General features: G+C 58.2%; 55 protein-coding genes, 4 tRNA genes, 1 other RNA gene and 1 pseudogene (1 of these 61 running past the window's edge). 15 read left to right on the top strand and 46 right to left on the bottom strand.

The genetic code is table 11. The features are described 5' to 3' along the window. Positions 1-7: the end of a DUF4921 family protein gene (locus tag G437_RS0106800; RefSeq protein ID WP_024331816.1), read on the top strand. Its footprint begins 1310 nt before the window's first position; the window shows 7 of its 1317 coding nt (coding positions 1311-1317); its start codon lies beyond the left edge, outside the window; it ends in the stop codon at positions 5-7. Further along, positions 7-1581 (top strand): PQQ-binding-like beta-propeller repeat protein, encoded by a 1575-nt coding sequence (locus tag G437_RS0106795; RefSeq protein ID WP_024331815.1) that lies wholly within the window; start codon positions 7-9, stop codon positions 1579-1581. The genes G437_RS0106800 and G437_RS0106795 overlap by 1 nt, the downstream gene beginning before the upstream one ends. 1 nt (position 1582) lies before the next feature. Here G437_RS0106795 and G437_RS0106790 read toward each other — a convergent pair whose 3' ends face one another. From G437_RS0106790 to G437_RS0106755, 8 genes are all read right to left on the bottom strand, one after another. Further along, positions 1583-1855: a DUF4235 domain-containing protein gene (locus tag G437_RS0106790; protein WP_024331814.1), complete on the bottom strand. Its 273-nt coding sequence runs from the start codon at positions 1853-1855 to the stop codon at positions 1583-1585. Between the two features lie 24 nt (positions 1856-1879). Next, the gene (locus G437_RS0106785) at positions 1880-2227 is read right to left on the bottom strand and encodes a cation:proton antiporter (protein ID WP_024331813.1); all 348 of its coding nucleotides are present in this window, start codon (positions 2225-2227) and stop codon (positions 1880-1882) included. After that, complete coding sequence (locus G437_RS11210; protein ID WP_197409608.1) at positions 2224-2634, bottom strand: MrpF/PhaF family protein; 411 nt, start codon at positions 2632-2634, stop codon at positions 2224-2226. The genes G437_RS0106785 and G437_RS11210 overlap by 4 nt, the downstream gene beginning before the upstream one ends. Then, on the bottom strand, positions 2631-3149 hold the full coding sequence (locus G437_RS0106775) for a Na+/H+ antiporter subunit E (RefSeq protein ID WP_024331811.1): 519 nt from the start codon (positions 3147-3149) through the stop codon (positions 2631-2633). Before G437_RS0106775 ends, G437_RS11210 begins: the two co-directional genes overlap by 4 nt. Then, positions 3146-4807 carry a Na+/H+ antiporter subunit D gene (locus G437_RS0106770; protein ID WP_024331810.1) on the bottom strand — a complete coding sequence of 554 codons (1662 nt, stop codon included), beginning with the start codon at positions 4805-4807 and terminating at the stop codon, positions 3146-3148. Before G437_RS0106770 ends, G437_RS0106775 begins: the two co-directional genes overlap by 4 nt. Further along, a complete protein-coding gene (locus G437_RS0106765; RefSeq protein WP_024331809.1) occupies positions 4804-5265 on the bottom strand; it encodes a Na(+)/H(+) antiporter subunit C in 462 nt (153 codons plus the stop codon). The genes G437_RS0106770 and G437_RS0106765 overlap by 4 nt, the downstream gene beginning before the upstream one ends. Further along, positions 5262-8204 (bottom strand): Na+/H+ antiporter subunit A, encoded by a 2943-nt coding sequence (locus tag G437_RS0106760; RefSeq protein ID WP_081638928.1) that lies wholly within the window; start codon positions 8202-8204, stop codon positions 5262-5264. The genes G437_RS0106765 and G437_RS0106760 overlap by 4 nt, the downstream gene beginning before the upstream one ends. Before the next feature lie 80 nt (positions 8205-8284). After that, positions 8285-9874 carry an MDR family MFS transporter gene (locus tag G437_RS0106755; protein ID WP_024331807.1) on the bottom strand — a complete coding sequence of 530 codons (1590 nt, stop codon included), beginning with the start codon at positions 9872-9874 and terminating at the stop codon, positions 8285-8287. Between the two features lie 135 nt (positions 9875-10009). Here G437_RS0106755 and G437_RS0106750 point away from each other — a divergent pair, with 135 nt between their 5' ends. Then, positions 10010-12343 carry a (Fe-S)-binding protein gene (locus G437_RS0106750; RefSeq protein WP_024331806.1) on the top strand — a complete coding sequence of 778 codons (2334 nt, stop codon included), beginning with the start codon at positions 10010-10012 and terminating at the stop codon, positions 12341-12343. Between the two features lie 24 nt (positions 12344-12367). Here G437_RS0106750 and G437_RS0106745 read toward each other — a convergent pair whose 3' ends face one another. From G437_RS0106745 to hrpB, 3 genes are read right to left on the bottom strand one after another with little or no spacing between them, the layout of a single operon-like run. Then, positions 12368-13546, bottom strand: a complete 1179-nt coding sequence (locus G437_RS0106745) for a hypothetical protein (RefSeq protein WP_024331805.1) — start codon at positions 13544-13546, stop codon at positions 12368-12370. After that, positions 13543-14121 (bottom strand): dCTP deaminase, encoded by a 579-nt coding sequence (dcd, locus tag G437_RS0106740; protein WP_024331804.1) that lies wholly within the window; start codon positions 14119-14121, stop codon positions 13543-13545. Before dcd ends, G437_RS0106745 begins: the two co-directional genes overlap by 4 nt. 54 nt (positions 14122-14175) lie before the next feature. Further along, a complete protein-coding gene (gene hrpB / locus G437_RS0106735) occupies positions 14176-16677 on the bottom strand; it encodes an ATP-dependent helicase HrpB (protein ID WP_024331803.1) in 2502 nt (833 codons plus the stop codon). Between the two features lie 56 nt (positions 16678-16733). On the opposite strand from hrpB, the pseudogene G437_RS11615 reads away from it, so the two are divergent. Continuing rightward, positions 16734-17138 (top strand): annotated as a pseudogene (locus tag G437_RS11615) (YwiC-like family protein); the annotation flags it as partial. Between the two features lie 285 nt (positions 17139-17423). Here the strand turns inward: G437_RS11615 and G437_RS11580 are convergent. The 5 genes from G437_RS11580 to G437_RS0106710 all read right to left on the bottom strand — a co-directional run bounded on the left by G437_RS11580 (position 17424) and on the right by G437_RS0106710 (position 21568). After that, the gene (locus G437_RS11580; RefSeq protein WP_081638927.1) at positions 17424-18170 is read right to left on the bottom strand and encodes a DNA-3-methyladenine glycosylase I; all 747 of its coding nucleotides are present in this window, start codon (positions 18168-18170) and stop codon (positions 17424-17426) included. Between the two features lie 116 nt (positions 18171-18286). Beyond that, the gene (locus G437_RS0106725; protein WP_024331801.1) at positions 18287-19075 is read right to left on the bottom strand and encodes a hypothetical protein; all 789 of its coding nucleotides are present in this window, start codon (positions 19073-19075) and stop codon (positions 18287-18289) included. 42 nt (positions 19076-19117) lie between these two features. Further along, a complete protein-coding gene (locus tag G437_RS0106720) occupies positions 19118-19693 on the bottom strand; it encodes a hypothetical protein (protein ID WP_070454319.1) in 576 nt (191 codons plus the stop codon). Positions 19694-19763: 70 nt separating this feature from the next. After that, the gene (locus tag G437_RS0106715; RefSeq protein WP_024331799.1) at positions 19764-20156 is read right to left on the bottom strand and encodes an RNA-binding S4 domain-containing protein; all 393 of its coding nucleotides are present in this window, start codon (positions 20154-20156) and stop codon (positions 19764-19766) included. Further along, on the bottom strand, positions 20153-21568 hold the full coding sequence (locus G437_RS0106710) for an amino acid permease (RefSeq protein ID WP_024331798.1): 1416 nt from the start codon (positions 21566-21568) through the stop codon (positions 20153-20155). The genes G437_RS0106715 and G437_RS0106710 overlap by 4 nt, the downstream gene beginning before the upstream one ends. Positions 21569-21821: 253 nt before the next feature. Here G437_RS0106710 and G437_RS0106705 point away from each other — a divergent pair, with 253 nt between their 5' ends. From G437_RS0106705 to G437_RS0106695, 3 genes are all read left to right on the top strand, one after another. Next, complete coding sequence (locus G437_RS0106705; RefSeq protein WP_024331797.1) at positions 21822-22646, top strand: chromosomal replication initiator protein DnaA; 825 nt, start codon at positions 21822-21824, stop codon at positions 22644-22646. A 61-nt stretch (positions 22647-22707) separates the two neighbouring features. Beyond that, positions 22708-24045, top strand: a complete 1338-nt coding sequence (locus G437_RS0106700) for a Na+/H+ antiporter family protein (RefSeq protein WP_024331796.1) — start codon at positions 22708-22710, stop codon at positions 24043-24045. Between the two features lie 47 nt (positions 24046-24092). Further along, positions 24093-24884 carry an alpha/beta hydrolase gene (locus G437_RS0106695; RefSeq protein ID WP_024331795.1) on the top strand — a complete coding sequence of 264 codons (792 nt, stop codon included), beginning with the start codon at positions 24093-24095 and terminating at the stop codon, positions 24882-24884. A gap of 201 nt (positions 24885-25085) precedes the next feature. Here the strand turns inward: G437_RS0106695 and G437_RS0106690 are convergent. Continuing rightward, a tRNA-Arg gene (locus G437_RS0106690) sits at positions 25086-25158 on the bottom strand. Between the two features lie 189 nt (positions 25159-25347). Here G437_RS0106690 and G437_RS0106685 point away from each other — a divergent pair. After that, positions 25348-26256 (top strand): fructosamine kinase family protein, encoded by a 909-nt coding sequence (locus G437_RS0106685; RefSeq protein WP_024331794.1) that lies wholly within the window; start codon positions 25348-25350, stop codon positions 26254-26256. Between the two features lie 15 nt (positions 26257-26271). Here the strand turns inward: G437_RS0106685 and G437_RS0106680 are convergent, their stop codons facing one another. The 5 genes from G437_RS0106680 to G437_RS0106660 form a co-directional block, all read right to left on the bottom strand. Next, positions 26272-27033 (bottom strand): NADPH-dependent oxidoreductase, encoded by a 762-nt coding sequence (locus G437_RS0106680; RefSeq protein WP_024331793.1) that lies wholly within the window; start codon positions 27031-27033, stop codon positions 26272-26274. A 73-nt stretch (positions 27034-27106) separates the two neighbouring features. Then, complete coding sequence (locus G437_RS0106675) at positions 27107-28066, bottom strand: glycine betaine ABC transporter substrate-binding protein (protein ID WP_024331792.1); 960 nt, start codon at positions 28064-28066, stop codon at positions 27107-27109. Further along, entirely contained in the window at positions 28066-28797 is a 732-nt protein-coding gene (locus tag G437_RS0106670) for an ABC transporter permease (RefSeq protein WP_024331791.1), read from the bottom strand. Before G437_RS0106670 ends, G437_RS0106675 begins: the two co-directional genes overlap by 1 nt. Continuing rightward, on the bottom strand, positions 28797-29939 hold the full coding sequence (locus G437_RS0106665; protein ID WP_024331790.1) for an ABC transporter ATP-binding protein: 1143 nt from the start codon (positions 29937-29939) through the stop codon (positions 28797-28799). Before G437_RS0106665 ends, G437_RS0106670 begins: the two co-directional genes overlap by 1 nt. Next, positions 29932-30573 carry an ABC transporter permease gene (locus G437_RS0106660; protein WP_024331789.1) on the bottom strand — a complete coding sequence of 214 codons (642 nt, stop codon included), beginning with the start codon at positions 30571-30573 and terminating at the stop codon, positions 29932-29934. Before G437_RS0106660 ends, G437_RS0106665 begins: the two co-directional genes overlap by 8 nt. 253 nt (positions 30574-30826) lie before the next feature. Here G437_RS0106660 and G437_RS0106655 point away from each other — a divergent pair. After that, a tRNA-Ser gene (locus G437_RS0106655) sits at positions 30827-30913 on the top strand. A gap of 345 nt (positions 30914-31258) precedes the next feature. Here G437_RS0106655 and G437_RS0106650 read toward each other — a convergent pair. The 4 genes from G437_RS0106650 to G437_RS0106635 form a co-directional block, all read right to left on the bottom strand. Continuing rightward, positions 31259-31741, bottom strand: a complete 483-nt coding sequence (locus G437_RS0106650) for a hypothetical protein (RefSeq protein WP_024331788.1) — start codon at positions 31739-31741, stop codon at positions 31259-31261. A gap of 130 nt (positions 31742-31871) precedes the next feature. Beyond that, positions 31872-32213: a hypothetical protein gene (locus tag G437_RS11335; protein WP_141739473.1), complete on the bottom strand. Its 342-nt coding sequence runs from the start codon at positions 32211-32213 to the stop codon at positions 31872-31874. Beyond that, positions 32210-33457, bottom strand: coding sequence for a VG15 protein (locus tag G437_RS10945; protein WP_024331786.1), 1248 nt, complete (start codon positions 33455-33457; stop codon positions 32210-32212). Before G437_RS10945 ends, G437_RS11335 begins: the two co-directional genes overlap by 4 nt. A 13-nt stretch (positions 33458-33470) precedes the next feature. Then, complete coding sequence (locus G437_RS0106635; RefSeq protein WP_024331785.1) at positions 33471-34268, bottom strand: phage portal protein; 798 nt, start codon at positions 34266-34268, stop codon at positions 33471-33473. Positions 34269-34478: 210 nt separating this feature from the next. Here G437_RS0106635 and G437_RS0106630 point away from each other — a divergent pair, with 210 nt between their 5' ends. The 3 genes from G437_RS0106630 (at position 34479) to G437_RS0106620 (ending at position 35418) form a co-directional block, all read left to right on the top strand. Continuing rightward, on the top strand, positions 34479-34682 hold the full coding sequence (locus G437_RS0106630) for a hypothetical protein (RefSeq protein WP_024331784.1): 204 nt from the start codon (positions 34479-34481) through the stop codon (positions 34680-34682). A 122-nt stretch (positions 34683-34804) separates the two neighbouring features. Beyond that, positions 34805-35068 (top strand): hypothetical protein, encoded by a 264-nt coding sequence (locus tag G437_RS0106625; RefSeq protein WP_024331783.1) that lies wholly within the window; start codon positions 34805-34807, stop codon positions 35066-35068. A gap of 143 nt (positions 35069-35211) precedes the next feature. Next, complete coding sequence (locus tag G437_RS0106620; protein WP_024331782.1) at positions 35212-35418, top strand: hypothetical protein; 207 nt, start codon at positions 35212-35214, stop codon at positions 35416-35418. 1008 nt (positions 35419-36426) lie between these two features. Here the strand turns inward: G437_RS0106620 and G437_RS0106605 are convergent. Continuing rightward, positions 36427-36513, bottom strand: a tRNA-Ser gene (locus G437_RS0106605). A 127-nt stretch (positions 36514-36640) separates the two neighbouring features. Here G437_RS0106605 and G437_RS0106600 point away from each other — a divergent pair. Beyond that, positions 36641-37213 carry a TIGR01440 family protein gene (locus G437_RS0106600; protein ID WP_024331779.1) on the top strand — a complete coding sequence of 191 codons (573 nt, stop codon included), beginning with the start codon at positions 36641-36643 and terminating at the stop codon, positions 37211-37213. A 1-nt stretch (position 37214) separates the two neighbouring features. Here the strand turns inward: G437_RS0106600 and G437_RS0106595 are convergent, their stop codons facing one another. The 19 genes from G437_RS0106595 to ffs all read right to left on the bottom strand — a co-directional run bounded on the left by G437_RS0106595 (position 37215) and on the right by ffs (position 57158). Then, the gene (locus tag G437_RS0106595) at positions 37215-38555 is read right to left on the bottom strand and encodes an AGE family epimerase/isomerase (protein ID WP_024331778.1); all 1341 of its coding nucleotides are present in this window, start codon (positions 38553-38555) and stop codon (positions 37215-37217) included. Positions 38556-38622: 67 nt separating this feature from the next. Then, entirely contained in the window at positions 38623-39657 is a 1035-nt protein-coding gene (locus tag G437_RS0106590; RefSeq protein ID WP_024331777.1) for an HAD family hydrolase, read from the bottom strand. After that, entirely contained in the window at positions 39650-40936 is a 1287-nt protein-coding gene (gene serS / locus G437_RS0106585) for a serine--tRNA ligase (RefSeq protein WP_024331776.1), read from the bottom strand. Before serS ends, G437_RS0106590 begins: the two co-directional genes overlap by 8 nt. A gap of 67 nt (positions 40937-41003) precedes the next feature. Further along, the gene (gdhA, locus tag G437_RS0106580) at positions 41004-42341 is read right to left on the bottom strand and encodes an NADP-specific glutamate dehydrogenase (RefSeq protein WP_024331775.1); all 1338 of its coding nucleotides are present in this window, start codon (positions 42339-42341) and stop codon (positions 41004-41006) included. Between the two features lie 109 nt (positions 42342-42450). Next, positions 42451-42828 carry a hypothetical protein gene (locus G437_RS0106575; protein WP_024331774.1) on the bottom strand — a complete coding sequence of 126 codons (378 nt, stop codon included), beginning with the start codon at positions 42826-42828 and terminating at the stop codon, positions 42451-42453. A 50-nt stretch (positions 42829-42878) separates the two neighbouring features. Beyond that, positions 42879-45260, bottom strand: a complete 2382-nt coding sequence (purL, locus tag G437_RS0106570; protein ID WP_024331773.1) for a phosphoribosylformylglycinamidine synthase subunit PurL — start codon at positions 45258-45260, stop codon at positions 42879-42881. Positions 45261-45584: 324 nt separating this feature from the next. Continuing rightward, positions 45585-46280 (bottom strand): phosphoribosylformylglycinamidine synthase subunit PurQ, encoded by a 696-nt coding sequence (gene purQ / locus G437_RS0106565; RefSeq protein WP_024331772.1) that lies wholly within the window; start codon positions 46278-46280, stop codon positions 45585-45587. Beyond that, positions 46280-46531: a phosphoribosylformylglycinamidine synthase subunit PurS gene (locus G437_RS0106560; RefSeq protein ID WP_024331771.1), complete on the bottom strand. Its 252-nt coding sequence runs from the start codon at positions 46529-46531 to the stop codon at positions 46280-46282. Before G437_RS0106560 ends, purQ begins: the two co-directional genes overlap by 1 nt. Positions 46532-46607: 76 nt before the next feature. Beyond that, positions 46608-47492 carry a phosphoribosylaminoimidazolesuccinocarboxamide synthase gene (locus G437_RS0106555; RefSeq protein ID WP_024331770.1) on the bottom strand — a complete coding sequence of 295 codons (885 nt, stop codon included), beginning with the start codon at positions 47490-47492 and terminating at the stop codon, positions 46608-46610. A 31-nt stretch (positions 47493-47523) separates the two neighbouring features. Further along, positions 47524-48030: a hypothetical protein gene (locus tag G437_RS0106550; RefSeq protein ID WP_024331769.1), complete on the bottom strand. Its 507-nt coding sequence runs from the start codon at positions 48028-48030 to the stop codon at positions 47524-47526. Positions 48031-48111: 81 nt separating this feature from the next. Next, a complete protein-coding gene (locus G437_RS0106545) occupies positions 48112-48294 on the bottom strand; it encodes a carbon storage regulator (RefSeq protein WP_024331768.1) in 183 nt (60 codons plus the stop codon). Positions 48295-48362: 68 nt separating this feature from the next. Then, positions 48363-49214, bottom strand: a complete 852-nt coding sequence (locus G437_RS0106540; RefSeq protein ID WP_024331767.1) for a hypothetical protein — start codon at positions 49212-49214, stop codon at positions 48363-48365. Next, complete coding sequence (gene purD / locus G437_RS0106535) at positions 49211-50461, bottom strand: phosphoribosylamine--glycine ligase (protein WP_024331766.1); 1251 nt, start codon at positions 50459-50461, stop codon at positions 49211-49213. The genes G437_RS0106540 and purD overlap by 4 nt, the downstream gene beginning before the upstream one ends. A 23-nt stretch (positions 50462-50484) precedes the next feature. Then, positions 50485-51525, bottom strand: a complete 1041-nt coding sequence (locus G437_RS0106530; protein WP_024331765.1) for an aspartate-semialdehyde dehydrogenase — start codon at positions 51523-51525, stop codon at positions 50485-50487. Further along, positions 51522-52838 (bottom strand): aspartate kinase, encoded by a 1317-nt coding sequence (locus tag G437_RS0106525; RefSeq protein ID WP_024331764.1) that lies wholly within the window; start codon positions 52836-52838, stop codon positions 51522-51524. The genes G437_RS0106530 and G437_RS0106525 overlap by 4 nt, the downstream gene beginning before the upstream one ends. A gap of 114 nt (positions 52839-52952) precedes the next feature. Continuing rightward, the gene (locus G437_RS0106520) at positions 52953-53693 is read right to left on the bottom strand and encodes an HAD-IIA family hydrolase (RefSeq protein ID WP_231782302.1); all 741 of its coding nucleotides are present in this window, start codon (positions 53691-53693) and stop codon (positions 52953-52955) included. 107 nt (positions 53694-53800) lie between these two features. Beyond that, positions 53801-54394, bottom strand: coding sequence for a recombination mediator RecR (recR, locus tag G437_RS0106515; protein WP_024331762.1), 594 nt, complete (start codon positions 54392-54394; stop codon positions 53801-53803). Between the two features lie 2 nt (positions 54395-54396). Beyond that, entirely contained in the window at positions 54397-56955 is a 2559-nt protein-coding gene (locus G437_RS0106510; protein ID WP_024331761.1) for a DNA polymerase III subunit gamma and tau, read from the bottom strand. A 107-nt stretch (positions 56956-57062) separates the two neighbouring features. Beyond that, an RNA gene (gene ffs, locus G437_RS11195) (signal recognition particle sRNA small type) lies at positions 57063-57158 on the bottom strand. 177 nt (positions 57159-57335) lie between these two features. Between ffs and G437_RS0106505 the strand changes: the two genes are divergently transcribed. Both G437_RS0106505 and G437_RS11685 read left to right on the top strand, forming a co-directional pair. After that, positions 57336-57420: transfer RNA gene (locus G437_RS0106505), tRNA-Ser, on the top strand. 148 nt (positions 57421-57568) lie between these two features. Further along, on the top strand, positions 57569-57671 hold a 103-nt coding region (locus G437_RS11685; protein ID WP_483050718.1), incomplete at its 3' end, for a hypothetical protein.

Raw genomic sequence — 57671 nt, 5'->3', positions numbered from 1 at the left:
AGGCTAATGTCCCACGCCGCACCTCCCCCGCGCGGGCGAAGGGCCTCCCGCATTGGTATCACCTTACTTGCGGTGGCGATAGCCGTAGCCGTTTGTGCCCTCGGTATTTCGGCCTACCAAAAAGCCCACCCCAAAACGGCAGACGTGCACCTGGCCCACGTGTATTCTGCCAAGGAACTCGGGGGATCGTTCTTTCCCCTCTTCGGCAAGTCCAGCCCAGCAGGGCCCGCCAAAATTGGCGACGCCACCGTGGGGCTAACGGCGATTGACGGGCAGACCACCCTAGTGCGGCTCGACCAAAAATCGCCCTGGCGTCTACAGGTGAATGCTCCCATTACCTCGTGCACGTCCACCCTGGTCAACAAGACCGACTTCGCCTGCCTCTCTGCAGGAGGCGCCGGCAGCCGAGTGTTAACTGTAAACGCAACCAATGGGCAGGCAAGTTGGATCTTTGAAACTCCTGCAAAGGCCAATGCGATTGTCGCCTTCCACGGAGGCTTGCTGCTCGGCCTACCCAAAGGCCAATACGCACAAATATCGGCCGCAGGTGAACTACTCACTGCCGCCTGGCCAGCCAATCCCCCGGAGGCCAGCCGTTGCCCCACCACCGCAACCACCCGCCTTACCCCAGATATGGCAGTGCCACTTGCCAACGGCAAGGCGGTTGTTTCCACCAACGGCACGGTGGATGTAGTAGAGCCAGGCAAAGTAGACCTGCGCGTTTCCGGTTACCCACTTTTTTCGGGAAACGACATTTATATTTCCCCACTGCCCGATTGCAACCAGGGGGCGGCCTTGGTGGGCAACAGAATAGTCAAATTCCCCTCCGGACTCACCCTGCCGCGCACGCAAGATCGGCAGTTGCCCCAGCTAGCGCTCAAAGGAAAAGTGCCATATGAATTCCCCGAGGGTAAGATTGGCGCCCCGCTCTTTCATGCAGACAGAGCCACCTACTCGGGTTCGCCAATCTTCATCTCAGCAGACAAATCTGGCCTGCAGATGGGCGTCGATGCGGGGGTAGTGAAAGTAGGCAAAGACGGCCACTTGAAATGGAAATACCAGCTGGACCTAGCCACCGCCGCCGCAACCCCTCTAGGCACACTTGCGGTATCCAAAGCCGGGCAAGTGTACCTTCTCGAGGACGGGCACCCAATTTGGGATTCGCCAGTCTCGGTTGGAAGCGCACCCCGAATAAGCCGGCAGGGCGGACAAATATTGGTGTCGGGGGCCTCCGGACAAATTGCCATCGCCAGGGGTAAGGGACCCACCAAGCGGCTACCCGCAGCACCTGCGCCAAAGCCAGTATCCGGCCGAGCTCCACTCGAGGCGGGCAGATGCGTGCTGATTCAACGCGTGTCCAACGAGAGCGCGGACGTGACCATGATGAAAGCCGCCTGCTCACTAGACGGAACGCTCGAAATATCGAGCGTAGTTACCTCGGAGCAGGCCGATAGAAACGCCGACGTTAATACGCTGAGCGAATTCTGTAAGGGCGATCCTAGGGCACGCACCATGATCTCGGTGCAGTCCCCCACCTACGATCCCAAAGTCTCGGCGGTGTGCCTAGCCGGCGAGCTATAAGCTACTTCTTGGCGTTAGCAAGGGCATTCTTGTTTTTACCGCCATACCACTTCGAGGTGCCACGCACTGCCAGGCGCTGAATTAGCGCCACCGTTAAGCCCGACAAGGCGCCAAACAGAGCAACCTCGAGCATGTTTGCCACGGCCTCGTCCTCGCTGCCACGCGGCGGCTTGTGGCCTGTGAAGCCTTTCCAAACTAAATCAATTAGACGATCTGCAACAAAGCCTGCGCCCGCTACCGAAGCAGCACTAGCAACTTTCCAACCAATGTCCATGTTTCCTCCTAGGGCTACAGTTTTTCACGCTTTAGTACTTCCTGCCGCCTTATTCCTGGTGTTTTCCGCCTCCTGCAGACCTGCCTTGGCCCGCATCTCTTTAACTCTGGCGTGCCCCAAAACCTGCGCTGCCACCGGAGTGGCCACTGCCTGCAAACCCACCGCCAGCACCACCAGCACAGTCCAGCGGGCGGTGTGCATGTACAGGGCTAGGCCCGTCATTAACACACCAAAGGCGAACAACTGCGGTTTAGTAGCGGCGTGCATCCGCGAAAGCGTGTCGGACCAGCGGGCAATGCCGAGGGCGGAAATACAAATCCAGATTGACCCCGCCAACATTGTAAGTGCACCGGCCCATTCGAGGACGATCATTCTGCCTCCTCTTCGACTTGCGCCTTCTGCTCCGGAGTCATGTGCGAAGTTTCTTCGCTCTTGTCCAGTTGCGCCTTCATCTCTTCAGCCTGCAACTTGCGCCGGCGCGCGCGCTCCTCGGCTAAGGTAATAACCCGCCTATTTTCTTCCCCGCCGTGGCGCGCAACACGCCCGATAGTGGCCGAAGAGATAAACCCCACCAGCGCGATAATGACCAGCAAATACATCAGGTCGTCACGCGAAAAGAGGGCGGCGGAAACCGCAATAACCCCCACGAGCACGGCCGTAAGCAAGTCCGTAGCAATAGCCCGATCTGCCAGGGAAGGCCCCTTTTCTAGACGGTATAGCGTGAGCAGTACCGCCACTGCCAAGAAACAACCGGCCGCAACTAATAAGTAGTGCATCATTCCCCCTGCGGCCTCGGAAGGGCGCGGCGAATACGCGCCGTTTGAGCCTCGATCATTTGACGCACTCCCTTCTCGCCTCCCGAAGCTTGCATATCGATGACGTGAAGGTACATCGCCCCCGGGGCGTCGCCCTCGGCCCGCGTAACCGAAATAACCAACGTGCCCGGCACAAGAGACGTCATGGCAGAACTAATCATCAGTTCTACGTCAGAGACTTGCCCTAGTTCAATGTTTACAAACCCACTCCGGTACCTGGCGCCCGTAACAATCAATCTAGAAACGTGCAGCGCCGAAACGAACATATCCCACAAAAAGCGCCCCCCCAAAGCAATTAGTGCACCCAAGCGCACCCTGCCTACTGCGCCCACTCGCATCATAGGGCCAACCCACTGAACCAACAGAGCAACTAACAAGCCCCCAATTACAACCAGAGGCTCCAACGAGCGGAACAGGGCCACCCAAACGAGAAGCAGCCAAACCGTCATCTTCCAAGAAGTATTTCGCAACAGCTTCATTCGGCCTCCCCCACGCGAACCCGCTCGCCATCTTGGGGCTCATTCAAGCGCCACAATTCTGGCGCCTTAGACGGCTGCTCGTTGAGCGGGGGGACCACAGAAAAGTCCGACCGTCTGACCACCTTCGACGAAGCGCCACTTCCGCGCCCGTCGTGGCCAAGCACCGCAGAAATATAGGGGGTGCGGTCAACTAGATCGGAAGCAGCCCTTAGCGCATAACCGTAGATTACGTTCATCCCCCCGGCCATTCCCACTTGCACGAGCAACAACCCCGCAGTGGCAGCAACCATAGCCCGCGGCAGTTTCGGAATTACAGGAGCTTCGGCGCTCGTGGAAGCTTCGCCCTCGGCAGGCTGCCAAAAAGCCATAGACCAAGCTTTTACTACCACGTACAAAGTTAGTAGCGAGGCTATGAGCCCTGCCGCCAGCAGCGCCCACCCGCGTCCGGTTCCGTCCAATACGCTAGCGCGCGCCAGCCCCACCTTGCCCAAAAAGCCAGTAAGCGGCGGGATACCCACCAAGTTAAAGGCCACGATCAAAAACATGCCCGCCAACAGGGGTGATTTGCCCGCCAAACCGCCCAGTTTGGCCAGGGAGGTGGTACCCCCCAGGTACTGCATCAAACCCACTATCAAGAACAGCGTAGTTTGCACCAAAATGTGGTGGGCGGCGTAGACAATGGCGGCCCCCAGGCCTTCCTTAGACGAGATCGAAATACCCCAAACCATAAACCCGATGTGCGAAACGAGCGTGAACGAAACCATACGCTTGATGTCGTCCTGCGCGATCGCTCCCAGGATCCCCACTATCATGGTAAAAATCCCCAAAACGGCCAGTACAGTGTCCCACCCGCCGCCGGGAAAGAGCAAGAATTGGGTACGAATTATCGCGTACACCCCTACCTTCGTAAGCAGCCCCGCGAACACTGCTGTGACCGGAGCTGGGGCAGTCGGATAAGAGTCTGGAAGCCAAGCCGACAGCGGAAATATCGCGGCTTTTATACCAAAAGCTACCAAAAATGTTGCCTGCAACATGAGCCTAGTAGGTTCCGCCAACTCGCTGAGCCGGACCGCCAACTGTGCCATGTTGACCGTTCCCACAGCCGCATAGGTGAAAGCCAATCCCAACAAAAAAACAGCCGAAGAAAACAGTGAGACCACCACGTAAACAGTGCCCGAACGCACCCTAGAACGGGTGCCTCCTAGCGTGATCAGCACGAATGAGGCGGCAAGCAAAATTTCGAAGCCGATGTACAGGTTGAACAGGTCCCCAGCCAAGAAAGCATCTGACACGCCCGCAGAAAGAACCAGATAAGACGGGTAGTAGACGGGCATAGGTGAGCTGGACTCGTCGCGCGAAACCGACTGCGAGGACGAATACACCAGCACCCCCACGGTGACCACCAGCGACACAATCAGCATCATCAGCGTCAGCCGATCTGCAACTAGTGAAACCCCAACTGGGGCCGCCCAAGAACCGACATCTAACACCATAGGGGCAGTGTCGGCCTCGAACGCCATGGCAATGGCAGCACCGAGCGAGGTAGCCAGTGCCAACACGGTAACTACCAGCTGGGCTCTGCGGAAGCGGCCGAGCACCAGCGAAAGCCCAGCCGCAAGCAACGGCAAAATAACGGGAACCGGAAGTAGCCAGGTCACTTCTCCTCCTGCCCTTCGTCGCGGTCCTCTTGGTCTTCGTCGGAGCCGGCCTCTTCGTTTTCGGCAGGAGCATCCTCTACACGCTCGCTCCCGCGGCCAGTGGCGGCGCGCTTAGCCAGACGACGATCCTCGACGTCGTCGACCACTTCGTCTCCGCCCGTAAGAATCCATTCGCGAAAAGCCAGAGCGAGCATGAACGCCGTAGTTGCCATTGTGATCACGATGGAGGTCAAAATCATGGCCTGCGGAAGCGGATCGGCTATGGAGGAAAGCGCTTCGGTGCCAAGCAGCGGGGGTGATCCAGCCGCCCCACCCGCTGCGAGCAGTGCAATATTAGAGCCGTTGCCAATGAGGGCTAGCCCCACCACAATGCGCGTAAAAGTGCGATCAGTTACCAAATACACCCCGGCGCCCACTAAGATGCCGGCTGCCAACACGAGAATCAAAGTTGGGGTCATTTCTGCGGCCCCTTAGAGGTAGAAATAAGTTGTGTTCCCCGTTCTTCTTCGCGGTCGAGGGCGGCTCCCAGAGCCCCCAAGATGTCTACGGCCACGCCCACTACCACCAGGTACACCCCAATGTCTAGGCCCATTGCCGTAGTGAAATGCAGCGTTCCGAGTGGCCCGAAGGGAATGTCAACTGGCATGGTCTGGAAGGGAGCTCCCCCGGCGAACACTGGGATGATTCCGGAGGCGGCAGCCACTGACAAGCCCGCTCCTAAGATCGCGCCCGGGCTGAAGGGGGCGGCAAGCGTCAGTTCGTAGTGGCCTCCTGCCAGGTAGCGGATAGAAAGGGCGGAAGCTGCTAGCATGCCCCCCGCAAAACCACCTCCGGGCGAATTGTGCCCTACCAGCAGCAACCATATGGAGGCAACCAGTAGCGTGGGGTACAAAACGCGCGCGGCCACCTCGAGCATGAGTGAACGCTTTTCGCCCTCGAGCGCAGAGGCACCCGCCAGCCACCGCGAGCTAAAACTGGTTTTGCTGGCTGCCTTTGCCACCTGTGAACGCAGCGAAGGGGCGGACACTGACAAACGCCCGGCCAAATTAGACCTGAAAATCAATGCGGTAACGCCAGTAACGGCAATGAGCAGCACGGACAGCTCGCCCACCGTATCCCACGCGCGCACGTCAACCAGGATCACATTCACGATGTTGTGCCCGTAGCCGAATTGCAATACCTCTTCGGGAAGGAGCACCGAGACGGGATCTTCTAGGCGCGAAGTGGCTGCCAAGAACACTCCCCCAGAGGTGACTGCCCCCACCAGAGTCGCAATAACTATGCGGACCCACCGCGACGAGCGCAGCGGACGATCCGAGAAGTGGGTGGGCAAAAAGCGCAGCACCAGCACAAAAACTATGATGGTGAACGCTTCCACCACCAATTGGGTGAGGGCCAGGTCGGGCGCCCCTTGTACGGCCCACAGCGTGGCCATGCCCACCCCCATTGCTCCTAGGCCCAAGATTGCCTTCATGCGCCTGCGTGCTCGCACCACCACCACGGTGGCGCCCAGCACTATCACCACGGCTAGCACTTGCAGGAAGTTGTCGTAAATGCGCAGTTGCGGCCAAGTTGCACCGGGCAGAGCGTTCACCAGCCCTGCTCCGACAGCCAGCGCAAATACGGCAGAAATAATGGAAATATCGACCGGCAGCGAACCCGACTGGGTGAGGGAAGTAAGGCGGCCCGCCCCAGCCTCGAGCCCGCGGATCAGGAGCCGATACACCGATGGTGCCCGCGCCGGTTCGGGCAGTGCTAGGCGCTTAGCCACCCGGATTATCTTGCCGCGCCAGCGGAAACACAGGTAGCCGCAGCCCAGTATGAGGGCGGTCAGTAGCGCCGGAACTATACCTGACCAGAGGGCCAGGTGGCCGGCCTCGTTGGAAGTGGCCAGAAGGCCTTGCTGTTGGGTTTGGGCGTGGGGGGCGAATAGGTCGGTGACCGAGCCCGGAAAGAATCCTCCAGAAACCGTAATGGCTGCTAAGAATCCAGGCACCGCTATAAGGGCGACGGCCGGGTAAGTACCCACCGGAGCTTCTTTGCCACTGAGCAGGGCGGCAAGTTTGTGCCCGGGCAGGACCTTACCTGCGAAGGCACCAAACCACCAGCGCAGGGAGTAGGCCGCCGTCAATACGGATCCGCCCGTTATTACGCACAGCAGGGCAATCCCCCCACCACCTTGGTGCAGCAAAGTGTGTAGCCCGGCCTCTTTGCCCAGGTACCCCAGCGTCAGGGGGAAGCCCGCCATAGACGCTGCAGCGGCCGCCCCGATGGCTGCCAAGAAGGGGTGTGTGCGCCCAACCCCGGACAGTTCGCGTATGTCGCGCGAGCCGGCAATTTTTTCGACCGTACCCGTAGTTAGGAATAGACAGGATTTGAAGGTGGCGTGGGCTCCTACGAGGGCGAGGGCGGCCAGCATAGTGGCGCGGTTGCCGTAGCCTGCCAGCGAGGTGATAAGTCCCAGTTGGGACACCGTGCCGTAGGCGAGCACGCGTTTGAGGTCTGTCTGCCGGATTGCCAACCAGCCGCCTACGACTAGCGTGGCGCCACCGAACAGGCAGAGAATTAGCGACCACCCCGCAATGCCAGCAAATCCGGGAGTCAGGCGAAGCGCCAGGTAGACACCTGCTTTTACCAGGGTAGCCGCATGTAAGAACGCCGATACGGGGGTGGGAGCTGCCATTGCAGCCGGGAGCCAGAAGTGGAAAGGAATCAATGCAGATTTTGTGAGGATCCCGAAGATTACCAGTATTGCCCCGACCGCGAGTGCGGCGGGATGGCCTTTCAGCAGTTCCCCATTTTGGGCCAAGGTCACCAGCTGATCCACCTGAAATGATCCGCCCGGGCACGCCCCCAGGATCATGAATCCACCGAACATTGTGAGCGACCCAAAGGTGGTGACCACGAAAGCTTGGCGAGCGGCCGCGCGGGCTGCACGGGAACGATAGTGGTGGCCGATAAGCAGGAACGAGAACACCGAGGTCAGTTCCCACGCAGTGTAGATGATCAGGGTGTGATTTGCCCACACCAGGGCCAGCATTGAGCCGCCGAACCAAGTAAATATTGCTGCGAAACGGGCGCGCCCTGCAGCGTTGGGCGGAAAGTAGAAAGCACAGTAGACGACGATTGCTGCCCCTACCCCAGCGACCACGAGGGTCATAACCCACGCCAGCGGATCGAGGCGGAACGACAGCTCGAGCCCCAGATCGCTAACCCAGCTAAGACACGTAGTTAGCGGGGCAGCGAAGGCTCTCCTGGTATTGGCCAGAGCCCACCCCAACGTGGCGACGAAGGGAATAAAGGCGAGGGCGTAGCCGCGCCCAGAGTAGCGCCCTACGGCCAGCCCTGCTATCGCTCCAAAAATTACAAAGAGCGACAGCAATACCAGCACAAGCACCCCTACCCATTGATGAAAGAATCATTAATAATATTAACAAATTTATAACATTCGTGCTTGGCTGCCCGTTAGGCGAATGCTTATTCGCCCTGGTTGCGACGCCGCTGCTGATCTTCTCTGAGTACTTCGGCAACTTGTTCGGATACGGGCTCTTCGATGGTGTCGCGCAGCTCGGAAGAGCGCATCAGGGCAACCAGGATGAGGCAAATGAAAGTGGAGGCAGTACCCACCATGAAGATCGCCCCCATAGCTTCTGCAAAAGAATCTTGTATCAGGTGCGCCACCTGCGGGTTTTCCCCCGCCGCCGCCATCGAATGGCCAGAGGCAACCTCGGGTGGAAGCTTGACCCCGGCCTCGGAAAAACGCCGGCGCAACTGGATTGCCAAGTTGGCGTTGAACACAAGTGAGGCAACTTGCACCCCGATTGCCCCGCCCAGGTTCCTGAAGAAAGTGACCATCGCGGTGGAGGCCCCCATGTCGCGTAGTGGCACGGTGTTTTGCACGGCTAACACCAGGTTTTGCATAGAGGAGCCCTGGCCTGCCCCGAGCAGGAACATGCCCACCCACAAGACCACAAGCGGGGTGGCCTTATCGGTAAAGGACAAGATTGCCAAGCCGGCCACCATCATTACGAAACCACTGACCACGAAGCGTTTCCACCTGCCCAGCGCACTGACGCGCCTGCCCGTGAGCGTAGAGAACACGAAGGAGGCAATCATCATGGGCAACATGCACATCCCCGAAGCGGTGGGGCTCATATGCCGCCCAATCTGGAAGTACTGCCCGAAGTAGACCATGGGGGCGTTCAGCACGAGCCCCAGCCCGATTGAAGCCAACACCGCCAACGCCACGGTTCGTTTTGCAAGCAAACGCACGGGTACGATCGGCTGCGGAGCTGCCAACTCCACAAACACGAATGCCACCACCGCGGCAACGCCCAGCCCCACCATGACGAGCATGGGTGTAGCTGTCCAAGACATGATTTGGTCGCCACCCATCGAAATGTATATGAGTAGCAGCGAGACGCCTGCCGTGCCTAGCGTTGATCCCAAATAATCCACCTTGGGGTCTTTGATGACTGAAGCTGGCACGTGCAGCTTCTTAGCAAGTACCGCCATTGCCAAGAGGGCGAAGGGCACAGAAATCCACAGGCACCAGCGCCAGCCCGCCAAATCAACTACGAACCCACCCACGATCGGCCCAGACACGTTCGCGACTGTGATGACCGCGCCGAAGTAGCCGTTGTAGCGACCCCGTTCGCGGGGGGAAGTAATAACAGCCATTACCGTTTGCACCATTGCCATAAGAGAGCCGAGCCCGGCCCCCTGCACAACGCGCATTGCAATCAACATGTTGGCGTTCACAGAAATGCCGGCCAGCAGGGACCCCGCGGCGAAAATGGCAATAAAGAAAATGAGCAGTTTCTTTTTGTCGTACAAATCGCCTAGGCGCCCAGCTATCGGAGTGGCAGCAGTTGTGGAAAGCAGCATAGAGGTGACAACCCAGGCGTACTGGGTTTCGGAGCCGTGCAGAGACGAAAGCATCACCGGCAGGGCTGTCCCCACAATTGTCAGTGACATAACGGCCACAAACATGACCAGCAGGAGGCCGACCAGGACCTCCATTGTTTCGTTTTTGGGCGCACGCCCCCGCTGCAAAATTCTTCCCATTTATTCCCTCCTCGCAAAGGCTACTCCCGGCTCGGATCATCGGCGCGTTCAAAATGGGTGGAAATTGCGAGGCTTTCGTCACCGCTGCATTTTTTTAGCTCTGAAAGGGAGGGGGCCTTTAGTAGGCTGGAAGGCGTGAAATTGTCGGTATTACAAACGGTGTGTTTGACCCTGGTTGTTATTGCCAGCGCCTGCGGGATCTTCAGCTTCGTTCGCGGACTGCTGCAGATGGTGTCCATCGTGGCGGACGGAAAGCCTGCGCCCTCGCGAACCAAACCGGTGGGGCGGCGCCTGTTTATGGCTATCTGGAAGCCTCTGACCCACTCTGCTTTTAAAGGTAGGCCGTGGATCAAAGTGGCCCACTGGCTCGTAATGGTGTCTTTCCCGCTGCTGTTTTTGACTTTGGTAACCGGCTACGGCCAGGTGGTAAATCCGTATTTCACCCTGCCTCTGTTGGGCTCGTTCGCACCTTGGGAGTGGGTGGTCGAGGCCATCGCCTGGCTGTCGCTGGCAGGAATCCTTTGGCTTATCGGGGTACGTACCCGCGCGGGTAAGGGACGCGAGGGCGAGGCAGCAGGCAAGGGGCGGGACGGTCACACCGAGCCGTCGCGCTTTTTAGGTTCTGCAAATTCGCACGCCCGTTTTGTAGAGGCCGTAATCCTTTCCGTAGTGCTTTGTGTTTTAGCCCTGCGCGTTTTGGAATACGCGCTGCTTTCCAAAACCCCTGGCACCGCCGTATCTGCCTGGCATTTCCCCTTCACCTTCCTCCTAGGCAAGGTTGCAGCTACAGCTTCGGTAGGGGCGTTAGAGAACGCCATCGTCGTAGTTTCCACCGCAAAGATAGTCATCTCGATGTTGTGGATGGTGGTAGTTGGGCTGGCTATCTCGATGGGAGTGGCCTGGCATCGCTTCTTAGCGTTCGTAAACATCTATGCCCGCCGCAAGCTGGACGGCTCCAAAGCCCTGGGGGCGGCCTCCCCCATGTACGTAGAGGGCGAGCCTGTCACCGCCCAGACGATCCAGAATTTAGCTCAGCTCGAGGACGCCCAACTGGGCGTGGGCACGCTCGCAGACATGACCTGGAAAGACCGCCTCGACATTTTCTCGTGCACTGAATGCGGGCGCTGCCAGGAAATTTGCCCCGCCTGGGCTACAGGAAAGCCGCTGTCGCCAAAGCTCTTCATTACCGCCCTGCGCGACCATGCGGTAGCCTCTTCTTCCTTCGTGCAGGCGGCTGCCAAAATGGGTGCGAGCGACACCGACTCGCTAATCGAAGGCACCAAGAATTTCTATCGTGGCTCGCTCATGCCCCACAACGGCGACGTTCTGGGGGCACTCCGCGATTCCGGCATCACCGGCCCTGACGGGGTTGCAATAGAACCAGCCCCCCTAGTGGGCAACGTAATTGCCCCCGAAACCCTGTGGGCGTGTACCACCTGCGGAGCCTGCGTCGACCAGTGTCCGGCTGACCTCGAGATATTGGACCACATTTTAGATTTGCGCAGGCATCAAGTGACAATGCAAAGCGCCTTCCCGTCCGACTTAAACCGCCCCATGCGAGGGCTGGAACGCCAGCAAAACCCCTACAGCCTCTCTGCTAAGAAGCGGTTGGACTGGGCCCGGGAGCTCGATTTTGAGGTGCCAGTTGTAGGGATCGACGTTCCCGACGCCAAATCCGTAGACTACCTGTTCTGGGTGGGGTGCGCAGGCGCCTACGACGACCGCGCCAAAAAAACTACCCAGGCCGTAGCTCAAATGCTGCACCACGCCGGCGTGTCTTTTGCCGTATTGGGCAACGGCGAAACCTGCACTGGTGACCCTGCCAGGCGCGCAGGCAACGAATTGCTCTACCAGACTCTAGCAGCTGCGGCAGTAGACAAACTGAACGAAGCCTCCCCCAAACGCATCGTAGTTACGTGCGCCCACTGCTTCAACACCATCGCCAACGAGTACCCGCAGTTGGGCGCATCCTTCGAAGTAATTCACCACACCGAGCTGCTAACCAAGCTAGTCGAAGAAGGCAAGCTGAAACCCCTACTCGAACAGGGCCCCCACAAGGTGACCCTGCACGACGCCTGCTACCTGGGCCGCCACAACGGCATCTACAACGCCCCCCGCGAGCTCCTAGGCGCCCTCCCAGGCTTCGAAGTAACCGAAATGCCCCGCAACAAAGATCGGGCAATGTGTTGCGGAGCCGGCGGAGCACATGCCTTCATGCAAGATAAGATCGGGGTGCGCATGGCCGATGCTCGCCTCAGCGAAGCTGCTTCAACCGGCGCCGACACGGTGGCTACCGCCTGCCCCTTCTGCTCCACTATGCTCGCCTCCGGCAGGGTCAACTCCGGCGAGGCCCCCCAGGTTACAGACGTCGCCATTTTGCTACGCGACGCCGTACTGGAAAAACCCAAAGAAGTAAAACCCCAAGAACAGCCCCAAGAAGAAGACGACTGGGACGACTTCTTCGACTAGAACAGGGCCCTCCTGGGCCAAAACTTAGAAAACTAAGAACCCGTCCTCGTCAACGGCACGCCCGCCCGCAACGGAGCAGAGCGCCCGAGCTACCGCTTCGATCGTGTCAGCTACGCGCAGGCGCTCAACCCGGGTACTGCGCGGCACCTTAGCAGCACCCGCCTTCCAAGGATCCTGAGGGAGCCAACGCAACAAATAGCTGACTGCCTCGCCCTCGGCCCAAGGCTCGTAGCGCACTGCCGTGGGAAGGTAGTGAGCCGGTTCAACCACCAGCTCGATGCCCGAAGAATGCCCTGCCTTTCCCACCAGGTGATACCCGGGAGCGGTCTGCGCCATAGCTGCCTGCTCGTCGTACTCGTCGGCCCGGCGATGCAGCTCCTGGCGCTCAGCCCGAGTCATCTTAGCCGTAGCCGCAGCCCTGATCCCCTGCACGTCGCCACTCAACTTGTCTGAAGCAGCCTTACTTGGTCCCAAGACGGGCGCATCCAACGTGGGCACAATGGAACCTACTACGTCTACGACCTCGGCCGGTGTCAAAAGTGTGGGCGCATACACGACCATGCCCACAGAAGAATCCGGATCCGGAGTAACCACTTTGGCCGTGTCCGGAACGCGCAACTGCCCAGCCAGGCGCCGAGCTATCTTCCTACAAGCATTCACCGCCTGCAAAAAGGCACCGGCGGGAGCCTGCTCAAACGCATCGATCAGCGGATCCAAACCGCGCAAGTTTGCCGGCACCTTACCCGCCCCCTCGCGTTCGCAGCACAAAATGAAAGCCCTGGTAATATCCGCGTGAAACCCCATCTCGGAAGCCACCAGTTTTTCGACCTGCCACGGCCCAGAAAGGTAGGCGGCAGAAGAGATTTGTAACTTCCCAGGGCCAACCCACCCGGCCTGCTCCCACAGGGAAACTGCGAGCGCCTCAACCTCGCTAGCTTCGACCTCGTCCTCGAGGCCAATCACTACATTTGCGGCTGCCTGAGCCAGCGGAAGTTCGCCTTGCACCTTGTACCACTCCTGCCCAGGGTCAAACGAAACCCCCTGGGAGGAGGAAAGCCCCTTGGCCCCCACCCGGTAGGCGGGAATACCCAGGGCAGTAGACGTTACTGTATTTGGAATGGCCGCAATGTCGTCGCTAAAAGTTTGTTCTGCGGCCCACGCCATTTTTTCTTCTGTAGGGATGCGGCGAACCGGCTTGTTCATTCTAAGTTGCTCCGCGTAAACCGCAGGTACGAACGCGAGGCCGTGGGGCCTCGTTGGCCCTGGTAGTGCGAACCGAGGGCGCCGGAACCGTACGGGTTTTCAGCCGGCGAAGTCAGGTCGAAGAAGCAGAGCTGACCAACCTTCATGCCGGGGTACAGCAGTATTGGCATGGTGGCCGTGTTCGAAAGTTCAAGCGTGACGTGCCCGGAAAAGCCCGGATCGATAAAACCGGCGGTGGAATGGGTTAACAGGCCCAGCCTGCCCAGGGAAGACTTGCCTTCTAAACGGGCCGCGATGGTAGCGTCCAACGTAACTTTTTCCCAGGTGGCCCCCAAGACGAATTCCCCAGGGTGCAGTACAAATGGTTCCTCGCCCTCAACTTGGACCAAATGGGTTAGATCGGCCTGCTCGCGGGCCGGATCGATCACCGAGTACTTGTGGTTGTCAAAAAGGCGGAACCACCTGTCTAGGCGCACGTCAATAGAGGAAGGCTGGATGAGCTCGGGGCTGAGCGGGTCCAGAGCAGCCCTGCCCGAATCCAGGGCACGCCGAATATCACGATCACTTAGCAACACGCCTCCATTATGCCTAATTTTGCCCACTTCACCCGAATTTGGGGCCGTAGGGGTTCAGGAGCTGTTGCCCTTTTGCTGTTCGCGGGCCAGTTGCCGCTTAGTCTTTAGGCTGGGGCGGGCCGTGGTGGGATCTTCTGGCCAGGGGTGTTTTGGGTAGCGTCCGCGCATTTCGGCTCGCACCTGCGGGTAAACATTTTGCCAAAACGATTCCAAATCCTGGGTGAGGGCGAGCGGCCTCCCAGCCGGAGAAAGTAGCGCCAGCTGGATCCCAACCTTGCCCCCGGCTACGGTCGGGGTTTGCTGCCAGCCGAAACAAGCTTGAAGTTTCACTGAGATGCGTGGGGGTGCCCCCGCGTTAGCATCGTATTCGAGTTTTACGCTGTTGCCGCTTGGCACGGTGAGCCGTTCCGGAGCTAACTCGTCGAGTTTGGCTGCCTCGGGCCACGGTAGCAGCCCTTGCAGAGCAACTGTGGTGGGCAGATCTGTCAGGGGCACCCCGCGTTCCATCTCGGTGAGCAAGGGGGCGGTAAAGTATTCGTTTTGGCCAAGGGCCTCCAGCGACGTGTCTGGCCAGGGGTCTCCTAGAGCACGGTGTAGGAGCAACAGGCGGCGGCGCAGATTTTCCCCATTTTTCGAAAACGTGAATAGCCCTGCCCCGCGGGCAGCAAATTCGGCGCGTATTGCCTGCCTAGCTTCCTGGCTGGTGGCAGACGTGGGTGCGGAAGCCAGTTCAATTTGGCCTAGCCGCGTGATTTTTTCGGCCCGAACCCGACCTTTGTGAAAGCCTACCTTGACCTGGGTGCGGGTGAGCGCCTTTCCCAGTCTGCGGGCATCGGCTTCACTGAGAGGAGCAGCTAGACGAATAAGCGGCCCCGAGCCAGTATTGGACAGGTCGGCAACGGCTAGCCACTGTTGGCCTTCAAGTGGCGAGCCTGCCGGCAGTGCAGCCCCACTCCCCTGCGCCAGCAGGTAGTTCGTCGAGTTGCCTCGCCTTCTGGCAATCCTGCCCGGGTAGGCCAGGGCCACCATTTCGCCCTCTGCATTTTCTACCCCGGCCCCCCTCGAGGCGGGCACGAGGGCGGCGAAACGTTTCGCATCCGCCTGCCAGCGGGCGGGACGAGCGCGCAGCAGCTGCCGGTGCAAAGCTGGAAGGTCCGCCCCCGGGCTACGCTCGTCTGAGCTGAGTGTGGCCACTATGCTGCCGGCGTTTTTGCTGCCGAGGCGGGGTGCGCCCTCGTAAAGAGCACGGCCCAAGCGCGGGTCGGCCGGAATCTGGGCAAGTTCGCGTCCAAGAGGGGTGATTGTGCCGGCTTCGTCTATTGCTCCCAGGGAGCGAAGGGTTTGTTCGGCTCGTTCGAGGGCGGCTTTAGGAAGTGGCGAGGGCAAGTGCATGCCGCGAGCGCGGGGGGCTCCCCAGGCGGCGAGTAGCAATGCCATCCCCGCTAGATCTGCGGTTTCCACTTCGGGGGCGGAGTGGGGTTGCATGCGGGCCCAGTCGACTTTCGAAAACAGGCGGATTACCCGGCCGGGACCTAGGCGGCCGGCTCTACCCGCCCGTTGCGTGGAAGCGGCTTTTGAGGAGTATTTGGTTACGAGTCCGCTCATCTGTCTGGCCACGTCGAATGCGGCGGAGCGTTCGAGCCCGGAATCTATTACTAGTTGCACCCCGGGGACTGTCAGCGAGGATTCGGCTATGTTGGTGGTGCATACTAGTCGTTTTTCGCCTTGGGGCAAGGCCAGTATTTCGTCCTGTTCGGCGCTCGTGAGCCGACCGTGCAGGGTGCGCACGTCTAGATTGGCAAAAGCGCTTTTCGCGGCCCCGGCTGCTAGGTTTAGCTCGCGTACGCCGGGCAGGAACAGTAGAGCAACTTGGGCCGGGCCCGCATCCAGGGCGGCCGCTGCGGTTTGTCCCGCGTATTTCAGAAAGTCGCGCCCGGTTCCCCGCTCGTTTAGGCGGGGGAATTTACTGGGCTGGTAGTCGATTTGGAGGGGGTAGGTGTCGGCGTCTATTTCTACTGTGGGCACCCCTCCCAGGGCGGTGGCAAAGCGGGGAGCGTCGAGTGTCGCGGACATGGCTACTACACGGAAATCTTCGCGCAGTTCGCAAATATCGCGACAAATCCCTACTGCCAGGTCGGTGTCTATTTGCCGTTCGTGCACTTCGTCGAGCACTACGGCACTGATTCCCTTGAGTTCTGGGTCTGCTATGGCGCGCCGCAGCAAAACCCCGGTGGTTACGAACTCAACTTTCGTTTCGCGGCTTAGTTTTCTTTCGCCGCGCAGAGTGAGCCCAACCTCGCCTCCCACCTGCTGCCCTAATAGTTGGGCTAGGCGCCTCGCTGCCGCGCGCGCAGCCAGCCTGCGCGGCTGGGTGACTACAACCCTGCCGGACACTTGCTGGGCGAGGGCGGGTGGAACCAGGGTGGTCTTGCCGGTTCCGGGTGGCGCCGATACTACGGCTGCTCCGCACTCTTTGAGGGCTTCTGCCAGTGGCGCAAGAACCGCGAATGCGGGTAGGTTCCCGCTAGCTCGGTTTATTTCTTCTATAGGCAGCACCTCTTTAGCATAAGGGAACTTGGAGGTAAGGAAATATTCGTGGAAATATAGCAGCTATGACGGCAGATAAGAAGGCAAAAGCGCTATCTAAGCAGGGCTGGGTTCCCAACCAGCATGGAGCTTGGGCAATGGTCATTTTGCCCTTCTGGATTGGTGCGCTGCAGGGCGAGTGGGATCTACACATTGCCTTCTTGGTGTTTGCCGTTTGGTTCTTTGGGTACTTTACATTTTTTGCTTGCAGTTTGTGGCTAAAGTCCAAAGGCCGGCGAGGGCGAGCACCCGCCCTCACTTATGGCGCTATTACTGCGCTGGCAGGCCTGGTGGCGGTGATTGCGCGGCCGTGGCTGTTGGCCTGGGCCGTACCCTTCGTGCCACTTACCGCCCTAGCCTTGGACCGCACCGTACACCACGCCGAGAGGTCGCTGATTGCCCGTTCGGCAACTATTTTGGCGGCCGGCATGATGACCCTGGTGGGGTACGCCTGCACTACCGGGGTGCAAACCATTGCCGGGCTGTTCAAGACCGGTCAAATAGGCCCACAAAGTGCCACAAACGAGGCCGAATCGCTAACCGGGTGGCCGTGGGTATTTTTCATGGCGTGTGTACTTACGGTCTACTTTTGGCTGTCGGTCCCCTACGTGAAATCCCTGGTGCGCAACCGCGGTTCACTTGCCATGACTGCGTTTTCCATAAGCTCACATGTAATTGCCTGTATAGGCATAACTGTTGCTGTATATAACACGTGGCTACACCCGGTCAACGCCTTGATATGGTGGATTTTCTTGGCTGGCAAATCGGTAGCTGCCCCCGCCTATTGCGCTATTACCGGCAAACGGATACGCCCCAAGGTGATCGGCTACACCGAGGTAGCCATATCCTTGGCCGTAATCGTTTCCCTGCTCATCAGCTAGGGCATCGGCCCTCCACGTACCCGGCACATTGTCGTCAACTATGCCGCACGATTGCATAAAAGCATAGGCGGTCTTTGCCCCAATTCGCTCGGCCCCGTAAGCGATAAGTTCCTGGGCTAGCAGTTCAGACTCGGGCGACTTAGAAGGGACCTGCCCGCCATCTTGAGGGCGAGGACGCTTCGGATCCCAGTATTTCCAGGCGATGGCGCCCAGTCCCCCATCTGGGCGCATCTTCTGCACGGCCCTAGCTAGGGCTACTACGGCCTGCACTTTGCGCCTGTTGCGGATTCCCTCGCGGTTCGCAAGCACCCGCTCAACGTCGGAGTCAGTAAACCTGGCTACTGCATCTACTGAAAACCCGCACAAAATCTGCCGCAACTGGGATCGTCGCAGAAGTATCTGCTGCCAGCGCATCCCCGCCTGGAAAATTAGCAGCGCCAACAGCTCGAAGAGCCCGGCCTCACCAGTTAGGGGAATAGACCATTCACTGTCGTAGTAGTTAGTTAGGACCGGGTGCCCATACGCCCAGGCAGGGCGTCCGAGGCCGTCCTCGCCAACTACCGCATCAAATCCATATCTCATACTCGCACGCTAGCGAGCATCGTGACGGGCAGCGCGGAACAATCCCCCTTTGCTGTGGATAAGTTCCACAGCTGCGCCTGTGGAAACTTATACGGGCAGCGTTATGGCTGGTGGGGCTAGTAGTCCCAGTCGTCCAAATCGTCCGCCCCGCTTTCGGAGGGCTCGTCCTCGTCAAAACGATCGTCGCGCCAATCCTGGAACCCATCCGCCTCGTGGCTACCCGTCAGATAATCCGAATCCTGCGGAGCATAGGCCTCATCCCACCCCGACTCGGCCCACCGAGCTAACTCGTCGACCTCCGCCGAGTCTTGGTCCGAGTGGGATTCTAAAGATTCCGCACCCGCATCTTGGGTGGACGCCGGCGAGGGCGAGGTGGAGGCATTCGGATTCAAAATCGCTACCGCTGCCGCCAAATCCGCGTCACTCAGATCGAGGTCGGACACGTCAGTGTCTGAACTGGCCTGGTAAACCTCCTCGGGCAGACTCTCGCCAACCAATTCTTGCGAGGCCGCTTCCAACACCGCAACCGCCTGTTCCAGGTCGCCGCACAATTCCTCAATCGCCGAATGTGCCATAAAGGCGAGCGATTCCCCGAAGGCATCAGATTCTGCGTCTACCACAGTCGAATACTGAATCGCCTTAGCCTTATCGCCCTGGTAGGCGGAAGCAAGCGCGTGTAATGCAGGCAGCTCCTGTTCCATTTCCATGGCCTCAGCCAACGCCGCCACCTGCTCGAACGCTCGTTGCACCTGCGCGGTTTCCACCTGCCCAAAAGCCGCCTGCAACACCTGGGCGTAGCCAAATGTCTCTTGAATAGGATCAGAACCAACTTGAAGATTAAACGAGGCCGGCAACATTCCCGCCTCGACACAAATATTTTGCAAAAGCCTACGCGCGCTATCCATAGCTCAATTATGCGTGAAAGGCGCCCACCTTCGCACGGGAATCTACCATTCCTCTTCTTCGTCGTCCTCTATTTCGACGTCTTCAATCTCGGCCTCGTCCTCGTCTTCGTCCTCGACCCCGTCGACTACGTCCGCAATGTCAGCGTCGTACTTGTCCGCCACCTGCACTAGCGCCTCACGCACCTGGGCCGGCTCCAATTGTAGGCGCAGCAGGTGCCCACCCATTTCGCCAACAATCTCGGCAACAATGTCGACATCTTCAATATCTACGTCCTCGAGCGCACGCTGCAGACCCGCCATGTCGGAAGCTAACGCGTTTTCAAGCAGTGTAACCGCCAGCAGGTCTAGATCCTCGTCACCGTCGACCGAATCGCTCAGTTCCTCGGTCCCATGCAGTAAATCGCGACGAGCCAAACCAGCACAATCCGCCACCTCTTCGAGCAACCACGCATACCCCTGCGCAACCCTAGAAAGCTGGCGCCTATTAGAGACATCTACCCAAAGTTCTTCGCCGCGCCTATTCGAAGTCACAATACGCAGATTGCGGACCAATTCAGCTAGGTCTACACCAAGTTGATCAGCGGGAATACGAGGCACTTTCTTTCCTTTCTTACGCACTACCTGTAACGGTAGAACGACGGGCGGAAAAACTCCATCTGCGAGGCAGTGTTTTATTTCGCTATCCCAGTCAGCGTCTATCCCAGTTCGGATCGTGGCCGCGCAATTTATCCAATTGGCGCCGTTCCCGCTTGGTTGGTCGGCCCGTTCCGGGGGCCCTGCGCGCCACCGGCAAATACATCTTCGGGCGCTCGGGAGAGAGATCTTCATAACACGTGCGGGCGACTGGTGCCCCCACCCTTTTCTTCAGCAGCCGCTGCACCACAAATATTTTGTCAAAACCCTGAATGCGCACGCGCACTTCATCGCCCACATGCACCTTAGTGGCGGGCTTGACCGGTTCTTTATTGATGCGCACGTGCCCCGATTTGGCCAGCTGCGTTGCCAGCGTACGAGTTTTTACAACCCGCACGGCCCACAACCACTGATCTACCCGGACGGGGCTAGCCTCTTGCTCGGTCACGACTGCGTCACCCCAGCGAAGGGAGTTAGCGGGGCCGGATCAGGCAGTTTTCTAGAGCGCGCCAGCACCAGATAGGACACTACCAACAAAATCAGGTATGGAATCCCGGCGTACCACACTACCGGAAGCTCCCAGTACAGCAGCACGAATATTGCCACAGACACGGCAATGATTAGGTAGTTCACCAGCGGGGAGCCCACTAAGAAGGCGGGTGGCTTTTGCGCGTGCGAAGAATCCTTGCGGAAACGCAAGTGAGTGAGCATAACCATCACCCAAGTCACCAAGATCGATACAGTAGCACAGCCGTAGAGGTACAAGAAGGCGCTGTCGGGAGCACATATGGCCAGAACCGACGCGATAACCATGCCGACCGTAGCAATCAGCACCGCCCCGCGCGGGGCCCCATGCCTAGAAGTAAAACGGGCAAAGTTGGGGGCCATTTTGTCGAGGGCTAGCGAATGGATCATGCGCGAACACGAATACAAACATCCGTTGGCCGCAGATAGGGCTGCAACAATCAAAATGGCGTTCATGATGTGCCCGGCTGCGGGCACCCCGGAAGCATCGAGCACCTTGACGAAGGGCGATTCTGACACCGACCCGGTATGGGCGGCAGTGTCCTGCCAGTTCTGCAGGGCCACTACCACAGTTACAGCCAACACGTAAAAGATCAGTAGGCGCCAGATCATAGCGCCGGCTGCCCTGGGAATGTCGCGTTCGGGATGCTCAGACTCGGCGGCTCCGACCGAAACATTTTCAATACCCCCGAAGCTGAAAACAGCCATACAAGCTGCAATTAGGATGCCGCTGAGCCCCTTGGGTGCAAATCCGCCATGCTCGGTAAGGTGGCCGAATCCGAGTGGCTCGGAATACGCTGGCCAACCAAATAGCAGCAGCGACAGGCCCAGCAAGATGAAGACACAAATCGCGGTCACCTTGATCATCGAGAACCAATATTCAGATCCCCCGTACAGACGCACCGTAGCCATATTCAAGCCGACAATGAACACGGAGCATAAAACGGTTCCGGCCCCCAACGACAGGCCGGGGAACCAGTGTTGCAAGTATGTTGCGGTGGCAGTCACCTCCGCGCCCACTGCAGTGAGCATGCAGATTGAAAAATTCCAGCGGGTGACATACCCACCCATCTTTCCTAGATAGTGCGCCGCAATGGCACCATGCCCGCCGGGTACGGGGTAGACCGAAACCATTTCCGCAAGTGCCCATACGATTGCCAGCGCACACAGGCCCGCCAGCGCATACGAGATAACAGTGGCAGGGCCAGCTAAGGCAATCGTTGACCCCGCCCCCAAAAAGAGGCCGGTTCCAAGGGCTCCAGACAAACCGATCATCGATACCTGACCAGATGTCAACCTGCGATCCAAGTGCGTTCTATTTTCGCTAGTAGACATGAAATCCCTCAGTTTAGATTGCCGTGACCCGTAGATTCTACGCTTCTCAGAATGTGGCAAATATTTCAGTCCGGCCTATGGAATATTAAGGCCGATAGCCTTAGGCTAGAGCCGTCCCCAACAACGCATCTGCCCCGGCCAACACGGTTTCACTAGCGACTAAGAGGGCAAAAATTGCCGACGCAGTCGCTAAAAGATGAGAAAAACATTATTGTTTTATAATGTACGCAGGTTCCAACTAAGGGAGGTTGAAATGGCTACAACGAAGGGCCATGGTTTCACCCCCACAGGCAGAGGCTTTAGACATTTTCTCCACCTGGTAGGTTTTGTGGCCTTGATGCCCTGCTTCATAGTTCCAGCCACCGCGTTGGCAGATCAGCCTCCCTCTCCCACCGCAACCGAATCTGACGTTCACAGGAAAAGTGAACACTCTGGCAGCAGCAACGGCGAAGCGGGCCCGGCTGCCCCCACGGGAGCCCAGGCGGGAAAGGAACACAAAGGGGCCGGAGTCGACGGCCACCCCCAGGGCGATTCAGTCTCAGCAGAGCCGGCAGACCCCAGCTCGCCTAAATCCCACCTTTCCCCCAAATCAGACCCTAAAGACAGAAATCGACTCGAGGCTGACCCCCACCCCCGCACTCCTCGCGAAATAACCCCCTCAGCCGACGCCGACGCGCTCCCCGAAAACGGCTATGGAAGCTTGGCAACCAACGAATCCGGCCCTGGGACGGGCGGGGCGTCCTCGGCAAGCAAGTCCGTTTCTCCCGGCAGCCTCGCGGGCAATCCCGCCCAAGCTATACCAGACGCGGGATCTGCCCCCTCAGCTAATCCGCGTCCCAAAACTATCGTCCCAAAACGTTCAAATAGTAAGACGGAACCAGACGGTGCCGGCGGTCAAACAGCCACCTCGGATCGCCCCCACGTAGTCTTGCCAACCACCTCAGTCGAAGAGCCAGCACCCTGGTATTTCGACGCAGATCTGCTGATTGTGGGCTTTATTGGGCTCTCGCTCGCAGGCCTCATAGGGCTCGGAATTGGGATGAAGATTCCCGGTTGGCGCAAAAAAGTGCGCCGCTAAGCAGAAACCACCTAGCGGACACGCCTACAAAAGTGCTTGAGGGCGCCACTAGGGTTTGGCTATGAACGCAGTCGTTATAGCAGTGTGCCTCATGCTCCTCCTAGCCGTAGCACGGGTACACGTAGTCCTCGCCCTCTTCATGGGCGCGTTAGTTGGAGGCCTAATGGGGGGCCTCGGGCTAGACGGAACCATGGTGGCCTTCCAAGAAGGGCTCGGCGCCGGCGCCAAAATCGCCCTCTCGTACGCCCTCTTAGGCGCTTTCGCAATGGCGGTAGCCCACTCCGGACTTCCGGATCTACTTGCCGATTGGCTAATAAATAAGCTCAATGCTGCAGAGAGCACTTCTAAGGCACGCACAGTCACCAAGTGGGCCATGCTTGCCGGCATTGCCGCAATGGCAATAATGAGCCAAAACGTGATTCCCGTGCACATCGCCTTCATCCCCCTACTGATTCCGCCGCTGCTGGCCGTAATGAACAAGCTGGCTCTGGATCGGCGCGCCGTAGCCTGCGTGCTGACCTTCGGATTGGTCACCACCTACATGTTCTTGCCCCTTGGATTCGGCAAAATCTTCCTGAACGACATTTTGCTCGGAAACATTCAAAAGGCCGGCCTGGACACCTCGCACCTGAGCATCATGAAAACCATGGGCATACCCGCCCTCGGAATGCTGCTTGGCTTGCTAATAGCGCTATTTGTTACCTACAGAAAACCCCGCCAATACCGCACCGCGCAGATTGAGCTGGAACAAAAAGAAGTCTCCAAATACCGCATCGGAGTTTCTGTGGTTGCTATCGCAGCTTGCTTTTCCATCCAACTGGTGCTGAACACTATAGGCTCTGACGCCGACGCGTTGCTTGTGGGCGCACTGGTTGGCCTAGGGGTCTTCATCTTTACCGGAGCCATAAAAGTGCGCGAGGCCGACGAGGTATTTACCTCCGGGATGCGCATGATGGCCTTGATCGGGTTCATTATGATCAGCGCCCAGGGATTCGCCAACGTGATGAGCGAATCCGGCCAGATCGCCCCGCTTGTAAAGTCCACAGCCGCCTTGTTCGGCGACAACAAGGGCATGGCGGCCTTCGCCATGCTAGCGGTGGGGCTGCTAGTGACAATGGGGATTGGGTCTTCCTTTTCTACCCTGCCCATCATTTCGGCCATCTATGTTCCGCTCTGCGTAACACTCGGGTTTAGCCCCGCGGCTACCGTTGCGCTTATTGGCACGGCGGGAGCGTTGGGCGATGCGGGCTCGCCGGCCTCGGATTCTACGTTGGGGCCCACGGCCGGCTTGGACGTTGACGGCCAACACGACCACATTCGCGATTCGGTGATCCCCACCTTTTTGCACTTCAATATTCCCCTGCTGATTGCTGGCTGGGTAGCGGCAATGGTGTTGTAGCTTCCGTTGCGCAGAAAAGGAAACGTAAGGCTGGCAAACTAGAGACCATGAGAGCCGACTTTCATAAGGAATTAGCGAACGACCCGCGCGCCTCCGTGCTCTTGTTGCACGGCTACGCCGAACACCAGGGCCGCTACAGTCAGTTGAAAAAGTCGCTGGCACTGGGCGGCTACGACGTCTACAGTTACGACCAGTATGGCCACGGGCTGGCTCCCGGGCCTAGGGCTACCGTGGACGTGGGCAAGCTAATTGAGGACCATCTGCAGGCCCGCACCGGATTGTTGGGGCAGCTGCGCACCGAAAAGCTGTTCTTGTTTGGCCATTCCATGGGCGGTCTAATCACGGCCGCTTCCGCGCTTATTAGGCCCGAGGGCGTAGCAGGGGTTGCGCTTTCTGGCCCGGCTTTGTTGAATGCCTCGCTCACGCCAAAGCTGGCGCGTCTATTAATGCCCGTAGCCGAGATGTTTCCAGGGCTGGGCACAATTATGCTCGACCCGAACGCTGTCTCGCGCGATAAAAAGGTGGTTGAGGATTATCAGGCCGATCCACTCAATTACACCGGCAAGGTGCCTGCCCTCACCGCCCTCACCATGGTCAGCCAAGGGGGCGAGGTGCTCTCGCATGCCGAGCTATGGCGCCTGCCGCTGATTATTTTCCATGGCGAAGAGGACAAGCTAGCTGCCCCTGCCGGATCACACTACTTCATGGAAGATGCCCGGGCAGGCGGGGCTACAGATCTGACAATGGTGGACGTGCCTAAGGCTCGCCACGAGGTTTTCAACGAGCCCGAAGCCCCCGTGTTACGCGAAAAACTTTTGATCTGGCTATCGCAACACTGACAGCTACTGCTGGGGCAGAGGATGCCCCAGCAGTAGGCCCCACTTTTCCATTTCTGGGCATCTGAAAAAATTTTTTGGAAAATATTGGCTAAACTTTGGCTACCATTTGGCCACCAGCGATGGTTTAGAGCGGGCGGAAACTATATGGTAGTTAATACGACAAGCTCCCTTGAACTGGGTCTCAGTTCAAGGGAGCGTCTGCGCGCCCGAAGGGACTCGAACCCCCAACCTTCTGATCCGTAGTCAGATGCTCTATCCATTGAGCTACGGGCGCATAAGCGCTGATCGCTTTGATGTAAATACTCTACAGCGGGAACGCAGAACCACCAAACTGAGTGAACGCGATACTCATCACAGCCCCCTCTACCTGCACAGATACGACTTTTTTAGTTCTTTATGTAGCACTTGCCAGCAATAGTGCCATTTGGCTCACAACCCCACCTAACCGCGAGACAATAGAACCATGATTGAAAAGCTGGCACCCATGGTTGCTCCCGCTCACGACGACTTCACTAAGACTGAACCAGAAAGGCCTTATGCCACTTTGCTGGAAGCATTTGGGCTGGCATGGCTGGCTGAGCCGATGTCCGAGGGGGGCGCTTTCGTTGTTCCCCACACGGGCGCTATGGCGGGGCAACTTTCTACCCGAAGGATCCGCGAAACTCGCGTTGACGAACAGGCTGCATTCGAGTTCGGCAGGGCTCTGGCTCGCACCCATGCTGCAGGGGCTGGCGGTTGGGGCGCTCCCCCGAGGGGATGGGAGGGCGACGGTTACATGGGTCGCAAAGAGCTTCAGCTGCCCGCTGCCGGAAGTGAAGACTCCCTACCTACCTGGGGGGAATTCTTCGCCACCCAACGCATACTGCCTTGCCTCAAGTATGCGCGCGACAATGGTTCCATGTCGGCCTCGGAAATCAGCGTCGTCGAAAGGGTTGCCGCCCGCATTAGCGCAGGCGACTTCACCTCCGCCCAACCCGGGTTATTAGCCTCCGACTCCCCCGCGCGCATACACGGGGACCTGTGGACTGGAAACGTTCTGTGGGCTGACAGAGATTCCCTAGATTGGGCCCCGCCAGCGGCTGGTACCGGACAGGCAGACGGGAAACGTTCCGATCTACACCGCGTCGTTGGGGTAATAATCGATCCGGCCGCCCAGGGCGGGCACGCCGAAACCGACCTGGCCTACCTGGAAGTGTTTGGACAACCCTATTTAGGGCAGATATATGCCGGCTACAACTCTATTTCTAAGCTCGAAACCGGCTGGAAACAACGCATGGACATCCACCAGCTACACATTTTGGCCGTACACGCGGCAATATTCGGCGGCGGCTACGGCCACGCGACCGCAACCACCGCCATGCGCTACCTGTAGCAGGCTTCTTGGCCCCTACTCGTCTAAAGCCAAGTCGAATCCCTGGTCCGCAATAGCCTGTACGACACGGCGGCGCTCCGGATAACTACGCTCCATTACGCGGGTGAGCTGATCAGTAAACGAATCTACCCGTCGATTGGCATCGCGCAAATCGTAGTAGCTGGTCATCTCGGAATCGTAATCCTTCAATGTCTGCAAATACGTACCCTCGTCGCCCTCGGCATAAGCGTTTTCGAACGTGCGCAGCTCCATGGGCATACGGGGCTTGAGCTGCGGTTTTTGTGCGGGCTCGCCAAACATCAATCCCAGCACAGGGAAGGTCAGCTTAGGCAGCCGCAACGTTTTGATGAGCTCCCACGGATCGTTGATGACCGACCCCAAAAAGCAGGTGCCCAACCCCAGCGACTCAGCAGCCACAGCAACGTTCTGCGCCATCAGCGCCGCATCGGTAAACCCCTGGAAGAATCCATCCATGGTAGCGGCATTCTTCGGATCGTGCTGCTTCTCTGAAAGAATATGCTGCGAGCGGTTTAGATCGGCAACAAAAATCCGCAGCTCGGGAGCCTCAGACACGTAATCCTGATGGCAAATCTTCGCAACAGCCTTCTTCTGTTCGGAGTCTGTAACACGGATCAACGACGCCATCTGCAGACCGCAAGAGGTAGCTGTACGGCGGGCAACAGCCAGCAGCTGCTCGCCAACTTCCGGATCCAAGTTGCCGGATGCAAACTTTCGAATAGTTCGATGCGAAAGCTGAGTTTTTATCGTTTCATTCATGCTTAGAACGTAACGCTATTTGCCAGCCGCTGCAGTATATTTTCATGAACCGTGAACATGCAATTAGGTGAACCTAATCTCGCTTTACTAAGCCCTCGCGCACCAGCCAATCTGCGGCAACCTCAGCCGGATCCTCCCCGCGCACATCCACCGCCGCATTCAGCTGCTGCAGCGCCTTGGTAGTAAGACGCGGAGTGATCTGGGCGAATACTTTTCCAATCCCCTCGGATTGATCCAGCTTCGAAGTGGCGATCACGGGGGCAACCGCATACGAGGGGAAGTAGCCCTTATCGTCTTCCAGCGCCTTCAAATTCAGTGACAGCAACCGCCCGTCTGTGCTCATTATTTCCCCAACTTTGCACTGCCCATCCGCGAGGGCCTCGTACATGGCACCCTGGTCCATCAATTTGATGTTCGCCCTCGGCAGGTTTTCCCCTATTTTCAACCCGTAGTGTGCCAGAGCCGGTTGCAAGCCGTCGTCGCGGGAGAAGAATTCTGGATCCGCGCAGATAGTCAGTTCTGCCGGATCTAATTTTGCCACGTCTGAAAGCGTTTTGAGGGACTTGGCATCCCTAGCGCGCACGGCGAACCCGTAGCTGTTATTCATGGGTGCGGGCGGCAACCAGGTCAAACCGTTCTTTTTGTCTGCGTCCCGCACCAGCCGGTATTGCTTGTCGCGGTCAGCCACGCCTTTTCCACCCAAATAGATGGTCCAGGCGGTACCCGTGTACTCCCATTCGAAATCTACGGCCCCAGAGGTGTGCGCCTGCCGAGCCGACTGTGAACCGGGCATGCCCGTCTTATCAGTGACCTTGTATCCGGCGGCACGCAGAGCAATCACGGCCATCTTGCCCAACACGAGCCCTTCGGTAAAATTCTTCGAACCGACCGTCACGTGTACGCCCTCGGCACCAGCTTGCGTACGCAGCGAAGCGGGCTGCACTTCGGGGGCAAAACCAGAAGAAGGGGCCAAAGCACAGCTGGCCAAAGTGGCGGCTGCTAGCAACAAAAAGAGAGTTTTTTGGGCTTTCATCAGATTCCCTTCGGCCGGGCCCACGTCTCGATCATTTGCCCAACCCAATCCACAGCCAAGGCGAGCAGAGCAACTAGCAGAGCGCCAGAGAACAAGAGTTTGTACAAAAACAGTGTCATCCCCGTTTGGATTAGTACCCCCAGCCCCCCGCCGTTTACGAACACGGCTAGGGTGGCGGTTCCAACCAACAGGACGAGGGCGGTGCGCAGCCCGGCTAAGATCACAGGGCTGGCCAGCGGAAGCTCGACTTTTGTTAGTACACGGAAGGCGCTCATCCCCATGCCACGGGCGGCTTCGACAGTGTTGCGGTCAACCCCTTGCAGGCCAACCATTGTCGACGCCAGTACGGGCAAAACGGCGTAGGCCACTATTGCTATTAGCGCCGTTTTCATACCAAACCCAATGCCCATTGCAATAAGCACTATCAGGCCAATCGAGGGGGCCGCCTGCCCTATATTCGCAAGGGCGAGGGCAAGTGGCGCCACCTTGCGGAAGGGCTTGCGGGTGAGTAGCACTCCCAGCGGGATCGCTACCACCACCACAGCCACCGCGCCTATGCCCGTTAGCAGCAGGTGTTGGCCGGATATCGCAGCCAGGTTGGTGAGGTTTAGTTGGCGGGATTCTGCGCTGGTGAGCGAGGCGGTGTGAAGCCAAAAGAGGTATGTTCCCAACACGGCTACTAACGCGAGCGGGGTGAGCCAGAGGTTGCGGGCGGGCTTGCCTGATTGCATTATTCCTCCTGGCTGATCTGATCGAGCAGATCGCCGGCACGCAACGCGAAACGGTAACGCCCGGCCGCGTCGACCACCAGTACGCCGTTGTGGGTTGAGGTGAGCATTAGCTCTAACACGTGGGCCGCATTGTCGGTTCCGTGCACGAGCGGGAGTGCCTCATCCCGGCTTTGCCGGCTGGCACCGTTTTTATACTGCTTGGTGCTCAGCCATGCTAGGGGACGATCCGAATCGTCTAACACCACGATGCCGTGTCCGCCAGCCTGAGCGGCCTCGGCAAGGACTTTTTCCCGGTCGTCATTTTGCCGGGCCGTTACCGTGCGCGACGCGGTCAGTTCTTCCACGGGTTTGAGTTTGAGCAGTCGCGTGGCCGCATTGGCACCCACAAAATCGGAAACGAAATCGTCTGCGGGCGACATCAGTATTTCGGTGGGCGTTCCCACCTGGCGCAAACGTCCGCCCTCGGAAAGGATCGCAACCCGCGAGCCTAGACGCAACGCTTCGTCCAAGTCGTGGGTGACTATAACAACGGTGGTACCCAGCCGAGCTTGAGTAGACAGCAGGGTCTCTTGTAGAGAACGGCGGGTAATTGGGTCGACGGCTCCGAAAGGTTCGTCCATTAGGAGAACGGGCGGGTTCGCCGCGAGTGCCCGGGCCACCCCCACGCGCTGTTGCTGGCCTCCTGAAAGGTCGCGGGGGTAGCGGCTCGCGTACGTTTCCGGGTCGAGGGCGACCGTGTCCAACAACTCGTTCACACGCATCTTTATGCGCTGCTTATTCCAACCAAGCAGCTTGGGCACCATGGCCACGTTTTGCTCCACCGACAAGTGTGGCATCAGCCCGCCTGCCTGAATGACGTAGCCGATCTTGCGGCGGAGCTTGTCCGGGTTCATGCCCGTCACGTCGTGCCCGTCGATAATGATCTTGCCGGAGCTGGGTTCAATCAGCCGGTTGATCATCTTTAACGTGGTAGTTTTGCCGCACCCTGAAGGACCAACGAGGGCGAGGATTTCTCCGCCCTCAATATCCAGGTTGAAATCGTCTACCGCCGGAGTGGAGGCGCCGGGGTAAATTTTGCTCATGTGGGAAAGGGTTATAGCTGCCCCACCACTTAGATTTTCGGGCGCGTTTTTGTCAGTCACGAATTCCCCTTGAGATTGTGAGGCGGCCCAGCGTAGCCAAGCCAAGGTCTGCGATCAGGGCAACTGCCACTATTAGGAGCGTGCCCACGAGCGCAGAATGTAGCGCTCCGGCCCCTCCCAGGCGAGCCAGCCCAGTGAAGATCAGGCTGCCCAAGCCCGGCCCTAACACGTAGGCCCCAATCGCTGCTATTCCCATGATCATCTGCGTGGATACGCGGATCCCAGAAAGTATTAGAGGCCAAGCCAGTGGCAGCCGAATTTTGAAGAAAGTGGCCTTTTGAGACATGCCCTGCCCACGGGCGGCTTCGATCACTTGAGGGTCGACACCCGCCAGGCCTACTACCGCATTGCGCATGATTGGGAGCGAGCCGTAAAAAACAAGGGCTATAACGGTTGGAGCAACTCCAAAACCGAAGGGTGCCACCAAAAGCGCGAGTAGCGCAAAGGACGGGATGGTTAGCCCAATTGTGGAAACGTTGTTTAGCAGCGAGCGCAGCAGCGGAGTCTTGTATGCAAGGGCAGCCAGAGCTACCGCAAGAAGAGTTGCCAAAAATATACATTGGGCAACCAACCACGCATGTTGCACGGCCATGAACAATAGTTGGTGCCACCGCTGCGCTATAAAGTCAGCCATTGAATCAGCTCCGCCATATCAGAGTGGTCCCCAGTTTAGGGCAGTTACAGCGGGTGTGCAGAAGATAAGATCAACTCCGCAAAGACGATTCATGTAAGAAGGCACTTTATTAGTTAGCTGCATCGGCTAGGTGCTCGCCAGAGACATATTTGCCCCTCCTGCACCTGCACTGCTGGCTGCCAAAATGTGAGGTTTGCCTTTTGCGTGTGAGTCGGTTTGTGAACAACACGTAAATTTGGGTAGGCTTGCCGGTGGAGACGTCGCATAGTGGCCTAGTGCGCCTCCCTGCTAAGGAGGTTGGGGCGTTCGCCCCTCGTGGGTTCAAATCCCATCGTCTCCGCTCTAGCCCCGGTATTCGTTGAAATACCGGGGTTTTTCGCGCCCTGGCGTGCCCTAACGTGCCCTTAGCACAGCCACGCCAAGCAATCCCACAAAGCTCCGATACTGCCTTATCCAGGACAACAGAAGACTTCGGCGTATCCTGCAGGATTGCTTTTACCTGTTCCGGTGGGATCAGCTGCTCACCAGTTTGGGAGCGCCCAACAATCTTGTTATAAGTACCCATAATGTTCTTTTCTCCTTTTTATGTTCATGGGAAAACTCGTGTTTTAAACACGAAAGGCCACCCAGTTAGGCGGCCAAAACAGTTGACTAAAAAAATTTGCGATTATGAAAGGAAACAGACCTAGCGTGAACGCATAACGCCACCAAGGAAATCATCAGACACAGCCTTGCCGGCTTCTACCCCCTGGGTGGCAGAACGAGCCCGCACCGGGGTAACGGCCTTTAGGCGCTCAGCCAGGGTTTTAGCTCTTTCTTCGAAATCCTCACCCGCACCCAGTAAAGCCAGGTCTTCTTCGGAAAGCCCGTACTTAATAGCCGCGGCCATACGAGCCAGGCTCGCGTTAGCCTCATCGCGTTCCTTCTCGGCCCTCTGGAGGGCCTCAACGCGTTTTTGCTCCTCAGTTTTCTGAGACTCCAAATACTTATCGTACTCGGATGCTTTAGACGCTAGCGCCTTCTCGTTAGCCTCGTGCTTACGTGAGAGAGCCTTCCACTTTTTCGCCTCAGCCTGCCAATCCACCTCCTTGTCAGGAGCGGACTCGCCCTCAGCTACAGCCTTTGCGGGTTCTTCTTCAACCTCAGAGCTGGTCTTCGCCTCAGCCATAATAACTAACCTTTCCTCTCAAAAATGGTTTCCCATGTCGGGAGATAAAGCCCCATGCCGGGACCAATATTTCGGGTAAAACAAAACCCACCCAGGAAAACCCAGGCGGGCAAGAGTAACAAGTAGCCAGCTAAAGTAAGTGGGCTATACGTTCGTAGTCTGGGTGGCCCCCATGGTCAAAATTGCGAATCTCTTCATTGAAACGAGTGGCCACAATGCGATCAGGGTCATCTTGTGGCAGTCCCATCTCATCACACTCGCGTTCGACAGCTCTCAGAAGTTCTTCCGGGACCCTATAGCGCAACCAGTAAGCACCATCTATCGCGCAACACATAGCCTCCCAAAATTCACCGCTATACGCATTGCTACGAACCAGTTCACGCCATTCATCATCAAGATGTGGCCATAACGCATTGACAACGTGTTTCTCTGTAGGAACAGAATCAGGAAAACTCGGTATTTCAAGCATCACTCTGTTTTCCCTCCCCCTATTACAGAGACATCAAACAGTCTAGGAATTTTGTTCCCATCTCCGTCATTGTAGTACACGCCCCTGCCATTTATTGGCACAGTATGCCTGTAAAAGAGTCTTCCATCGTTCTCGTAGTAGGAAACTTCAACAATCACACCGTACAGCTCTCCAAGCACATCAGTCCGATCGCCCCTGTGTCTAATCGCCAAGGGGTTAGCTTTCACCCACTCAGTGGCATAGATTATGTCATCAACTGTCCATGAAGATGGGAATTCAGTCTTATATGGGGCTCCCGTGCCGAAAAGGTGCCCTGCGAGGTATTTGGGGCCGATTTTGCGCATTCTTACCTTGCCAAGGCAGTTTACATCGAAATCTTCTAAGGTCGGATGCAGACCCCTAGCATCTGGCGTAATGCCCGTCACTTTAAAGTCGGCAGGTAGCAAGGATGGCCCGAGCCTTCCCGTGCGGGTTGGGTCGTCTCTAATACCGTTATCTAACAGGTATTCAATAATGGCGGGGTCTTTACGGGCAGCAGCCCAGTCTTTGACAGTGCGTAAGTTGAACTTCTCGGTCAAATCCCACGCCCTGCGGGCAGCTGGCGGCACGTCGGCCTCGTGTAAGATTTCCACAGCCGAACATTTACAGTGCGCGTGGTAGCGACTCCCGCCCTGTGAGCGGGTAGCAGTAGTCTTATCCGTGTATACGGCCCCGCGTGAGGCCAGCATCAGACAGAACGGGCAAGCCCCCGCCTCAGGCACACGCGCCCATTTATTACCAGCCGCCTTAGCTGATAGTTTTACCGTGTTACGCACCCTGTTTAACACCAGGTCCGCGCAGATACCCGCAAAGCGTTTTTCTGCCTCATACTGGCCCTTCGAGGCGAGTACTTCCATTACTGTGCGTGCGTGAGCCCCTAGCAGCTGTTTGCCTTCCCGCTGCGGAATCACCAGCGCCAGGGAAGTGCCAGCGCCTTCTTCCGCGCGGTGAACACTAACATACCTGGCCCCTACATTATCCGCACTCTGGCATAAAGGCCCCTGCGAGAGTTCAACAAGCTGGTTAAACAGGTACTCGTCTAGTTCTTCCTTGTCTCCTGGGCGGGCCTGCCAGGCTTTTTTCGCTCCCTGGGTTGCCCGCGCGAAGAGGACTTCCATTAGGGCTTCCATCTCCAGGCGGGCACTACCGAAATAGCGGCCCTCAAAGGCCTTATACAAGTTCTCTAGTTCTGTCGAGGGATCGGCCATGCCTCCTCCTTACTTATTCGCCCCCAGGGCCCCTATCTACTCCCGCACCCGGCCGATTCAGCTGCCCGCCAGCAAGGGTTGCTAGCATTACCTGCTGGCGAGATATTTGCGCCTGGGCCTGTAAGAGCTGGTTAGTGGCGGCCTCGTCAAAACCGAGCTCATGGAAAGTAACCGGACTATTAGTCGGCAAAATCCCGGCCTGAACCTGTTTAACAACCGCGTCAGTAGTCGCCGCCTTAGTCGGGGTAGAAGCATCTTTCCACCGCACCGCCAACCTGTTATCAGGGAACATGCCCCCACCTAACGCAACAGCGGTAATAAGGGCCGCCTGCCAGGCCCGCCCAAAAGTACGCTGACGACGCTCAGCACGCTTTACATGCCTTGCCTCAGTAGCCCTAATCTGATCCGCTGAAGCCGGATTGTCTGTCACAAACCCCAAATAGGTCGGCGGCAGAGCGGCCTCGCCCGCAACCATTTGCGCATACATCTTGACCATCTCAATAAATGGTGCCGGACTAGAAGCCGCGAACTGGCCCAACTGAGGCACCGGATCATCCGGATCACCCGCACTGAACATCATCATATGACCCGCATACATTTTCAGGGCCTGCTCAGCCATCGACCTATCCGGACCAAACATGTCCTCACTCATGTTCAACACGTACCGTTGCGGGGCAGAAAAAAATTCTGAACCAATCTCCGCCCGCAAAAGAGTACGGATAGCAGCTTGCGTATAAGAAATAATCGGCTCAGTAATCTCCGAACGCCCCCACGGCTGCTGACCACTCAAAATAGGCCTGACCGTCCTCACCCTTCTTGCTTATGCCACGCTCGCGCAGCCGTGGAGCATGGTAGAAGCCGGCATGCCAGCGCCCCAAGTCTTGCGCGGCGTTTGAGGGCGTGGGTGCAACGAACATACTCGCGGTTATTACGGCCCAACTTTTCGGACATTATTTTCACCCCCCAACACACTTACGTCGACCCCATAGACGTCCGTCGTCTAGTGCGGTAGACACCAGCTGTGAAGCGGGCTCAAGTCATCAAGCGTCTCAAGCAGGCAGCTAAGGCAGCCAACCTCTCCTTTGAGGTTCGAGAAGGCACTCGCCAAACCCAGATAAAGGTTGGCTCCACCTCTAAGAGTCTTGGCCGCCATAACGAAATACCTGACATCGCTGCCCGCAAGTTCTTCGAACAGTACGCTCAAGAGCTAGGGAAAGAACAGTAGCGTTAAGGCGCACCTATACAGTAGAAGCTATACGGGTTGATAAGCCAAGATGCTGGGCCTTGCACTGTGAAGAGGCTGGGTGTTTTTCCCAGGTCCGGTCACTTGCCAGCGCTGAGGACGAGATGCGCGAAGCCATTAGTTTTCAAACCGGCTTGCCCGCATCTGCTATTGGCGTGGACGTGAAAGTGATACTCGATGAGGCTACAAGCGCAGAGATAGACGGGCTGGCACAGGCTAGAACCGCTGAGGCAGAGTTGCGAAAGGACGTGCAGGAGCGTTCTTCTAGGCTGGTCAAACAATTATCTAGCTCTTGGCCGTCCAGGCGCGACATAGCCTGCCTTATGGGATTGTCTCATCAGCGTGTGTCTCAGCTTGCCAACGCGTAGGCTGTGGTTAGACCGCATCTCTCCTCGCCTTTATTTTTGTGTGACCATGGTGCAAAGACCCGTCTTCCCCATCCTTCCTCACCACAAGATCATTTCTAAAGGCGTTGTGTACCAGGTACTCAAAGCTATCGATAGGAGTCGAAATGACTAACCGTGTTCGCGTCCAAGCTTCCCGCTTCAGTGGCGGATGGGAACTCGACCTCGGTGAAGGCCGGGTCACCCAAGCCCCCACCCTCGCGAAAGCTCGCAGTGAAATCATTGATTATCTTGACCTGTGGGAAGAAGGAGTAGACCACTCCGACTGGGACATTCAGATCACCCCTAACATCACCGGGGCCGTGAAGCCTTAGCAGCTCACGAGGCCGTCCGCGAAGCAGCCAAAGCACAAGAAGAAGCGGCAGCGCTCGCGGGCTGCGTTTACCCGCAAAGAAGCAGACGTATTCGTAGGGTTGAGGGGACGTGTGCGCTGTGGCAAAGTGACCCGGGTGATTCGCAGAGAGCTTCCTCTTCTGCTGCTACCGGTAACGGAGATGCTGAAGAACCTGTCAGTGGGTCAACGGATCCCGCTCCAGGAAATTACCAGCTCAAACGCAACGATAAAGTTCCCTTTCTTCTGCAAGGCATTTACAAATGGTGTGCCCAAGGCGAATCTTGGCTTCAACTAGTCGACGGGCCGGCAGGACCTCTGACTATCTAAGGGATCCTTCGCTAAGGTGACAAATAGCAAAGACAAAAAGCACCTGCAGTTCAAGGCGGAGTCATGCGTACATGGCAGTGGATGGGGAGCAAGGACTTTATTGCTACCCTTTACGATTCGCGAGACTACGGCGCCTCAACGTGATCCCTCCGCCGCGAGCACGGTTTGATAGCGTGTGAGCCTCACATCGAGAAGAAAGGGGTAACAATGACAGTTCATTATCTATCTCGCAAGCAATTTGCTGAGCGTATCGGCGTGGCCGTCGGTACACTCAGCCGCTACAAGCTACCCGCCCCGGACGTCATAGTCGGACCGCCCAGTAGACCAGTACAGGGGTGGACTGAAAAAACGATCGACGAATGGAATGCGGAGAGGCCACGCAGAAGACAAAAAAGCGCGTTATAACGTTATTTTGGTAACCTTCTTGGTTTTCTCGTGCCCTCCTGCGTGCCCTAACGTGCCCTTAGCACAGCCACACCACGCTGCCCACGCCTTTACCCCTGCCCATAAACGCCCCCTCCCGCTTGCTGGGTCTATTTTAGGTCTATTTAGATGCATATTAGCGGCTATAGACGCACATCAACGCACATTCGGCTTTCAGACTTTTCCGCACTATTCCAAGGGAAAACCCCGCCATTCCAACGGAAGGGCGGGGCACATGCGGAGAGTAAGGGATTCGAACCCTTGGTGCCATTGCTGACACAACGGTTTTCAAGACCGTCTCCTTCGGCCGCTCGGACAACTCTCCAAACGCGAAGCGCACCTATAAGTCTAACCAATTAACCCCCGCAGGGCGAAAATGAGCCACTCGCCCACCCCAACTTGCCCTAACACATACACTGGAGGTGCAGCCTTGCCGAATTTTAGGAGGGGTAATGTCACCGCAAACCGACATTTCAACAGAGCAAGTGCGTTCCCAAGTCGCGGCATTAGTTCAAGAACTTTTAGAAAAGGCCAAACTTTCCGAGGGCGATGCCCTAGTTGTAGGGTGTTCCTCTTCCGAAATTCTTGGAGGCAACATAGGCAAGGCTTCCTCCCCCGAAGTTGGCCAGGCCGTGTGGGCCGGAGTTACCGACGCCACCGAGGGAAGCGGTATCACTCCTATCGCCCAGTGCTGCGAGCACCTAAATCGTGCGCTGGTTGTGCCCGCCAGGCTCGCTAAGGCACGCGGCTTCGAGCGTGTCAACGCGGTACCCCAGCTTCACGCAGGCGGTTCTTTCTCCTGTGCCGCCTACGCCCAGATTCAAGATGCCTGGTTGGTGGAAGAGGTTTCCGTAGAGGCCGGGTTAGACATTGGCGACACCTTCATTGGCATGCACCTAAAACGTGTTGCCAGCCCGGTGCGTCTTGCCCGCACCGAGATCGGACATGCCCACGTTAGTGCGGCACGCACTCGTCCCAAATATGTTGGGGGCGAGCGCGCCCACTACGATCCTGCCCTAAAGTAGGTCACCAGGCGCCGGCCCCAACATTTCCCTGCGTCCTCCCGGGCACCTGCTTTCCCAGCGATTCCGGCCTGTCCAGTAGCCCCTGGTCGATGGCTTGAGCAAAAGCCGGACTGACTGGAACGCGCCCGGCTAACAGCGCCTGTACCGCATGGTATATGTCGGGCCTGCCCGGCCAAATACTAGTGGCTAACTGGTTGTTTTGATCTAGCTGGTGGTTCCACTTGCCGGGGGAAGCAATAACGTACTGGGCGGCATATTCCATCCACGTGCCGTAGCAGTGCTCGTAATGCTCGACCTTGCCCAAATCGGGTTCGCCTTCGCCATCTAGCTCAGCCCTGCGCAGCGCGACCGCAGCCCCTATAGCCTCGCAAACTACCCAGTGCATGCGATCGGCGATAACCACCTGCCCCCGCGCATCAGTGGTGTAAACAAAGCCGGGCTTGCCATTGCGGGCCCACCCGTCCTGGCCAGCCCTGTCGAACAGTGCTTGCGCCGACTGGCCCACCCAGTGGGGAACTTTCCGCCCGGCCCTGCGCAGGGCTCCGCCAGCCGCGATCAGCAGTTTGGCAAACTCCATCCCGTGCCCCGGCGTGCAACCGTAGGGGCGGAATTGGTCGGCGGGATTGTCCTGGTTGTAACCGAGTTGGCTCTGCCAATCGGACGAATAGTGCTCTGGAATCCGCCACCCGTTGCCCTGTGCGTTCACGCGCATCCGCTCAAGTATTGCCAGGGCCCGGTCGAGCCATTTAGTCTGTGCAGTTACGTCGGCACACGCCAAATATGCCTCACAGGTATGCATGTTCGCGTTCATGCCACGGTAGGAAGAGGTCGAAGAAAAATCGAGGCTGCGATCGTCCACCACCATTTGGTAGTGCCGATCCCACCAATGTTGATCCTGATCTGCCATCGCTTTGGAAAGTAGCTCCTGGGCGCCCGGCCGGTTAGCCACCGCCGCCGAGGCCGCGGCCAACAGCACAAAGGCGCTCGAATAGGCCATCTTATTTGCCGCTAAATTCACGCCATGGCCCTGTGCGTCCAACTTTGGGCTAATCTGGTCGAACCAGCCACCGTGTTCGTGGTCGTAGAACGCCAGGCTGAGCGAACGGATCCCGTGGTCCACCACGGGCCCGCAACCTGGAATGCCCATGAGCGTCCCCAGTGAATACACGTGCACCATCCGGCATGTAATGAACAGGGGCAGCGGATCGGCCGGGTCCACGTTGCCGTCCAAATCCATCTGCCCGAACCCTGCGGGTACCGCAGCGTTGCGCCCAAAATCGAGCAACGCCCTCATCTGTTCTGAAAGCCACCGATTGTGTTCCACTGAATTAAACCAACCCACAGCTACTCCTAATCCACGTCGTCGGGGAATACCACTTAAGGTTACAGTGCCGGGCTGGGTGGCGAAGTTACCTCAACAAAAGTTTCCCAACTAGGGCGGCCCCATTTTTAGTTACCGGCGGCAGTACCGCCTGCGCCACTGCTTTAGTTTGCTCGGAACCGTTTTCCATAGCCAGCCCCCAGTGGGCCCAGTCGACCATTGCCACGTCGTTAGAGCCGTCACCTACCGCCACAGTGTGGGCAGCGTCCACACCTAAAACTTTGGTCAGTTCCGCTAGTGCGGTTGCCTTCGTAGAAGACTGCGACACCACGTCAAGCCAAGCTGTCCAGCCGATGTCCCACTGCACCGTATCGATTCCCAGGCCGGCTACAATGCGTTTCAAATCCTCTGCGCTTAGCGAGGGCGCCCGCAAAATTATGCGCGTAACCTCGCGTTCGCGAAGCGCACTAAGGCCCACTACTTGCTGCTCGCCAATGAGCTCGCCCGCAGGGAAATGCTTTGACACCAAGAATCCGGAGCCCACGGCCTCCACCCCGATGTATGCGTCTGGGATCTGTTCCACCAAGCGATCGATGATAGGTGCGGGCGGGAAAGTAACTGTTTTTACGACCTCGTAAGAGATGGCCCCCGCCGTTTTGCCAGGCCCGGTGCGCAACGTTACTGCTCCGTTTGAACAAACTACGTAGCCGTGACGCAGCTGCAGCAAGGTGAGCACCCCCGCAACAGCGGGAATAGATCGGCCGGTGGCAATAACCACGTGTGCTCCGGCCCGGTCTAGCGCCCGCAGACTGTCCAGTACCGCCTGCGAGATTGAGCCGTCACGATTCAAAATAGTGCCGTCAATGTCGAAGGCAACCAGCATGCTGTTCGGTTCCACATCCCGCAACTCGGAGGGCACAATTAGCCTCTGGCCGGCACTATCCAGTGGGTGTTCCGGCGCGCCCCCAGCCACAACCCGCGGCAGGGGCGCCGTCTTCGATCCGCCATTGACGCGCAGATCCCCACCAAATTCGGGAGGTACGAACGTGCCCGTCACAGGCATGTTGTCCGAGGCCGAAAAGGTAAGCCCCTCTGCTGCCAACGTTCTGTAGAGCTTATGCATTCACCGGTTCCACGACCTCGCGCCCGCCTAAGTAAGAGCGCATGGCCTTGGGAATGTACAGCGAACCGTCTGCCTGCTGGTGATTTTCGAACAGGGCTACTAGCCAGCGGGTAGTTGCCAACGTACCGTTTAGCGTGGCAACCGGCCGGGTGACCTGCCGCCCGTCCTGCTCGATGCGTTCACGAATCCCTAGGCGGCGAGCCTGGAACTGGGTACAGTTCGAGGTCGAAGTGACCTCCATCCAGCGTTCTTGGGTGGGTAGCCACGCCTCGCAGTCGAACTTGCGTGCAGCTGAAGAACCTAGATCACCTGCGGCAGTGTCGATAATCCTGTAAGGCAGTTCCATCTTGGCAAGCATTTCCTGTTCCCACCCCAGCAGGCGCTGGTGTTCGGCCTCGGCCTCTTCGATGCGGCAGTAGCTGAACATTTCCACCTTGTTGAACTGGTGGACGCGGATTATGCCGCGCGTGTCGCGCCCGGCGGCGCCCGCTTCCCGCCGGTAACAGGTGGACCAGCCAGTGTAGCGCTTCGGCCCGTCCGACAGGTCCAGGATCTCGTTGGTGTGGTAGCCGGCGAGGGCTACCTCGGAGGTGCCGGTCAGGTATAGTTCGTCGGCGGGAAGGTAGTAGATTTCGTCGGCATGTGCGCCCAGAAAACCGGTGCCACCCATGGTTTGCGGGCTTACCATAGTGGGGGTGATCATCGGCGTGAAGCCTGCCGCCTCGGCCTGATCCCAGGCCATGGTTAGGAACGCCAATTCCATGCGCGCCCCGATCCCCTTCAGGTAGTAGAAGCGCGAACCGGAAACCTTTGCGCCCCGCTTCATATCTATCGCGTCGAGACCCTCGGCTACCGCCAAATGGTCTTTGGGTTCGAACCCTTCAGCGGCAAAATCGCGGCGAGTGCCCACGTGCTTGAGATCGGTAAAGTTTTCCTCGCCCCCGGTGGGAGCATCTGGACTTACGATGTTGTCGATTTGCATCGCAATGTCGTGGGCCTGCTGGGCGGCCTGGTCGGCCTGCGCTTCGAGTTCTTTTACGTGGGCCGCTAGCTCCTTGGCCTTAGCCAGGATTGCGGGACGTTCTTCGGGACTTGCTTTGCCAACCGACTTTGAAACAGACTTTTGCTCCGCACGGGCAGATTCAAAAGCGCTGAGCGCCTCGCGACGCTTGCGGTCTGCTGCTATGGCCTGGTCGATTAGTGCCGGATCTTCCCCACGAGCCTTCTGCGAGGCGTACCCGGGGGTGGGATCGGCTTCAAGTGCACGAAGATCAATCATGTACCAAGGATAACGCGATCAGTCGCTAGACTGTGAATCGATCCACACCCCGCCAGTTTTGCCTTGCTTAGATGAAGCCCTGATCGATCATGGCGTCGGCGACTCGCGTAAACCCTGCTATGTTGGCGCCCAACACGTAGTCGCCAGCAGCCCCGTAGTGGGCCGCTGTTTCAGCGCAATTGTCGTGAATGTTGGCCATAATGTCCGCAAGTTTGGCAGCCACCTGGTCGAAGGTCCACTTAGAACGGGAAGCATTTTGTTCCATTTCGAGGGCGGAGGTGGCCACCCCGCCCGCATTTGCCGCTTTGCCGGGCGCATAGAGCACGCCAGCCTGCTGGAACACCTCAATTGCTTCGGGGGTGCAGGGCATGTTTGCGCCCTCTGCCACGCACCTTACCCCACCCTTTACGAGGGTGCGGGCGTCGGAACCGTCGAGCTCATTTTGCGTAGCGCAGGGCAGTGCCACGTCAACCGGCACCTGCCAGGGTCGCCCCTCGCTGTGGTATGCCGCCCCGCCTTTGCGGTCTGCGTACTCTTTGATGCGGCCACGCTCTACTTCCTTGATCTGCTGTAGCAGAGCGACATCGATACCGGCCTCGTCGTAGACCCAGCCCGAAGAATCTGAAACCGTTACTACCTTGGCTCCTTGCATCTGCGCGTACTGGGCGGCGTAGATTGCTACGTTGCCCGAGCCGGAGATGGCGACTTTTTGCCCTTCCAGCTGCTGCCCCTTAGTGGCCAGCATGGATGCGGCAAACATGACGGTCCCGTAGCCGGTTGCCTCCGTCCGCCCCAAGGATCCACCCCAACCTAGTTTTTTCCCTGTGAGTACCCCGGCCTCGAAACGGTTGGTGAGCTTTTTATATTGGCCGAACAGGTAGCCGATTTCGCGTCCGCCTACCCCAATGTCACCGGCCGGCACGTCTGTAAATTGGCCAATGTGGCGATAAAGTTCGCCCATGAAGGACTGGCAAAAGCGCATTACCTCGTTGTCGCTTCGCCCGTGCGGGTCAAAATCGGAGCCGCCTTTGCCTCCCCCGATGCCGAGGCCAGTTAGGGAGTTTTTGAAAATCTGTTCAAATCCCAAGAACTTGATTATGTTTCGGTTTACACTCTGGTGGAAGCGCAGCCCTCCCTTGTATGGGCCTAGCGCCGAGTTGAACTCGACGCGGTAGCCGCGGTTGACCTGGCAGGTGCCGTTGTCGTCAATCCAGGGGACGCGGAAGATTATTTGCCTCTCTGGTTCTACCAGCCGTTCTAAAAGGGCGTGCTCAGTGTATTCTGGGTGTTCGTTCAGCACGGGCCCAATAGAGTGCAAGAATTCTGCCACTGCCTGGTGAAATTCCGGTTCTGCGGGGTTGCGCCGCAAGACATCCTGATAGACGGCTTCTGCTGCTGTATGCATAGTCTTCCTTCCTTGGACACCCTTGGCTTTACCCATACTTTACGGATCCATTAGGTGTACTGTAGTTATTTTTACATTGGACGCCTTAGAGGTAAAAATTAATAAAGAACTACCCAATTTTGGATGCGTTTACTTCTCGGCGCGCATACCGACGGGCCGCTGCTAGCCCTAGAGCCCACACTCCCGCCACGATCAGCACGGCCCCTACCCCCGACACCACGCAGCTAAATGCAGTTAGCGAGGGCGCAAGCAGAACTAGGGCCACAATGTTTATTACCGCCAGCACAATAGCGAGCAGGAAAAACACGCGCCCTTCGCGGTGGCCTTCGTGCCAGATGCGCTCGTCAGCTTTGAGCTCGCGCACGGGCAGCCCAAATGGGTGGCCCAGCCTAAAATTTTGCCTACCTGGCGCAAGTACCAAGAACAGACAGTAGAGCGCTTGTAGCGTCAAAATAACCGTAAAGAGGGCGGAAATCGCAATAGGCATGCACTCACGCTACCATCGTTGGCCCCGAGCAGAGCCCGGGGCCAACCGGCCTAGTCAAACAGTTTCGATAGCACTTGGTTGGAAGCTTCGGTGAGCTCCTGCAGATCGAGGGCAATAACGGAGCGATCCCCCGCGGGGGCGGACTCCTCAAAATCAGCCGGCTCCCCCTCGGAAGAGCGCGTGAACGTAACCAGATCCCCGGCGGTAGTACCGATGCGAGCGCAAGCCACGCCCTCGGCCTCAGCGGCTGCGCCAACTAGCGACACCGCCGCCTCGGGCACAACCACCAGCGCACGCGCCTGCGATTCCGAGAACAGGCGGACTGTGTCATCTTGCCCTTCGAAGCCGACGCGGGCCAAATCGATGTTCGCCCCAACGCCGAAGCGGGCTGCCCCCTCGACTACGGCTGCGGCAAGTCCGCCGGTGGAAAGGTCGTGGGCGGCCTCCAGCACCTGCCGCCCATCTACCTGGGCTTCGGCCAAGGCCAAAAGCACGCGCCCCAGGGCCATTTCTGCTTGGAAATCGACCTTAGGGGGTAGCCCACCCAAGTGGGAGTGCACCTCGCGGGCCCAAGCGGACCCATCCAGTTCGTCGTTGGTTTGCCCCAGCAGCAAAATTGCTAGCCCCGGTTTACGCCACCCGGAGGGGATCGCCTTAGTCACGTCGTCAATCAACCCCAACATGCCCACCACCGGGGTGGGGTTGATAGACGAATCAATCTGACCTTTTTGGGTACCAGAGGAGTTGTACAGTGACACGTTCCCCCCGGTAACCGGAGTGCCGAGCACCTTGCAGCCATCGGCCATGCCGGTCATAGCAGTGACCAGTTGCCACATAGCATCGGGGTCTTCCGGGTTGCCGAAGTTCAGGCAGTCGGTAATAGCCATGGGCTTAGCCCCCACCGTGCACACGTTGCGGTAGGCCTCAGCCAGGGCCTGCTGCGCCCCAGCGTAGGGATCCAACTTGGTGTACCAGCCGTTGGCGTCCGTAGAGATTGCGACACCCCGGTTCGATTCTTCGCTGACTCGAATAACCCCTGCGTCGTCCGGTTGCGCGAGGGCCGTATTTCCCCGCACGTAGCGATCGTACTGTTTAGTAACCCATGCCTTCGAGGCACCATTTGGGCTGAGCACGATCTTTTGCAACTGCTCTTTCAGCACCGCCGAAGCAGCGGAGCGTTCCAACTTATCCGAGCTGTCCTTCTGAAGCGCGTCTTGCCAGGCCGGCCGCGCGTAAGGGCGGTCGCATACGGGCCCGTCGTGAGCGACGGTCTTGGGATCTACGTCGACAATACGTTCGCCGAAATGGTCAATGGTCAGCCGGCCGTCGCCCGTCACCTCACCGATCACAGACGCTTCCACGTCCCACTTGTCGATTACGTCCATGAACGCGTCGATCTTGTCCGCGGACACGACCGCCATCATGCGCTCCTGCGATTCCGACATTAGGATTTCGCCTGCCGTGAGCGTGGGGTCGCGCAGCAACACATTTTCGAGGTCGACGTGCATCCCGGAGTTGCCGTTGGAAGCAAGTTCCGAGGTGGCACAGGAAATGCCGGCCGCACCCAGATCTTGGATTCCTTCAACTAGGTCCGCTGCGAAGAGTTCCAAGCAGCACTCGATCAGCACCTTCTCCATGAAGGGGTCGCCCACCTGGACCGAAGGACGCTTGGCCGGCATGCCGTGATCGAAGGTCTCGGAAGCCAAGATCGAGGCACCGCCAATGCCGTCCCCACCGGTACGGGCCCCAAAGAGCACCACCTTGTTACCTACGCCCTCGGCGTTAGCTAGGTGGATGTCCTCGTGGCGCAAAACCCCCACACAGAGAGCGTTCACTAGAGGATTGCCCTGGTAGGAGGGATCAAATTCTGTCTCGCCACCAATGTTGGGCAGGCCTAAACAGTTTCCGTACCCTCCGACTCCTGCCACGACCCCATGCACGACCCGGGCGGTGTCCGGGTGAGTGGGGGCACCGAAACGCAGCTGGTCCATGACGGCTACCGGACGCGCTCCCATCGCAATAATGTCGCGGACAATGCCGCCTACGCCAGTGGCTGCCCCCTGGTAGGGCTCCACGAACGAAGGGTGGTTGTGCGATTCCACCTTGAAGGTTACCGCCATCCCGTCGCCCACATCCACAACGCCGGCATTTTGGCCCATGCCTACCAGCAGGCGCTCTTTCATCTGGGCGGTGGTCTTCCCTCCGAACTGTTCGCCCAAGTGCTTCTTAGAGGACTTGTAACTGCAGTGCTCGGACCACATGACCGAATACATGGCCAGTTCCGCGTTAGTAGGACGGCGCCCGAGTAGCCTCTTGATATCTGCATACTCGTCGTCTTTGAGGCCCAGCTCGGCGTACGGCATGGGGGTATCGGGGCTTGCCGCCGCGTCCGCAACCGTGTCGGGGTGCTCTGTTGCCGGTTTGTTGCTCATCGCTTCTCCGTCTCGTTTCTGAGCTTGGGTGAGGTTTTTCATAAGTGCCTTTAGCCAGGAAAATCTAGCCACAAAAATTCTGTTTTATCCACAACTAGGAGCAGGTAATCCACAGTTATCCCCAGTTTTCCAGGGGATAAGAACGCAAATCGAATCAGCCTCAAGTTTCACTTGAAAGTTGACTTTTTCGCAGAACTGTGCGGTTACCACATTAAGCTCCGTTTAGTTGCAGTTTAGTTCACTAAAGTTATCCACAGGTTTTGTCCACAGGGTTGTGCACAGGTAACGAAACCGCTGCAGAGCCTGTGGGAAAGTTGGGGATAATCAAGAAAGCAGCGATTCGAGGACGGATTTAAACAATCCGAGCCCATCGGTGCCTCCATGCGGTCCGGCTTCAGACTCGGGACCAAAGCCCTGCTCCACCGCATGCTCTGGGTGGGGCATGAGCCCAACCACATTGCCGGCCTCGTTACAGACTCCAGCAATGTCGTTCATAGACCCGTTCGGATTCACCTCGAGGTAGCGGAACACCACCTGGCCCTGCCCCTCGAGCCTTTCCAAGCCCTCCGGATCAAGTTGGAAGTTGCCCTCGCCATTCTTCAAAGGAATGGTGATGGTATCGCCCTGGGAAAATTCGCGAGTCCACACCGTAGAAGCATTTTGCACGAGCAATTTTTGGTCGCGGCAGATAAAACGCTGGTGATCGTTGCGGATAAGGGCCCCGGGTAGCAAATGCGCTTCACACAACACCTGGAAGCCGTTGCAAATACCCAGCACCGGCAAACCTTTCTTAGCTTCGTCAACCACCTGGCTCATAACCGGCGCAAATGACGAAATAGCCCCACAGCGCAAGTAATCGCCGTAAGAAAACCCACCGGGTAAAATAACCGCGTCAACCCCGTGCAAATCGGCATCCTTATGCCAAAGACGGACCGGTTCGGCGCCTGCCAAGCGCACCGCCCTGCGCGCGTCCCCGTCGTCGAGCGTGCCGGGGAAAGTTACCACACCAATGCGTGCCACTATTCCTCCACTGCTTCTACGCGGACTACGTTCTCGATGATCGGGTTGGACAGCAGTTCCTCGGCTGCCTTGCGGGCGGCATCCAACTCCGCCTGCCCCACTTCGCCCTCGGTGGTCAGTTCGAAGCGCTTGCCCTGGCGAACGGCGCTAAAAGAATCGATGCCAACGCGGGGCAACGCCCCTAAGATGGCTTTCCCTTGCGGATCAAGAATTTCGGGTTTGGGCATGATGTCGACGACGATGCGTCCCATGGCTCCTCCAAGAAGGGGTTGGTTTGGACTTTTCTAAGTTTACTAAGGAACTGGGTAGCAACAGCTACCCAGTTCCTTAGGCGGTAAACGTTCTTCCAGTCAAAGTTTCGTAGGCTTCGACATAGCGGGCGCGCGTGGCGAGGGCGACCTCTTGCGGAAGCGCGGGAGGCTGCTTGCCCGAGGCACGGTCCCAACCGGATTCAGGTCCGGTCAACCAGTCGCGCACGTACTGCTTGTCGAAGCTCGGGGTAACTTGCCCCTCCTGCCACTTATCCACCGGCCAGAAGCGAGAGGAATCGGGGGTTAGCACTTCGTCAGCCAGAATGAGCTTGCCGGCTTGATCTGTGCCGAACTCAAACTTTGTGTCGGCAATGATTATTCCCTTTTGCCGGGCTATGGCCGCTGCCTTGTTATAGATCGCTAGAGTTTGTTCCCTAAGAGCACTGGCGGCTTCCTTGCCTACCAACTGCTCCGTTGCAGCAAATGAAATGTTTTCGTCGTGTTCGCCAAATTCTGCCTTAGCGGCTGGGGTGTAAATAGCCTCCGGCAGCTTGGATGCCTCAGTGAGCCCCGCCGGCAATCGCACCCCGCACACTGAGGCGGACTGTTTGTATTCAACGAGTCCAGAACCGGTCAAGTATCCGCGGGCCACACACTCTATGGGATACATTCGCAATCGCTTTACCACCATCGCTCGGCCCGCAACCTGACTGGGCACCTCCGCATCGGCAAGCACATGATTGTCGGTCAGATCAGCCAGTTGCTCGAACCACCACAGCGACAGCTGAGTGAGAACTTTGCCCTTGTCGGGAATTTCCGTTGGCAAAATGTAGTCGTAGGCACTAATTCGGTCAGAGGCAACGACTAGAATTCGATCCTGCTGGCCTGAGTTGGGAATGTAGAGATCGCGAACTTTACCGCTGGACAGATGCTTCCAGCCGGGAATTTCTGGTTGGCTCATAGACCCAATAATGTCACCTGAGCCGACCTACTCAAAGTTCACTAGATATTCTGGACCCCTCAAGCGGGTGGCGCAGACACAAGTAAATGGGAATTGCCACCACTGCAGCCGCCCCTATAGCGAAAATAGCAAACGGTTTCGATCCAATAACGCCCATTGAATAAAGCACGCTTATAACCCACCCGGCGCTAATTACCGAAGCGGACGCTCCCAAAAAAGGCGGCAGCAACCGGCGCAACCTAGCACTGCCCCTGTAGGCAAGAGTCAAAGCGATACCCACAGCTGCAAAAATCAGGCAGATAGCGCCCTCAATCCAATAACTTTGCGAACCCGAAACGTGTATTGAAGAGGCCGCAATCCCCCAGCTGAAAGGGACAATTTGGGGGAGAGATTTGCCTACGAACAGCCGGAAAGCGTACGTGCACAGTGCGGGAAAAAGAAGGAGTAGGCAAGCAAATAGTAGCTCCGGCCGATTCCACCACCGTTCCTGGATTCGCCAGTTAGATGTGGGCCTGCCTGTTGCCTGAATGTTAGCCACGCTTTTACCTCCCGCCTTTGGGTTATCGCAACCATTGTGCCATCTAGTTTTGGTTTTCGTGGCCGATCTAGGAAAAAAGACCTAGTATTCGTCGGGATAGTCTTCCAGATCGTCCTGGTCGAATAGTTCGTCGCGCTGAATCAGCACGTCGCGCGGGGCATCGATGCCGATGCGCACTGCGTCGCGGTGGGCTTCAACCACCGTCACTGTTATGGAATCGCCTATGGCAATCTTCTGGCCTGGGCGTCGCGTTAGGACAAGCATTTCCACCACCGGGAGGTAAACGGGTACTTCGCCTAAGGCTATCCCTGAAACTAATTATGAGCACGCCCTCATATGCGACAGGCAATGAGCGCGGCCCACAACGCGGCGTTAGCGGGGGCATTGTCGAGCACTGCCACGGGCACCGCATCTTGGGCGTGGGAAAGCGGGTGCTGCGCATCCCACACCCCGCTCAGAACCAGTGCGTCCGCCTCAATTTTGGCGGGCAGCCGGCCCACCCACGTCTGCAAATCTGGCTGGGACGCATCACCTACGGCCCAGGTGAAAACTGGTTTGGCGGCCTCTAATAGGCGTTGGGCGGTGCGCTGGTGTGAGGGTACGGCCGAGTCGATTACGGCAAGCACAGTGGTGGCGTGCTCACAGCGAGCTTTTTCCAAGTCCGCTGCCGTGCGCACACGCTCGCCGGTGCCGGGCAGCAAGGTCTTCGCTCCGGCCAACAACACCTGACTATCCCCTTCGATCCTGTGGGCGAGGCGAGAGGCCCATTCGCGGACGAATTCCGCATCACCGGTCTGCCCAATTACCACTTGCACTTCACCCGGGGTGGGTTCCGGCGAGGGCGGAACCGGCAGTGACGTTGCTACCTCAGCAATCGTTTTGCCACTGAAAGTTGCCTGCAGACCTAAACTCGCAGTGTCCTGGGCGGAAAGGACACGCCCAAAGTCAGGAAGCTGCTGAACGGTTGCCCCCACCGGCTTCGGTCTATAAGCCTGGATCGGTCCGATGCGTACCGGTTCGGCCGGAGCCTCGATGCCGCGCTCGCTTCGAGCACGAACCTGCGCCAGCATCTGGTCGATACCGGCGTGCACCTGGCGTTCGGCATCCTCGCGCCGCGCCTCAAACTCGCGGCGCGTCTGCGCCACGAAGGCGGCTAGGTCGGCCTCGTCTTGTTCTAAGCTCACGCTTTTGCCTTTGCAATGTCGCTGCGGTAGTGCCCTTGCGGCAAAGAAATTTTTTCCATGCCGGCGTAGGCGCGCGCCCTCGCAGCAGCGACGCCCTGCCCCAGCCCTACTACTGCCAACACGCGGCCCCCGCTGGAAACTAGCGACTCGCCCTCACGGGCAGTACCGGCGTGAATTACGTGTACCCCAGCCAATTGTTCGGCCTGGTCAATACCGGTTATTTCATCGCCTTTGCGAGCCTTCTTCGGGTATCCCGCAGAAGCCAGAACCACGCACACCGCAGCCTGTTCGTCCCAGGCGAGCGGCCCAAAACCAGCTAGCTTGCCGGTAGCCGCGGCCTCCAGCAACTGCCCCAGGGGCGAGCGCAGCCTCGCGAGCACAACCTGGGTTTCTGGATCGCCAAAGCGGACATTGAACTCAACTACGCGCAGCCCCTTCGAAGTGAGCGCCAGCCCACAGTAAAGCAGGCCGGTAAAGGGGGTTCCCCGCCTGGCCATCTGCTGCACAGTGGGAAGGGCCACCTGCGCGACAACCTGTTCGGCAATGTCGGCGGGAGCCCACGGCAGGGGCGAGTAGGCACCCATGCCACCGGTATTCGGCCCTTTGTCGCCGTCCAGAGCCCGCTTGAAATCTTGTGCCGGCGCCAGAGGCACCACAGTTTTCCCGTCGCATACACAAAATAGTGAAACCTCGGGGCCGTCCAAGAATTCTTCGACAATCAGCTTGCCTCCGCGGGCGAAAATGTCGGCCCCATGCTGGCGCGCCTGAGCCAGGTCGTCAGTCACCACAACGCCCTTACCCGCTGCCAGCCCATCCTCTTTCACTACGTAGGGGGCCCCAAATTCGGCGAGGGCATCGTCCAATTCGCCCTGGTTGTGGCAGGTAAGTGCACGCGCGGTAGGTACCCCCGCCTGTTGCATTACCTCTTTGGCGAAGGCCTTAGATCCTTCCAACTGGGCGGCAGCTGCCGAGGGCCCAAAGCAGGCTATTCCGGCCGCGCGCACTGCGTCAGCAACCCCGGCCACCAGTGGCGCCTCGGGGCCAACCACAACCAAGTCCACCCCTAAGCGTTTAGCGGCTTGCGCCACCTGCTCGCCGTCCTGCCCATTTCCGGGCACTAGCTGGGCCACGGTTGCAATGCCCGGGTTGCCCGGCATTGCGTAAAGGTCGGTTACCTGCGGATCTGCGTTTAGCGCCAGGGCGAGGGCGTGTTCGCGCCCGCCCGTTCCAATTAGTAGGATCTTCACGGCACAACCTTACCGCAGAATTTTTACAGGTCTTTAGCTACCAGCTCCGCAATCTGGATTGCGTTCAAGGCAGCACCTTTGCGCAAGTTGTCCGAAGCAATGACCATGACTAGGCCGCGTTCTTCCGGCACGGAGTAATCCTGGCGGATCCTCCCCACCAACGAGGGATCCTGGCCCGCAGCCTGAAGCGGGCTGGGCACGTCGACTAGGCGCACTCCCGGGGCTGCCTGCAGCAGTTCGGTTGCCTTTGCCACGGACAGCTTCTGGGCAAATTCGGCATGCACCACAAGCGTGTGGGAAGTAAGTACCGGGACCCGGATGCAAGTGCCGGCCACGGGCAGGTCCGCAATCTCAAGAATCTTCCTGGATTCGTTGCGCAGCTTTTGTTCCTCGTCAGTTTCGCCGGTACCGTCGTCAACCAAGTTGCCCGCGAGTGCCACCACGTTGAACGCGATTGGGCTGACGTAGGGGCCGAGCTCGCAGCCAAAGTCGACTGCGCCGCCGTCTGTAACTAGAGCTTCGGGGGATTGTTGTAGTGCCTTTTGGGTTTGTTCCAGAAGCGTTTTTACCCCGGCACGGCCCGAACCGGACACGGCCTGGTAGGTTGCCACCTTTAGGCGGGTGAGCCCGGCGTAGTCGTGAAGTGGTTTGAGGGCGGGCATGGCCGCCATGGTGGTGCAGTTCGGATTGGCGATTATTCCCTTGGGGCGGTTCGGAATCTGATGGGGGTTTACCTCGGATACCACTAGCGGCACCTGCGGATCTTTGCGCCAAGCAGAGGAGTTGTCCACTACTACGGCTCCCGCCTTAACGAACCTGGGGGCGTACTCGCGCGAGACGGCTCCCCCCGCACTAAAGATCGCCAAGTCTATGCCCGCAAGGTCGGCTGTGGCTACGTCCTCGACAACTATGTTCTTGCCGGCGTATTCGAGTTGCCTGCCCGCACTGCGCGCCGAAGCAAAAAAGCGCACCGCTGTGGCCGGGAAGGAACGCTCCTGCAAAATAGTGCGCATGACGCGGCCAACTTGGCCGGTTGCTCCTACAACACCTAGGGTTAGGCTCATCGTCCACTACCTCCATAGACAACCGCTTCAGTTTCGGAAGCGTCCAGGCCGAAGGCGGTGTGAACTGCCCGGACGGCGTCGTCTAACTCGTCCAAATTAGTTACCACCGAAATACGAATTTCGGAGGTAGAGATCATCTCGATATTGATGCCGGCCTCAGAAAGGGCCCCAAACAGTTTCGCAGAAACCCCGGGATTGGTGCGCATACCGGCACCAACCAGCGAAAGGATACCGATTTCGCGGTTATCCAACAGTTCCCTGTAGCTAAGTTCGTCCTTCGCGTCGGAAATTGCCTGCAGGGTACGGCGGGCGTCGGCCTCGGGAAGAGTAAAAGAAACGTTCGCCCTCCCCTGCTCTGAAATCCCCACGTTCTGCACAATCATGTCGATATTGGCACCCACCGAGGCAACAATTTCAAAGAGCTTCGCTGCCGCCCCCGGCCTGTCGGGAAGCCCCACCACAGTGATCTTCTCTTGCGAACGGTCGTGCGCAATGCCACTAATAATAGGTGCTTCCACGGAATACTCCTTACTGCTTGGAAGAGCTACCTGCGGGACTATTCCCCGCAACGTCTGCTTTGCCGGCCCGTCAGAAATCCAGGTTCCTTCCTTATCCGAAAAGGAAGAGCGCACGTGCAAAGGCACGCGGTAGCGGCGGGCAAATTCAACCGCCCGCAAGTGCAACACCTTGGCGCCGTGCGCGGCCAGCTCTAAAGTCTCCTCGAAATCTGCCCTGTGAAGTTGGTGGGCGGCGGGCACCACCCTGGGGTCGGCGCTGAACAGGCCATCCACATCAGTGTAGATTTCACAAACGTCGGCGTTTAGCGCCTGGGCGAGGGCGACGGCGGTAGTATCCGAACCGCCCCGGCCCAGCGTGGTTACGTCGTCAAAATCGTTGATGCCCTGAAAACCTGCAACAACAGCCACGTGCCCGTCTTTGATAGAGCGGGCGATACGCTCCGGGATGAGGGCGGTGATCGAAGCCCGCCCGTACTTTGCGTCAGTGTGAATGCCAGCTTGGGGGCCCGTAAAAGCGCTAGCTGGGATGCCGGCCTCGGTGATGGCCATAGCCAAAAGGGCCATGGAAATGCGTTCGCCAGCGGTCAGTAAAATGTCCATCTCGCGCTGCGAGGGGGAGGCGGCCAATTGCCCTGCCAAATCCAACAGGTCGTCCGTAGTGTCGCCCATCGCCGAGACCACGACCACCACCTGGTGGCCGGCCTTTGCCGTAGCTACAACACGCTTAGCCACACGTTTTATTGCCTGGGCGTCAGAAACGGACGAGCCCCCATATTTCTGGACAATCAGCGCCACTTGAATTCCCCCGTGCAAGCTGGGACAGCCTAAGCCGGCTGTTATGCGATTGACCTAACCTTACGGCTTGCCACAAAAATGGCAAAATTACGCCAATATTATGAGATCACAGCGCTATAGCATGTCCACCATGTCGGCGATCGAATCGAACACTTTAGTGGGGCGGTAAGGGTATTTGAAGATCTCCTCGCGCTCGGTGGAACCGGTGAGCACCAAGTAGGTGCGCAAGCCCGCCTCAATCCCGGCTTGCACGTCAGTGTCCATGCGGTCGCCAACGAAGGCCGTGGTCTCGGAGTGCGCCCCCAACTTGTTGAGCCCCGCCCTAATCATTACCGGGTTCGGTTTGCCAACGAAGTAGGGTTTGTGGCCGGTGACCGCCTGAATCATGGCCGCAACCGCACCGTTGGCCGGCAAAATACCGTTTTCAGAAGGACCAGAAACGTCGGGATTAGTGGCAATAAATTTGGCGCCCTGCTGAATTAGGCGACATGCCTGGGTAATCACTTCAAAAGAATAGGTGCGCGTTTCGCCCAGCACCACGTATTCCGGGTTGCGGTCGGTCATCACATAGCCGGCCTCGTACAGGGCGGTGGTAAGGCCCGCCTCGCCGATTACGAACGCGGTAGACCTAGGCGACTGCTGAGTTAGGAACGAGGCCGTAGCCAGGGCCGAGGTCCAAATGTTTTGTTCCGGCACATCCAGCCCGGAGTTGGCCAGACGGGCAGACAAATCCCTGGGAGTAAAGATCGAGTTGTTAGTCAAAACCAAAAAGGGCTTCTGCTCTTCCTTGAGCTTTTCGATGAATTCGGCTGCACCAGCCAAAGCCGTGTTCTCGTGGACCAGAACCCCATCCATATCCGAAAGCCACGCCTTGGGTTCAGGTAGTTCAGAAACCGGCACAATAGAGTCGAAATCAACCACGGTAAAATCCTTCCCTTACAGTGACTATAAGTCTACCTGTTTTATACCTGGCGACGACCCTCTAAAGCCCTACCCAAAGTAATTTCATCTGCATATTCAAGGTCCCCACCGACAGGCAAGCCCGAAGCTAAACGGGTGACCTTTAACCCTAGCGTCGACAGGGTGCGCGCCAGGAACGTGGCGGTGGCTTCGCCCTCAATGTTAGGGTCGGTAGCCAAAATGACCTCTTGAACCTGGCCCGCGCCTAAACGCGTGAGCAATTCGCGGATGCGGAGCTGATCAGGGCCCACCCCGTTTAGCGGGTCTATAGCTCCCCCGAGGACGTGGTAGAGGCCCCGGTAGGAGCGGGTGCGTTCGATAACCCCAATGTCTTTAGCCTCTTCCACTACGCAGATCAAAGAACCGTCACGGCGAGGGTCGGTGCAGATCTGGCATTCCTCGCCCTCGGAAATATTGCCGCAGGTGTTGCAAAAACGCACCGAAGACTTGACCTTTGAAATTGTGGAGGTGAGTAACTCCACGTCCTGCGAATCCATTTCGAGGATATGGAAAGCCAACCGTTCGGCGGACTTGGGGCCAATTCCAGGTAGGCGGCCAAGTTCGTCAATCAAATCTTGCAGGGCACCTTCGTACACAGTTATTCCTTAATATCTGAAACGACGCGGGCACCCAGAATATCCTCGACGGCAGCCAGCCCCACCACCCCCGTGTCTTCGGCTTCGGGATCGTCTGGGCTGACATTGTCGTCGACGTCTTCGGGCTGGGAAACCGTACGGTTGTGGTTTTGTGCCAGAGTCTGCTCAATAATCTGGCGAGCTCCCTGGTGGGTGGGCACGGGATCAGGAGCAAATTCGGCGACCGGCGGTGGGGCGGGCACCCCGGCAGGAGCTGACTCGCCAGCGAATTCCCTCTCGCGGCCCGCTGGGTGTTCGGGGCTAGGCTTATGCAACGGTGTCACGTTCGAAACCGCCTCCGGCGGCTGCAAGGCGGGCGGGGTAGCTATCGGCCCCCACGCGTCATCGGGTTCGGCAAAGGACGCCGGAGCTGGGGCCGGAACCGGCCCTGAAGTCGATTCAGGTAGCCCGTTTTCGCCCTCGCTATAGGCTGGGCTGGAATCTGCGTGACTATCTAATTGCTGGGGCCCGCTAGGCCGGTCGCCCTCCGAGTCGTCGCCGGAAGCCGGTTCAGAGATAGGCCCCCACCCGGAATCGCCATTACCACCATGGTGTTGGCTATGAGCTGGGCCTACAGGCATATTTTGAGCCACCCCGTTAGACCTTTGTGGGCCGTCCTGGGGCGGAGCTGTAGGCGCCGGCGGATTCGGCTCGTCTGCGCTGAGGGCAACCACCCGCAGCTTGACCCCCAACACCTGGTAGAGCGCATTCTCTAGGGCCTGGGCGTGAGTACCCGAATTGAAGCCCTGAGCCATGCCGACGCTTTGATACCTGAGAGTGAGCTGACCATTGGCTACAGTGCCTAACTGAGCCTGCGTGAGCCGCCCCCAGGTGGAGCGGGCATGATTTTGCGCTAAGAACTCGGTTACCTCCTGCCAGCGGTTGCGAATAGTTTCGGAAAGGTCGCCGTCTGTGCGCCCAGCAGTAGCGGCAGGTTGGTTCGCCGGGGCAGGTGCAGCAGGCACATCCGAGGGCTGCGACTTACCACTTTGCGGTTCCTGGGCCTGCTGAGGCTGAACGTTCTTAGTTTGCCGAGCCTGCTGGGGCTGGGCTGCCTGAGACTTTTTAGCCCGCTCAGAGTGAGCTGCCTGCGCTTCTTGGGCCTGCGGCGATTTTTGCGGATGCGTCTGTTGGTCACGCTGAGGAGGCTGCTGGCCACCCTGAGGGCGCTCCTGCGCCCGCGCGCCGCTTACACCCTCAGGTGCAACCCCATTCTTGGCGGGTTCGTGAACGTGCTCGGTGGGCGCTACAGAACGCGACTGCGCGCTAGGATCGGCAGCTTCGGCCTCGCGAGCCTCAGGACCTGCCTGAGCCGAAGCGCCCCGCTTCTTGGAAAGCATCTGCCGCACGGCCGCAGCAGAATCAGGCATGTTCTGCGGAGCCTGTGCCTGCTGGGAGGGCGCTGTTTGGGGAGCGCTCTGCTGGGCCGGCAACAACAGCTTTGCTACGAGCAGTTCCAGCTGAAGACGCGGGCTAATAGCCCCAGACATGGCCGAGAGCGCATCGTTAGTAAGATCGGCTGAGCGGGAAAGATCCGCAGCCCCCATGACGCGAGCCTGAGTTTGCATCTGCTCGAGCTCAGCCTGTGGGATACCCTGCAAGGCCTCGATTGCGCCCCCATTTGAAACCGCAATAACTAGCAGATCGCGCAGACGCTGCAACAAATCTTCGACGAAGCGGCGCGGATCGTGGCCCGATTCGATGATGCGTTCAACGATCCGGAAAGCACCTGCCCCATCGCGCCCGGCGAGCGCATCGACAGTTTGCGAAAGTAAAGTCGAATCCGTGTACCCAAGCAGGTGAACAGCCATGTCGTAGGCGAGCACGTTAGTGTCGCAGCCTGCCATGAGCTGATCCAACACCCCAAGGGTGTCGCGCACAGACCCCCCGCCAGCCCGCATAACTAGGTTCAGCACACCGTCTTCGGGATCTATCCCCTCTTTGGTGCAAATATCGGCCAAAAACCCACGCATCACCTCGGGAGGCACCAGACGGAACGGATAGTGGTGGGTGCGCGAGCGGATAGTAGAAATAACCTTTTCAGGCTCCGTAGTAGCAAAGATGAACTTCACATGCTCCGGGGGCTCCTCGACCAGCTTGAGCAGCGCATTAAAACCAGCCGAGGTAACCATGTGCGCCTCGTCCAGAATAAAAATTTTGAAACGATCGCGCACCGGAGCGAAAGCCGCCCGCTCACGAAGTTCACGCGCATCGTCGACACCATTGTGAGAAGCAGCGTCAATCTCGACTACATCGAGTGAGCCCGGGCCCCCGGTGGCCAGTTCCCTGCACGAGTCGCACTCGCCACACGGGGTGTCCGTAGGGTACTGAGCGCAATTCAAACAGCGGGCCAAAATGCGTGCCGAAGTAGTCTTTCCGCACCCGCGCGGACCCGAGAATAGGTAGGCGTGCGTAACTTTTTGGGCGCGCAAGGCGGCCATTAGCGGCTTAGTAACGTGCTCTTGCCCGATCACCTCTGCGAAAGTGTCGGGCCGGTAACGGCGATAAAGGGCTGTGCTCACGTCCTCTACTTTAGAGGGCGTAGCCGACATTTGATACTTGGGCATGCCAACAGCGGACACCGCCTCGGCAGAAGCCACCTACCCGCAGAGGGAACTGCCCAGTAGCAGTAAAGGATCCCCCACGCACCCGGCAGAGCTACCCTATCCTTGCTGCCTTCCGGCCCTGGGGAGGTTCAGGTGATACCGTCGCGTGAGGGATCGGCTCTAGTGTACACGGCAGCACCGCAATGGTGGAACCGCAGTAGCCCCCAGCCAGCGTGAAATGATGCATATACGCCATAAATGCGCCGCTAAGACGCATTTGTGGCGCACCTCCCAGCCGCCTGGTTTTACTACTCCCAGAGTTTTAAGTACACTTGTTGAAGCGCGTTTGCGTATCTGGAGGATTCGCATAGTGGCCTAGTGCGCACGCTTGGAAAGCGTGTTGGGTGAAAGCCCTCGGGGGTTCGAATCCCCCATCCTCCGCGTTCGCCCCGCTGTTCCGTTGGAATGGCGGGGTTTTTCGTTGCTAGGACGCGGGAAAAGCTCGGTTGGCAATGTTAGTAAGTGTTGCTAAGTGTAGGGATGTGTGAGTATGTTAAGGGCACGTTAGGGCACGCAGGAGGCACGAAAAATGAGCCGCGCATCATGGGGAAAAGTCCGCAAGCTACCATCAGGAAATTTTCAAGCATCGTATATTGCAGAGGGTGGAAGGCGAGTAAACGCGCCAGCAACTT

Origin of the sequence: Winkia neuii subsp. neuii DSM 8576 (assembly GCF_000420405.1) — a bacterium.
Lineage (GTDB): Bacteria > Actinomycetota > Actinomycetes > Actinomycetales > Actinomycetaceae > Winkia > Winkia neuii.
The sequence above is the reverse complement of the archived record's forward strand: the minus strand, read 5'-3'. Positions and strand labels throughout refer to the sequence as shown.

Bases quoted from the DNA above. Each gene is read 5' to 3' on its own strand.
- G437_RS0106560 (WP_024331771.1), bottom strand. From the start codon at position 46,531: ATGGGACGCATCGTCGTCGACATCATGCCCAAACCCGAAATTCTTGAT.
- G437_RS0106600 (WP_024331779.1), top strand. From the start codon at position 36,641: ATGTCACCGCAAACCGACATTTCAACAGAGCAAGTGCGTTCCCAAGTC.
- G437_RS0106795 (WP_024331815.1), top strand. From the start codon at position 7: ATGTCCCACGCCGCACCTCCCCCGCGCGGGCGAAGGGCCTCCCGCATT.
- G437_RS0106775 (WP_024331811.1), bottom strand. From the start codon at position 3,149: ATGAAGCTGTTGCGAAATACTTCTTGGAAGATGACGGTTTGGCTGCTT.
- G437_RS0106670 (WP_024331791.1), bottom strand. From the start codon at position 28,797: ATGCAATCAGGCAAGCCCGCCCGCAACCTCTGGCTCACCCCGCTCGCG.
- G437_RS0106575 (WP_024331774.1), bottom strand. From the start codon at position 42,828: ATGCCTATTGCGATTTCCGCCCTCTTTACGGTTATTTTGACGCTACAA.
- G437_RS0106705 (WP_024331797.1), top strand. From the start codon at position 21,822: ATGGCTACAACGAAGGGCCATGGTTTCACCCCCACAGGCAGAGGCTTT.
- G437_RS0106650 (WP_024331788.1), bottom strand. From the start codon at position 31,741: ATGGCTGAGGCGAAGACCAGCTCTGAGGTTGAAGAAGAACCCGCAAAG.
- G437_RS0106660 (WP_024331789.1), bottom strand. From the start codon at position 30,573: ATGGCTGACTTTATAGCGCAGCGGTGGCACCAACTATTGTTCATGGCC.
- G437_RS0106530 (WP_024331765.1), bottom strand. From the start codon at position 51,525: ATGAGCCTAACCCTAGGTGTTGTAGGAGCAACCGGCCAAGTTGGCCGC.
- purL (WP_024331773.1), bottom strand. From the start codon at position 45,260: ATGAGCAACAAACCGGCAACAGAGCACCCCGACACGGTTGCGGACGCG.
- G437_RS0106745 (WP_024331805.1), bottom strand. From the start codon at position 13,546: ATGAACAAGCCGGTTCGCCGCATCCCTACAGAAGAAAAAATGGCGTGG.
- G437_RS0106685 (WP_024331794.1), top strand. From the start codon at position 25,348: ATGATTGAAAAGCTGGCACCCATGGTTGCTCCCGCTCACGACGACTTC.
- G437_RS10945 (WP_024331786.1), bottom strand. From the start codon at position 33,457: ATGGCCGATCCCTCGACAGAACTAGAGAACTTGTATAAGGCCTTTGAG.
- G437_RS0106785 (WP_024331813.1), bottom strand. From the start codon at position 2,227: ATGATCGTCCTCGAATGGGCCGGTGCACTTACAATGTTGGCGGGGTCA.
- G437_RS0106620 (WP_024331782.1), top strand. From the start codon at position 35,212: ATGACTAACCGTGTTCGCGTCCAAGCTTCCCGCTTCAGTGGCGGATGG.
- gdhA (WP_024331775.1), bottom strand. From the start codon at position 42,341: ATGCATACAGCAGCAGAAGCCGTCTATCAGGATGTCTTGCGGCGCAAC.
- G437_RS0106755 (WP_024331807.1), bottom strand. From the start codon at position 9,874: ATGGGAAGAATTTTGCAGCGGGGGCGTGCGCCCAAAAACGAAACAATG.
- G437_RS0106625 (WP_024331783.1), top strand. From the start codon at position 34,805: ATGCGCGAAGCCATTAGTTTTCAAACCGGCTTGCCCGCATCTGCTATT.
- serS (WP_024331776.1), bottom strand. From the start codon at position 40,936: ATGATTGATCTTCGTGCACTTGAAGCCGATCCCACCCCCGGGTACGCC.
- G437_RS0106695 (WP_024331795.1), top strand. From the start codon at position 24,093: ATGAGAGCCGACTTTCATAAGGAATTAGCGAACGACCCGCGCGCCTCC.
- G437_RS0106710 (WP_024331798.1), bottom strand. From the start codon at position 21,568: ATGTCTACTAGCGAAAATAGAACGCACTTGGATCGCAGGTTGACATCT.
- G437_RS0106680 (WP_024331793.1), bottom strand. From the start codon at position 27,033: ATGAATGAAACGATAAAAACTCAGCTTTCGCATCGAACTATTCGAAAG.
- G437_RS0106590 (WP_024331777.1), bottom strand. From the start codon at position 39,657: ATGCATAAGCTCTACAGAACGTTGGCAGCAGAGGGGCTTACCTTTTCG.
- G437_RS0106520 (WP_231782302.1), bottom strand. From the start codon at position 53,693: ATGGATGGGGTTCTGGTCCACGAGAACACGGCTTTGGCTGGTGCAGCC.
- G437_RS11580 (WP_081638927.1), bottom strand. From the start codon at position 18,170: ATGAGATATGGATTTGATGCGGTAGTTGGCGAGGACGGCCTCGGACGC.
- G437_RS0106790 (WP_024331814.1), bottom strand. From the start codon at position 1,855: ATGGACATTGGTTGGAAAGTTGCTAGTGCTGCTTCGGTAGCGGGCGCA.
- G437_RS0106765 (WP_024331809.1), bottom strand. From the start codon at position 5,265: ATGACCCCAACTTTGATTCTCGTGTTGGCAGCCGGCATCTTAGTGGGC.
- G437_RS11210 (WP_197409608.1), bottom strand. From the start codon at position 2,634: ATGATGCACTACTTATTAGTTGCGGCCGGTTGTTTCTTGGCAGTGGCG.
- G437_RS0106555 (WP_024331770.1), bottom strand. From the start codon at position 47,492: ATGAGCCAACCAGAAATTCCCGGCTGGAAGCATCTGTCCAGCGGTAAA.
- G437_RS0106725 (WP_024331801.1), bottom strand. From the start codon at position 19,075: ATGGATAGCGCGCGTAGGCTTTTGCAAAATATTTGTGTCGAGGCGGGA.
- G437_RS0106545 (WP_024331768.1), bottom strand. From the start codon at position 48,294: ATGCTTGTCCTAACGCGACGCCCAGGCCAGAAGATTGCCATAGGCGAT.
- G437_RS0106675 (WP_024331792.1), bottom strand. From the start codon at position 28,066: ATGAAAGCCCAAAAAACTCTCTTTTTGTTGCTAGCAGCCGCCACTTTG.
- G437_RS0106700 (WP_024331796.1), top strand. From the start codon at position 22,708: ATGAACGCAGTCGTTATAGCAGTGTGCCTCATGCTCCTCCTAGCCGTA.